Source organism: Zobellella denitrificans, from assembly GCF_002237365.1.
Classification (GTDB): Bacteria; Pseudomonadota; Gammaproteobacteria; order Enterobacterales; family Aeromonadaceae; genus Oceanimonas; species Oceanimonas denitrificans.
Map to the genome: position 1 here is coordinate 1 of NZ_NMUO01000020.1, position 46,917 is coordinate 46,917.

The 46,917-nt window shown below is 64.3% G+C and carries 45 protein-coding genes and 2 rRNA genes; 19 read left to right on the forward strand and 28 right to left on the reverse strand.

The features are described 5' to 3' along the window. The 3 genes from CGX12_RS06345 to CGX12_RS06355 form a co-directional block, all read left to right on the forward strand. Positions 1-740 (forward strand): YbfB/YjiJ family MFS transporter (locus CGX12_RS06345; protein ID WP_142995584.1); only part of this gene is annotated, 740 nt, incomplete at its 5' end. Beyond that, entirely contained in the window at positions 671-880 is a 210-nt protein-coding gene (locus tag CGX12_RS06350) for a tautomerase family protein (protein ID WP_094039053.1), read from the forward strand. The genes CGX12_RS06345 and CGX12_RS06350, both read left to right, overlap by 70 nt. 80 nt (positions 881-960) lie before the next feature. Then, positions 961-1,902, forward strand: coding sequence for a LysR family transcriptional regulator (locus tag CGX12_RS06355; protein WP_094039054.1), 942 nt, complete (start codon positions 961-963; stop codon positions 1,900-1,902). Here CGX12_RS06355 and CGX12_RS06360 read toward each other — a convergent pair whose 3' ends face one another. The 5 genes from CGX12_RS06360 to CGX12_RS06380 form a co-directional block, all read right to left on the reverse strand. Next, complete coding sequence (locus tag CGX12_RS06360; RefSeq protein ID WP_094039055.1) at positions 1,903-3,414, reverse strand: AbgT family transporter; 1,512 nt, start codon at positions 3,412-3,414, stop codon at positions 1,903-1,905. Between the two features lie 55 nt (positions 3,415-3,469). Then, positions 3,470-4,645 carry an amidohydrolase gene (locus tag CGX12_RS06365; protein ID WP_094039056.1) on the reverse strand — a complete coding sequence of 392 codons (1,176 nt, stop codon included), beginning with the start codon at positions 4,643-4,645 and terminating at the stop codon, positions 3,470-3,472. Between the two features lie 152 nt (positions 4,646-4,797). Further along, on the reverse strand, positions 4,798-6,066 hold the full coding sequence (locus CGX12_RS06370) for an amidohydrolase (RefSeq protein ID WP_094039057.1): 1,269 nt from the start codon (positions 6,064-6,066) through the stop codon (positions 4,798-4,800). A 9-nt stretch (positions 6,067-6,075) separates the two neighbouring features. Continuing rightward, on the reverse strand, positions 6,076-7,539 hold the full coding sequence (locus tag CGX12_RS06375; RefSeq protein ID WP_094039058.1) for a sodium:solute symporter family protein: 1,464 nt from the start codon (positions 7,537-7,539) through the stop codon (positions 6,076-6,078). After that, the gene (locus tag CGX12_RS06380; protein ID WP_094039059.1) at positions 7,532-7,738 is read right to left on the reverse strand and encodes a hypothetical protein; all 207 of its coding nucleotides are present in this window, start codon (positions 7,736-7,738) and stop codon (positions 7,532-7,534) included. Before CGX12_RS06380 ends, CGX12_RS06375 begins: the two co-directional genes overlap by 8 nt. A gap of 158 nt (positions 7,739-7,896) precedes the next feature. Between CGX12_RS06380 and CGX12_RS06385 the strand changes: the two genes are divergently transcribed. Together CGX12_RS06385 and CGX12_RS06390 are read left to right on the forward strand one after the other, a co-directional pair. Beyond that, positions 7,897-8,799: a LysR family transcriptional regulator gene (locus tag CGX12_RS06385; protein WP_094039060.1), complete on the forward strand. Its 903-nt coding sequence runs from the start codon at positions 7,897-7,899 to the stop codon at positions 8,797-8,799. A gap of 149 nt (positions 8,800-8,948) precedes the next feature. Then, a complete protein-coding gene (locus CGX12_RS06390) occupies positions 8,949-10,412 on the forward strand; it encodes a DUF3360 family protein (protein ID WP_232513344.1) in 1,464 nt (487 codons plus the stop codon). 73 nt (positions 10,413-10,485) lie between these two features. Here the strand turns inward: CGX12_RS06390 and CGX12_RS06395 are convergent, their stop codons facing one another. Beyond that, on the reverse strand, positions 10,486-11,286 hold the full coding sequence (locus CGX12_RS06395) for a helix-turn-helix domain-containing protein (RefSeq protein ID WP_142995585.1): 801 nt from the start codon (positions 11,284-11,286) through the stop codon (positions 10,486-10,488). A gap of 405 nt (positions 11,287-11,691) precedes the next feature. Here CGX12_RS06395 and dctP point away from each other — a divergent pair, with 405 nt between their 5' ends. The 5 genes from dctP to CGX12_RS06425 all read left to right on the forward strand — a co-directional run bounded on the left by dctP (position 11,692) and on the right by CGX12_RS06425 (position 16,878). Next, on the forward strand, positions 11,692-12,708 hold the full coding sequence (gene dctP, locus CGX12_RS06405) for a TRAP transporter substrate-binding protein DctP (protein ID WP_094039064.1): 1,017 nt from the start codon (positions 11,692-11,694) through the stop codon (positions 12,706-12,708). A 157-nt stretch (positions 12,709-12,865) separates the two neighbouring features. Next, positions 12,866-13,429, forward strand: a complete 564-nt coding sequence (locus tag CGX12_RS06410; RefSeq protein ID WP_094039065.1) for a TRAP transporter small permease — start codon at positions 12,866-12,868, stop codon at positions 13,427-13,429. Then, the gene (locus CGX12_RS06415) at positions 13,429-14,748 is read left to right on the forward strand and encodes a TRAP transporter large permease (protein ID WP_094039066.1); all 1,320 of its coding nucleotides are present in this window, start codon (positions 13,429-13,431) and stop codon (positions 14,746-14,748) included. The genes CGX12_RS06410 and CGX12_RS06415 overlap by 1 nt, the downstream gene beginning before the upstream one ends. A gap of 92 nt (positions 14,749-14,840) precedes the next feature. Then, positions 14,841-15,593, forward strand: coding sequence for a gamma-glutamyl-gamma-aminobutyrate hydrolase family protein (locus CGX12_RS06420; RefSeq protein ID WP_094039067.1), 753 nt, complete (start codon positions 14,841-14,843; stop codon positions 15,591-15,593). Between the two features lie 13 nt (positions 15,594-15,606). Beyond that, positions 15,607-16,878, forward strand: coding sequence for a D-amino acid dehydrogenase (locus CGX12_RS06425; protein WP_094039068.1), 1,272 nt, complete (start codon positions 15,607-15,609; stop codon positions 16,876-16,878). Here CGX12_RS06425 and CGX12_RS06430 read toward each other — a convergent pair. Together CGX12_RS06430 and sbcD are read right to left on the reverse strand one after the other, a co-directional pair. Further along, complete coding sequence (locus CGX12_RS06430; protein WP_094039069.1) at positions 16,875-20,264, reverse strand: AAA family ATPase; 3,390 nt, start codon at positions 20,262-20,264, stop codon at positions 16,875-16,877. The genes CGX12_RS06425 and CGX12_RS06430 overlap by 4 nt on opposite strands. Beyond that, on the reverse strand, positions 20,261-21,478 hold the full coding sequence (gene sbcD / locus CGX12_RS06435) for an exonuclease subunit SbcD (protein ID WP_094039070.1): 1,218 nt from the start codon (positions 21,476-21,478) through the stop codon (positions 20,261-20,263). Before sbcD ends, CGX12_RS06430 begins: the two co-directional genes overlap by 4 nt. Positions 21,479-21,609: 131 nt before the next feature. Here sbcD and CGX12_RS06440 point away from each other — a divergent pair, with 131 nt between their 5' ends. Beyond that, positions 21,610-22,509, forward strand: a complete 900-nt coding sequence (locus CGX12_RS06440) for a DMT family transporter (RefSeq protein ID WP_094039094.1) — start codon at positions 21,610-21,612, stop codon at positions 22,507-22,509. Here CGX12_RS06440 and CGX12_RS06445 read toward each other — a convergent pair. Both CGX12_RS06445 and CGX12_RS06450 read right to left on the reverse strand, forming a co-directional pair. After that, positions 22,506-23,126 (reverse strand): glutathione S-transferase family protein, encoded by a 621-nt coding sequence (locus CGX12_RS06445; protein ID WP_094039071.1) that lies wholly within the window; start codon positions 23,124-23,126, stop codon positions 22,506-22,508. The two genes, CGX12_RS06440 and CGX12_RS06445, sit on opposite strands and share 4 nt — an antisense overlap. Before the next feature lie 180 nt (positions 23,127-23,306). After that, a complete protein-coding gene (locus CGX12_RS06450) occupies positions 23,307-23,840 on the reverse strand; it encodes a MarR family winged helix-turn-helix transcriptional regulator (protein ID WP_176442015.1) in 534 nt (177 codons plus the stop codon). Positions 23,841-24,124: 284 nt separating this feature from the next. On the opposite strand from CGX12_RS06450, the gene CGX12_RS06455 reads away from it, so the two are divergent. After that, on the forward strand, positions 24,125-24,499 hold the full coding sequence (locus tag CGX12_RS06455) for a c-type cytochrome (RefSeq protein ID WP_408645778.1): 375 nt from the start codon (positions 24,125-24,127) through the stop codon (positions 24,497-24,499). A gap of 147 nt (positions 24,500-24,646) precedes the next feature. On the opposite strand, the gene rep is transcribed toward CGX12_RS06455, so the two are convergent. Further along, complete coding sequence (gene rep, locus CGX12_RS06460; protein WP_094039073.1) at positions 24,647-26,665, reverse strand: DNA helicase Rep; 2,019 nt, start codon at positions 26,663-26,665, stop codon at positions 24,647-24,649. A 126-nt stretch (positions 26,666-26,791) separates the two neighbouring features. Between rep and CGX12_RS06465 the strand changes: the two genes are divergently transcribed. Then, positions 26,792-28,006, forward strand: a complete 1,215-nt coding sequence (locus CGX12_RS06465) for an aminotransferase class V-fold PLP-dependent enzyme (protein ID WP_094039096.1) — start codon at positions 26,792-26,794, stop codon at positions 28,004-28,006. Next, on the forward strand, positions 28,006-28,428 hold the full coding sequence (gene csdE, locus CGX12_RS06470) for a cysteine desulfurase sulfur acceptor subunit CsdE (RefSeq protein ID WP_094039074.1): 423 nt from the start codon (positions 28,006-28,008) through the stop codon (positions 28,426-28,428). Before CGX12_RS06465 ends, csdE begins: the two co-directional genes overlap by 1 nt. 132 nt (positions 28,429-28,560) lie before the next feature. On the opposite strand, the gene tcdA is transcribed toward csdE, so the two are convergent. Both tcdA and ilvC read right to left on the reverse strand, forming a co-directional pair. Continuing rightward, on the reverse strand, positions 28,561-29,364 hold the full coding sequence (gene tcdA, locus CGX12_RS06475; RefSeq protein ID WP_094039075.1) for a tRNA cyclic N6-threonylcarbamoyladenosine(37) synthase TcdA: 804 nt from the start codon (positions 29,362-29,364) through the stop codon (positions 28,561-28,563). Between the two features lie 184 nt (positions 29,365-29,548). Then, positions 29,549-31,033, reverse strand: coding sequence for a ketol-acid reductoisomerase (gene ilvC / locus CGX12_RS06480; RefSeq protein ID WP_094039097.1), 1,485 nt, complete (start codon positions 31,031-31,033; stop codon positions 29,549-29,551). A gap of 138 nt (positions 31,034-31,171) precedes the next feature. Here ilvC and ilvY point away from each other — a divergent pair, with 138 nt between their 5' ends. The 3 genes from ilvY to CGX12_RS06495 are packed head-to-tail and all read left to right on the forward strand — an operon-like array spanning position 31,172 to position 32,558. Beyond that, positions 31,172-32,062 (forward strand): HTH-type transcriptional activator IlvY, encoded by an 891-nt coding sequence (gene ilvY, locus CGX12_RS06485; protein WP_094039076.1) that lies wholly within the window; start codon positions 31,172-31,174, stop codon positions 32,060-32,062. A gap of 57 nt (positions 32,063-32,119) precedes the next feature. Further along, a complete protein-coding gene (gene ubiK, locus CGX12_RS06490) occupies positions 32,120-32,386 on the forward strand; it encodes a ubiquinone biosynthesis accessory factor UbiK (protein ID WP_094039077.1) in 267 nt (88 codons plus the stop codon). Then, positions 32,373-32,558 (forward strand): hypothetical protein, encoded by a 186-nt coding sequence (locus CGX12_RS06495; protein WP_094039078.1) that lies wholly within the window; start codon positions 32,373-32,375, stop codon positions 32,556-32,558. Before ubiK ends, CGX12_RS06495 begins: the two co-directional genes overlap by 14 nt. Positions 32,559-32,560: 2 nt before the next feature. Here CGX12_RS06495 and fre read toward each other — a convergent pair whose 3' ends face one another. The 4 genes from fre to trxA form a co-directional block, all read right to left on the reverse strand. Beyond that, the gene (fre, locus tag CGX12_RS06500) at positions 32,561-33,259 is read right to left on the reverse strand and encodes an NAD(P)H-flavin reductase (protein ID WP_094039079.1); all 699 of its coding nucleotides are present in this window, start codon (positions 33,257-33,259) and stop codon (positions 32,561-32,563) included. A gap of 2 nt (positions 33,260-33,261) precedes the next feature. Next, positions 33,262-34,761, reverse strand: coding sequence for a 4-hydroxy-3-polyprenylbenzoate decarboxylase (ubiD, locus tag CGX12_RS06505; RefSeq protein ID WP_094039080.1), 1,500 nt, complete (start codon positions 34,759-34,761; stop codon positions 33,262-33,264). 115 nt (positions 34,762-34,876) lie between these two features. Next, positions 34,877-36,142, reverse strand: a complete 1,266-nt coding sequence (gene rho / locus CGX12_RS06510; RefSeq protein ID WP_094039081.1) for a transcription termination factor Rho — start codon at positions 36,140-36,142, stop codon at positions 34,877-34,879. 181 nt (positions 36,143-36,323) lie between these two features. Continuing rightward, positions 36,324-36,650: a thioredoxin TrxA gene (gene trxA / locus CGX12_RS06515; protein WP_094039082.1), complete on the reverse strand. Its 327-nt coding sequence runs from the start codon at positions 36,648-36,650 to the stop codon at positions 36,324-36,326. 115 nt (positions 36,651-36,765) lie between these two features. Here trxA and rhlB point away from each other — a divergent pair, with 115 nt between their 5' ends. Together rhlB and gppA are read left to right on the forward strand one after the other, a co-directional pair. Next, entirely contained in the window at positions 36,766-38,076 is a 1,311-nt protein-coding gene (gene rhlB / locus CGX12_RS06520) for an ATP-dependent RNA helicase RhlB (protein WP_094039083.1), read from the forward strand. A 6-nt stretch (positions 38,077-38,082) separates the two neighbouring features. Next, on the forward strand, positions 38,083-39,564 hold the full coding sequence (gene gppA, locus CGX12_RS06525) for a guanosine-5'-triphosphate,3'-diphosphate diphosphatase (RefSeq protein ID WP_094039084.1): 1,482 nt from the start codon (positions 38,083-38,085) through the stop codon (positions 39,562-39,564). 42 nt (positions 39,565-39,606) lie between these two features. Here the strand turns inward: gppA and hemB are convergent, their stop codons facing one another. From hemB to CGX12_RS06580, 11 genes are all read right to left on the reverse strand, one after another. Next, positions 39,607-40,620 carry a porphobilinogen synthase gene (hemB, locus tag CGX12_RS06530; RefSeq protein WP_094039085.1) on the reverse strand — a complete coding sequence of 338 codons (1,014 nt, stop codon included), beginning with the start codon at positions 40,618-40,620 and terminating at the stop codon, positions 39,607-39,609. Then, positions 40,617-41,408 carry a 3'-5' ssDNA/RNA exonuclease TatD gene (gene tatD / locus CGX12_RS06535; RefSeq protein ID WP_094039086.1) on the reverse strand — a complete coding sequence of 264 codons (792 nt, stop codon included), beginning with the start codon at positions 41,406-41,408 and terminating at the stop codon, positions 40,617-40,619. The genes hemB and tatD overlap by 4 nt, the downstream gene beginning before the upstream one ends. After that, the gene (tatC, locus tag CGX12_RS06540) at positions 41,405-42,157 is read right to left on the reverse strand and encodes a twin-arginine translocase subunit TatC (RefSeq protein ID WP_094039087.1); all 753 of its coding nucleotides are present in this window, start codon (positions 42,155-42,157) and stop codon (positions 41,405-41,407) included. The genes tatD and tatC overlap by 4 nt, the downstream gene beginning before the upstream one ends. Then, positions 42,158-42,517, reverse strand: coding sequence for a Sec-independent protein translocase protein TatB (tatB, locus tag CGX12_RS06545; protein WP_094039088.1), 360 nt, complete (start codon positions 42,515-42,517; stop codon positions 42,158-42,160). It abuts the gene before it with no gap. Between the two features lie 2 nt (positions 42,518-42,519). Continuing rightward, positions 42,520-42,774: a twin-arginine translocase subunit TatE gene (tatE, locus tag CGX12_RS06550; protein WP_094039089.1), complete on the reverse strand. Its 255-nt coding sequence runs from the start codon at positions 42,772-42,774 to the stop codon at positions 42,520-42,522. Positions 42,775-42,857: 83 nt separating this feature from the next. Beyond that, positions 42,858-44,495: a ubiquinone biosynthesis regulatory protein kinase UbiB gene (gene ubiB / locus CGX12_RS06555; RefSeq protein WP_094039090.1), complete on the reverse strand. Its 1,638-nt coding sequence runs from the start codon at positions 44,493-44,495 to the stop codon at positions 42,858-42,860. Next, on the reverse strand, positions 44,492-45,112 hold the full coding sequence (locus tag CGX12_RS06560) for a ubiquinone biosynthesis accessory factor UbiJ (RefSeq protein ID WP_094039091.1): 621 nt from the start codon (positions 45,110-45,112) through the stop codon (positions 44,492-44,494). Before CGX12_RS06560 ends, ubiB begins: the two co-directional genes overlap by 4 nt. After that, entirely contained in the window at positions 45,112-45,867 is a 756-nt protein-coding gene (gene ubiE / locus CGX12_RS06565) for a bifunctional demethylmenaquinone methyltransferase/2-methoxy-6-polyprenyl-1,4-benzoquinol methylase UbiE (protein WP_094039092.1), read from the reverse strand. The genes CGX12_RS06560 and ubiE overlap by 1 nt, the downstream gene beginning before the upstream one ends. Positions 45,868-45,924: 57 nt before the next feature. Continuing rightward, positions 45,925-46,311 carry a fluoride efflux transporter CrcB gene (gene crcB / locus CGX12_RS06570; protein WP_094039093.1) on the reverse strand — a complete coding sequence of 129 codons (387 nt, stop codon included), beginning with the start codon at positions 46,309-46,311 and terminating at the stop codon, positions 45,925-45,927. 280 nt (positions 46,312-46,591) lie between these two features. Further along, positions 46,592-46,706, reverse strand: a 5S ribosomal RNA gene (gene rrf, locus CGX12_RS06575). A 115-nt stretch (positions 46,707-46,821) separates the two neighbouring features. Continuing rightward, a 23S ribosomal RNA gene (locus CGX12_RS06580) occupies positions 46,822-46,917 on the reverse strand; the annotation flags it as partial.

Here is a 46,917-nt window from a genome sequence, read left to right on the forward strand (position 1 = left end):
TGGGCGGACTGCTGGCACTGCTGCCCTGGTTCGGCCTGCCCGGCGCCTCCGCCTCCGCGCCCGCCCCGGTCGTGCCGGTGGCAGGACGCCCCCCTTTCCGGCAGGGCCTGCTGCCCTGGCTGCTGCTGGCCTATTTCTGCGAGGGGCTGGGCTACATCATCACCGGCACCTTTATGGTGGCCATCTTGCACCAGCAACCGGCGCTGGCCGGACTCGGCCACCTGAGCTGGCTGCTGGTGGGGCTGGCGGCCATCCCCTCCTGCGGCCTCTGGCTGGGGCTGGGCAACCGCCTGGGCCTGGCCGGCACCCTGATCGCCGCCCACCTGGCACAGGCGTTGGGCATAGTGCTGCCCCTGCTCTGGCCGGGCCCGACCGGAGCCCTGCTCGGCGCCCTGCTGTTCGGCGGCACCTTTATGGGCATCACCGCCCTGACCCTGTCACTGGGGCGAACACTGGCCCCGACCCGGGTCCAGGCCACCCTGGCCGGGCTCACCGCCGCCTTCGGCCTGGGCCAGATCATCGGCCCGGTGCTGGCGGGGCTGAGCCTCGGCCACAGGCACCATTTCGATCAGGCCCTGCTGGGCGGCGCCCTGGCGGTGCTGCTCGGCGCCCTGGCCCTGCTCTGGGGCCGCTACCGATATCCGTTGTCAACCACCCAAGGAGAACCCTTATGCCCTACGTCAACATCAAGCTCACCCGGGAACAAGAGCCCATCACCCGGGAGCAGAAGGCCGCACTGATCGCCGGCGTCACCGAGCTGCTGGTGCAGGTGGTGGGCCGCGGCCCCGGCACCACGGTGGTGGTGATCGACGAGGTCGACACCGACAACTACGGCGTGGGCGGCGCCACCATCACCGAGCGGAGGAAGCAGGGGAAATAGCGCCCTTTATCCGGACAGCCTCTTTTTCGCCGGCGGCTGGCATATAATCCTCATGGAACCCATCAACATCAGGAACACGGATGGACGTCAGCTATCGCCAGCTCAGGGCCTTTCTGGCCCTGGTGGAAGAACGCAATATCACCCGGGCCGCCGAGCGGATCCACCTGACCCAGTCGGCCCTGAGCCAGATGCTGAAACGGCTGGAGCAACAGCTCGAGGCCGAGCTGTTGCGGCGGGAAGGGCGGGAGCTCGGCCTGACCCCGGCCGGCGAGGCCCTGTACCGGGAGGCCAGGGTTATCGTCAACCGCCTGGACAAGCTGCTGCGGGACAACCGGGATCGCCGCCACGGCTTTCACAAGTCGCTGGTGGTGTCCTCCCTCTATACCCTCTCCGCCTCCCTGGCGCCCAGGGCCCTGAACCGGATGAAGCAGGAGCACCGGGATTTTACCTTTCGCCTGATCGAGGAGCGGGTGGACGACATCACCCGTTCGGTGCTGGAAGGCCGGGCCGATGTGGGCATCAATACTCCCGACCATCATCCCGACCTCGACTTCATTCCCCTGTTCCGGGACTACCTCTGCCTGGCCTGTCGGGACGATCATCCCCTGGCCGGGGCCGACGCCGTCAGCTGGGAGCAAGCCTACGAGCACGCCGGCATCGGCGTGAGCCCGGGCAACAGCCTGCGCACCCTGGCCGACGAGGCCTTCCACCGCATCGGGCTCAGCTACGATCCGGAGTTCAACGCCTCCCACACCTCCACCCTGCTGGGCATGATCTCCAGCGGCCTGGGCTCGGCCATACTGTCCTCCACCATTTCCGCCATCGACAACACCCCCGGCATCCGCTTCCTGCCCATCCGTTCGCCTTACCAGTACCGCCAGGTGGGGCTGCTGCTGCGCAAGGATGCCCGCCGCCCGCTGATCGACGAATTCTGCCTGCGGATCCAGGAGCAGGTGGCCGACTGGCAGGCGGTCAAAGAGGGGCAGGTGCTGCTCCCGGGCCGGCCGGGAGCAGCGGGGTGATCAGAGCGGGCCAACCGGCAGCCCCAGCAGGAAGTAAAGCAGGAAGGCGCCGCCCCAGATGCCGAACAGCAGCAGGGCGTAGGGCAGCATCATCGCCAGGAAGGTACCGAAGCGCACCTCGGGGTTGTAGCGGGCGATCAGCGCCAGCACCATGGGAATATAAGGATTGGTGGGCGAGATGATGTTGGTGGTGGAATCGGCGATACGGTAGGCCATCTGGGTATCCGCCGGCTCCACTCCCAGCAGCATGAACAGCGGGATGAACACCGGCGCCATAATGGCCCACTGGGCCGAGCCGCTGAACACAATGAGGTTCATGGCCCCGGCCAGCACCATGAACAGCGCCAGCATCACCAGGTTGGGCAGGGGCAGCCCGGACAGCCACTCGGCGCCGTTCACCGCCACGAAGATGGCCAGGTTCGACCAGTTGAACCAGGCGATAAACTGGGCGATGACGAACACCAGCACGATGTAGCCGCCCACACTTTTCAGCGCCCTGGCCATCAGCCCGGGGACATCGTCCGCCCGCTGGATGGCCCCCGACTTCACCCCGAACACCACGGCGCAGAGGATAAAGAAACCCATGATCACCGGTATGATGCCGCTCAGAAAAGGCGACGGCACCAGTCCGCCCTCGGCGTTGCGCAAGGGCGATCCGGCCGGCAGCAGCACCAGCAGGAAGAGGCCCAGGTAGAGGGCGGCGGCGGCCAGGGTCCACTTCAGCGCCGTTTTCTCCCGGTCGGACACGCTGTAGCTCTGGCCCATGTCGGCTCCTTCCCGGCTGTGCAGGGCGGAAAAACGCGGCTCGATGTATTTGTCGGTGATCAGGGTGCCCGCCACTACCAGCAGCGGCACCGACACCAGCATGAAGTACCAGTTGGCCGCCGGCGAGATTTCCACCGCCCGCACCACGGCCGCGGCCTCGGTAGAGATGCCCGACAGCAGCACGTCGGTACCGGCGATGAAGATGTTGGCGGTAAAACCGGCGGCCACCGCCACAAAGCCGGCGGCAATGCCGACGATGGGGTTGCGGTTGGTGGCCGCGAATACGATGCCGGCCAGGGGCGGCACCAGGATAAAGGCAGCGTCCGAGGCCAGGTTGCCGATGATGCCCACCAGGAAGATGGTGCCGGTGACGAATTTGCGCGGCGCGTTGAGCAGCGAGGCCTTGATGGCCGCATCGGCCAGCCCGACCTCCTGCATCAGCCCCACCGCCAGCATCATGCACAGCACCAGGCCGAGCGGTTTGAAGGACACGAAGTTGTCGACCGTGGACGAGAGGATATAGACCAGCCCTTCGCCGCTCAGCAGGCTGCGCACCGCGACCTCGTTGCCGTTGCCCGGGTGGGTGACGCTGCCGCCCGCCGCCGCGACCAGGGCCGACAGCACCATGACGGCGGCGCACAGGTAGATGAACAGGTAAAAAGGATGGGGCAGTTTGTCGCCAATGCGCTCGATACGCTGGATAAGGCTGCTGGGGCGGGGCGCCGCCCCGGAATGGATGGATGACATAAACAGAGTCCTTTCTCGCGTTAAGGGCGGGCCTCCGAGCGAGGCCCACCGGGGATTAGTCCATTTGCCGCACCAGGGTCACGAAATAGGCCGCTCCCGCCGGTATGATGGCATCGTTGAAGTCGTATTTCTTGTTGTGCAACCCCAGGCTGCAGCCGGGCTCATGATCGCCGTTGCCGATAAAGCCGTAGCAACCCGGTACCCGGCCCAGGAAGTGGGCGAAATCCTCGCTGCCCATCAGCGGCTCGGTGTTGCCGTCCACTCCCTCGGCACCGGCCACGGCACCGGCGGCACGCACCGCCAGGGCGGTTTCGGCCGGGCTGTTGACGGTGGGCGGATGACTGACGGGACCGAGGCGGAAGTCGGCCTCCATCTCGAAGGCCCGGGCCAGGTTGGGCACCAGGGTCTCCAGCCGCTGGATGAGATTGCGCCGGGTGTCCTCGCTCAGGGTACGGAAAGTACCGCTGAGATGGGCTTCGTCGGCGATGGCGTTGGTGGTCTCGCCGCCGTGGATCTGGGTGACCGAGATCACCACCGGCTCCAGCGGGCTGAAGGTGCGGCTGACCAGCCCCTGGATACCCTGGTAGATATGGGTCGCCACCAGCAGCGGATCCCGGGTCTTGTGGGGCAGGCCGGCGTGGCCGCTGTTGCCGCGCACCCTGATGAACAGCCGATCCGAGCTGGCCATGATGGGCCCCTCCCGAAAGGCAAAATGTCCCGCCGGGATACCGGGCATGTTGTGCAGGGCGAAGCAGGCGTCCACCGGATAGCGCTCCAGGGCCCCCTCGGCGATCATCCGCTCGGCGCCACCCACGCCCTCCTCCGCCGGCTGGAAGAACAGCACGGCGCTGCCCTTGAAGTCCCGGTGCAGGGCCAGGTAGCGGGCCGCCATCAACAGCATGGTGGTATGGCCGTCGTGGCCGCAGGCGTGCATCTTGCCGGCGCAACCGGAGCGGTGCTCGAAGGTGTTTTCCTCGTCGATGGGCAGGGCATCCATGTCGGCGCGCAGGCCGAGTCGCCGCCCCGGCCCCAGTTTGCCGTGGATCACCGCCACTACGCCGGTCTCGGCGAAGTCGGTACAAATTTCATCCACGCCGTAGGCGGTCAGCAGTTCCACCACCAGCGCCTGGGTGGCTTTTTCCTCGAACCCCAGCTCGGGGTGCCGATGGATGCGGCGCCGGATCGCCCGGGCCTCGGCTTGCCATTGGTTCAGTACTTCCAGCAAGGACATCGTTATCTCCGCTCAATCATGATGGAGCTAACTTAACAGCCGGCGGGGGCAGGGGAATAATCAGCTTGTTAATGGCGCCAGTAGCAAAGCTTATGGGTGGGGAAGCAAGCGGGCCGCCGTCCCGCCAGGGACCACGGCCACCTCTTCGTTGATTAGCCCAGAAACGCCAGGGCGCCGGTGACCAGGGCGGCGATGCCGGTTTCCAGGGACGGCTGGCGGTCGGGCGCATAGTAGGGCGAGTGGGGCATGGGCAGCTGGCGCATGCGATCATAGACCCGCTCGCCGCGGGTGCCGGCCCAGCTCTCGGCGGTGGCGGCGCCGATAAACCAGTAGGCGTAGGGGATGTTCCCGCCCTCGAAGCCGCCGGCGGCGGCGTTGCCGAAGTAGGGGAAATCCTCGCTGCCGCCGAGCCGGCCCATCTCGAACAGCCGTTGCTCGCCGAAGTAGTCGCCGTGGGCCCGGCGCAGCCGTTCCACGGTGGCGGCGTCGTTGTCCAGGGTGATGGTTTCGCTCAGCACCCGGTATTCCGCCGGCTTCGGCGAGCGCCCCGCCAGGCACTCGGCGTCGATGATGCGCCGGATAGCATCCAGCACCTGTTGCAGCAGCGTGTCGCTGAAGCAGCGCACGTTGATCTCCAGCTCGGCGCTGTGGGGGATGATGTTGCCCTGGGTGCCCGCCTGCAGCTTGCCCACCGTCACCACCACCTGCTCGCTGGGCTCCACTTCCCGGGAGACGATGGTCTGCAGCCGTACCACGGCGTGGGCGGCGATCACCACCGGGTCCACCGCCTGGGCCGGCATGGAGCCGTGGCCGCCGTTGCCGTGGATGGTCACCCCCAGGGTGGTGGCCGCGGCCATGGCCCGGCCGGCGATGTGGCCCACCATGCCGGCCAGCGCCGGCATGTTGTGCTGGCCCAAGATGACGTCGGGCCGGGCGATGCGCTCGTAGAGGCCGTCCCTGAGCATGGCGCGGGCACCGCCGAACACCTCCTCCGCCGGCTGGTGCACCACCATCAGGGTGCCCCGCCAGTGCTCGCGCAGGGCATGGAGCACGGCGGCGGCGCCGGTCAGGCAGCTGGCGTGCAGGTCGTGGCCGCAGGCGTGCATCACCGCCGGCCCCTCCCCGCCGTGGCGGCAGCTGGCGTAATCGAGCCCGGTCTGCTCGCGGATGGGCAGGGCGTCCATGTCGCCGCGCAGCATCACGCAGGGCCCCTCGCCGTTTTGCAGCAGGCCCACCACCCCGGTCTTGCCGAGGCCGGTGGTCACCTCATAGCCGATGGCGTCCAGCCGGGCGGCCAGCTTGCGACTGGTCTCGACCTCTTCGAACGGCAGCTCCGGATGCCGGTGCAGGTCCTGGTAGAGGTGGTCGATATCGTCGTAGACACGGGCCAGGGCGCCCTTGATCAGCTCATGTATCTGCATGGGGTTTCCTTATACCTTGGACGCCACGGCGTCGGTCTTGTTGTTGAACAGCCATTGCCACAGGGCCACCACCAGCAGGTTGAGCAAAAAGCCCCAGAAGCCGGGATGGAACTGCAGCGGCGACGGCAGGTAGAACTGGTACAGCAGGGTCAGGCCGCTGCCCAGCAGGGTGCCGGCGATCACCGCCTGTTTGGTGAGGGCGGGCAGGAAGAGGGCGCCGACCACCATGGGCATCAGCTGCACTATGATGCCGAAGGCGCCCAGCAGCACCGCCACCAGCGACGCCGGGTTGTAGAGCGCGAACAGGTAGCCGAGCAGCGACACCACCAGCACCCCCAGCTGGATGGCCCGCACCACGGCCCGTTCGGACGCCTTGCGCATCACCGAGATGCAGAGGATGTCGCGCACCGCTATGGTGGCGGCGGTATGGGCCAGGTTGGCACCGGTGGACATGGCCGCCGCCAGGGCGCCGGACAGCATGATGCCGGTCACCCAGGGCGAGAAGCCGGCCACGTCCATCACCAGCTTGAGCAGCACCTCGTCGGGCCGGGCCAGGGGCTGATCGGCGAACACCAGGATGCCGGCGAAGCCGATCAGCAGCAGGGGCACCAGCAGGTAGGCGAACAGCGGGTAGAACACGGCCACCTGGCGCAGGGTACGGTCGTTTTCGGCGGTGTAGAACTTCATGAACAGGTGCGGCCACATGGCGCCGCCGAAGGCGCTGACCAGTATGGCGGTGCTGAAGGCGCCCCAGCCCATGACCCCGGTGGCGCCCGGCATCACCAGGTACTCGGGCATCTGCAGCTGGATCTGCTCGAACATGGGACCCACGCCGCCGAACAGGCGGTCGGTCACCGCCCAGCCGAGGAACCAGGCGATGGCCACCATCATCACCCCCTGCAGCAGGTTGGTCCAGCCGATGCCGCCCAGGCCGCTGCAGTACACATAGGCCGCCACCACCAGGAAGGCGAGCAGCGCCCCCAGCCAGAAGGGCACCAGGCCGCCGGTGGCCGCCTGGAACAGCAGGCCGGCGCCGGCGATCTGGATGGCCAGGTAGGGGATCAGCGCCACCACGCTGATGCTGCCGGCGAAGGCGCCCAGGCCCGGGCTGCGATAGTGATGGGCGATCAGGTCGGCCTGGGTCAGGTAGCCGTGGGCCTTGCCCAGCTCGCGCACCCGCGGCCCCATCACCCAGATGATGATGGGGATAAGACTCAGGTAAGCCAGGATGTAGAGGGCGGGGGCACCGTGTTTGTAGGCCCAGCCCGGGGTGCCGAGAAAGGCGAAGGCGGAGAAGATTTCCGCCCCCAGGATAAAGAACAGGATCAGCACCCCCACATGTCGGCCGCCGGCCACGTACTGCTCCAGGCTGGAGCTGGAGCCGGTGCCCTTGCCGCGGGCGCGCACCCCCACCCACAGCACCAGCAGCAGGTAGGACAGGGTAATGCCGGTAACGATGACGGCGTCAGACATGGCGCTGGCCTCCATACTGCTTGATAAAGGCCGCCAGCAGGCCGGCGAACAGCAGGAACATCCACAGGATGTACCAGAAGAACAGGAACGGCAGGCCCAGTATCATGGGCTCCACCCGGTTGGCGATCAGGGCCCCGGGCCAGATCATGGCCAGGGTGCAGAGCACAAAGTGCAGCCCTATCCAGCGGTTGGTATTCATAAAGCATCTCCTTCGCAATGGCTTTCCTCGACTCGCCGACAGGGCAAGTGTTAATGATCAAGATAGGACTTGTTACAGCAATATAAAAAATAGTAAATATCTATACCCGCAATGCCATTAAGGTATGGAGACCGGTGTGAAACCACCGGAACGTTGAGATGGATTTTCGCCAGTTGCATTATTTCGTCGCCGTGGTGGAGGAAGGCTCCCTGTCGGCGGCCAGCCGCCGGGTGCACATCGCCCAGCCAGCCCTGACCCGCCAGATCCACGCCCTGGAAGAAAAACTGCAGGTCAGCCTGTTCGAGCGCCATACCCGGGGCATGACGCTGACCGTGGCCGGCCAGGCGCTCTACGAAGAAGCCGGCAAGATGCTGGAAAACCGGGAGCAGGTGATGGCGCGCATCCGCGCCCTGGGCCAGGGTCTAACCGGCAAGGTCACCCTGGGGGTGACGGTGTCCCACCTGTGGGTGCCGGATATCCGGCGGCTGCTGGCCCGCTTCCGGGACGACTACCCCCAGGTGGCGCTGGAGGTCTATCCGCTGCTCTCGGGGCCCCAGGGCGAGAGGCTGAAGGAGGGCAGCATAGACGCGGGTTTCCTGTATCTGGAGGACAGGGTTCCCGACTTCCTGCAGAGCCATCTGTTCCACCGGGATCACCTGGTGCTGGCGGTGCCCGCCGGCTCCCCGCTGGTGGCCTCGCCGCCCGCCCGGGTGCGGGCGCTGAACGAGTTCGACTTCGTCTGGGGCCCCCGCCATACCTCCCCCCTCTATTACGATCGGCTGAGCGCCTACTTCACCCGGCTCGGCCTGGTGCCCCGGGTGGTGCAGCAGGGGGCCGACAACATCACCATCCTCAGCCTGGTCGCCGCCGGCCTGGGCATTTCCATCGTGCCCGGCGACTGCCGCTGGAGCTCGCCGCCCGGGGTGCACTTTATCGACATGGCCGAGCTGCGGGAGTGCGACATGTCGATCCACTTCGCCTGGAACCGCCACAACCACTCCCCGGCCCTGCAGAATTTCATCCATATCGTGCAGGGCAGCCCTGCCCCCGCCGACGGCTGAGGGCCTGGGCAAGCCCGTTCACTGTTAAAGAAATATTTCACGAAATGGCATTTTGTTAAGACTTAGGTCGCATGGCACAAAGCGGTAACAGGCCATACCATGGGCGCCAACATGACACCATAGTGATGAGCATCATCAAGGAGAGTCCCGTGTCAGAGGCCCAATCCCCCCGTTACCGCGATTTGCGCAAGCCCCGGCGCGAGTTCGACAGCCGCGCCGCCTACCTGGAGCACGAGCTGTCGATCATGGCCCCCCGCCGCTGGCGCATCAACCTGCCGTTTCGCGACTACAGCTTCGAACTGGAAGATCTGGTGCCGGCCCTGGCCGCGACCATCGGCAAGATAGTGATGGTGGCCGCCGTGGTGGCCGCCTTTGCCGGCCCGCTCGGGCTCGGCAACGACTTCGTGGTGGAAAACGTCCGCTTCGAGATGCTGATCGCCGCCCTGCTGTTCGTGATCCTGTTCTCGGGGCTGATCAACCCCAACGCCAACCTGGCCGGCACCCACGGCCCCATGATCCCGCTGATCCCGCTGATCGTCGCCTCCGGCGGTCACCCCCTGGCATTGGGGCTGATGGTGGGCCTGTTCGGCCTGCTGCTCAGCATCAGCAAGGGCGGCAGCAAGCTGATGGCGCTTACCAGCGACGGGGTGCGCGGCGGCCTGCTGATCTACCTGGGCGCCATGGGCCTGCTCAGCCAGATCAAGGCGCTCAACGCCTGGGCCACGGGCATCGACATGGGCCATATCGCCTTTGCGGTGATCCTCGCCACCATCATCATGTACGCCCTGCTGGCCCGGCTGGAAATGCGCTGGCTGTCGATCCCGCTCGGCTCCGGCCTGGCCTTCCTGATCGCCATCGTCCTGGGTGCGCCCTTCGAGTTCGTGACCGAGCCGGGCATCCCCCACCTGAGCCCGGGCTACTGGTGGGGCGAAAGCACCGGCTGGCAGATGGGCTGGCCCGAGCTGCACCACTTTGTGAGCGTGATCCCCTTCGCGGTGCTGGCGGTGGCCATGTGGTCGCCGGACTTTATGGGCCACCGGGTGTTCCAGGAGCTGAACTACCCGAAGAAGGCCGATAAGGTGCTGATGAACGTGGACGACACCATGGGCGTGGCCTCGGTACGCCAGGCGGTGGGCAGCCTGCTCGGCGGCGGCAACCTGGCCTCCTCCTGGGGCACCTACATGATCCCCGCCGCCATCGCCAAGCGCCCCATCCCCGCCGGCGCCGTGCTCACCGGCCTGTTCTGCGTGGTCGCCGCCCTCTGGGGCTACCCCATGGATCTGGCGGTGTGGGATCCGGTGCTGCGGGTGGCGCTGCTCGTCGGTGTCTTCATGCCTTTGCTGGAAGCCGGCATGCAGATGACCCGCAACACCACCAGCAGCCAGTCCGCCGGTATAGTGGTGTTCGCCTCCGCCTTCGTCAACCCGGTGTTCGGCTGGTCCATGACCATGCTGCTCGACAACCTGGGACTTATCGGTGACAAGGAGCGCGGCAAGAAGCTGCGCCTGATGGACCGCTGGGTGATCCCCGGCATCACCTTCGCGGTGCTGCTGGTGATCATGGCCATGGTGGGCATGCTGCCCGGCATACCGGCGCTGATGAAGATCTCCTGAAAGACCTCAAGTGAAGTTCACGTTTCCAACCGGGGCCCAGCCCCGGTTTTTTTGATTCGCCGCCGCAAAGGCCCTACTCGCCGATGGCGAGAAACAGCGGCTCGTCTACAGCTCGCCGGTTGTCGATGGCGGCCCGGATACGGCCGTCGACCTCGGCTTCCTCGTACAGGCCGCACACCCTGAACTGCTTCTTGAAATCGATGCTGTCGCCCAGGTAGTCATAGAGCACCCGGGTACAGGCCGGGGTGCGATGGCTCTTGGACGACACGCCGATTTTCACGCCGAGCAGGTGCCTGAGCTGGCTCTTGTAGGAGGGGAACAGCACCGTCTGGGTGATTTCGTTTTCCGTCAGCGCCTCGTAGTCCATCAGGAAGATACGGTCGCACAGGTTGACGGCGATGCCATGGTAACGGCAGTGGGTCACTTTTTCGCCGCGCGCCCCCGCGCCGATCAGCCGTTCGTACCTGGTGTAGGCGATGCCCTGTTTGCTGGTGCTGAGCTGGATCAGCGAGCGGAAAATCCGTCCCGGGTAGCCCAGGGAATAGTAGTATTCGTGATACCAGCCCAGGTAGCGCTCCAGGCTCGGCCGGGACCGACTGCGCAGCTCGGCCATTTTCCGGGAGTAGCCGTCCTGGGGAGCATTCCCGGCGCGAGCCGCGATCACCTGCTTGGTGAACTGCTCATGGGGCATCAGGATCTCGAACTCCTCCACCCCGAAAAAGTCGCAGATCAGGCGCAGGTTCGCCTTGGAGGGATGCACCTTGCCGCTCAGGTACTTGTTGAACTGGGTCCGGTTGATGCCCATTTTCTGGCATACCTGGGCCATCGACGGGTAGTGGCCGCAGAGCAGCTTCAGGTTGTCCGTAAAATCCACCCGGCTCACTCCCTGCCTTCCAGGCACATCATGCTTTTCCTCCCGCCCCGGAAGCCATCACCTTGCTTCCCGGCCTGCATTCTGCTCCCGAAAGGTGCGGCCGCAGCCGGCTTCCTTCTTCGCTTTCCCCTGATCATCGTCGTCTCTCCAAGGACTTGGCCGCCCGGCCGGGCGGCCATGGCTGTGGCCAATTGTGCCACCGGGACGGCTCCCATGCCATTTACGGAAGGCCCCGGTTGGCACCTTTCCGACCGGGCGCACAGATTGCGCCAGGGATGACGCACCAAGTGCGCCGGGCTGTGCCGGCTGCGAACTGCTCGCCGACGGCGGCCCCTGCTCTAATGAATACCCAGGAGGCGCCTGCGGGGCGCCATCTCCTCCGTCCCAACCACAAGGAAGTCGGCCATGAAACTCTTGCATCGCATCCCCACCTTTTCCGCTGTCGCCCTGGCCAGCGCCCTGGCGCTGAGCCCCCTTACCGCCCTCTCCGCCGAGACCCTGCGGCTGTCGGCGATCGAGCCCCCCACCTCCACCGTGGTGGCGTTCGCCAATGCCTTCTCGGCGCGGGTCAGGCAGTACAGCCAGGACAGCATCGACATCAAGGTCTATCCCTCCAGCCAGCTCGGCGACTGGGTCGAGGTGCACGAACAGGTGATGGAAGGCACCATCGATCTCGCCCTGCAGCCTTTGTCCAACAGCTTCAACGAAGTGCTCGCCCTGCAATGGTTCCCCTACGCGGCCCTCGACTTCGAATCCGGCCGGGATGCCTTCTCGGAAGGCGGCGTCGTCCATGAAATCATCAACGAGGCCCTGGCCGAGCAGGACATCAAGATACTGGGCGCCTTTGTCTCAGGCATGGGCGGCATCGTCTATACCAGGCCGGCGCCCGCCCCCCGGGATCCGAACGCCAGCCAGGGCCTCAAGATCCGGGTCTGGCCGGGTGGCACCACCCACCAGGAGCTGCTCAAGCGCCTGGGCTATCAGACCGCCCCCATCCCCTGGTCGGATCTTTATACCGCCATGCAGACCGGGGTGGTGGATGGCGCCATCGGGGCGACGCCCGAGCTGGTCATGAACAACTTCGCCGACATCGCCAAGATGTGGGTGCAGAACAACGACCACTTCGAGGTGTCTTTCCTGGCGGTGAACAAGGGCCGTTTCGACAGCCTCTCCCGGGAGCAGCAGCAGGCCATCCGCCGGGCCGCCACCGAGCTGTCCGCCGAGCGCTTCGCCACGGCCGAGCAGGAGCACGAGAAATTCCTGCAGCAGATGCGCGACAAGGGGATTGAGGTGGTGGAGCTGGACAAGTCCGAACTCGAGTCCGTGGCCCGGGTGGTGCGTGCCGATGTCTGGCCAAAGATAGAGGATGAAATAGGCGCTATCAACATGGCCCGCCTGAAGCTCAGCCTGGGCATCAGGTAGTCCCTCCGGCCAGTGGCCGGCATCCGGTGACAGGGCCCCACCCGAGTGGGGCCATCCCCGCCGGCACCACCGTCATGCCCACTTTGGCATAAGACCCGCCCTTCCTGCCCTTCCCCGTCCTTCGGCGGCCGGAAGGGCCCCGACACAGGGGATCGTCATGGACACGACCGTTTTATCCCTGCTGCATAACAAGCTGTTGTGGCTGCAGCGCCTGGTGATGGGACTGACCACCATCGCCTTTTCCGTCCTGATCTTTATTCAGGTATTTATTCGCTATTTTCTGGATCTGCCCCTCTATGGGGTGGAAGAGATCGCGGTCTACCTGGCGGTCTGGCTCTATTTCATCGGCTCCGGTTACGGTGTTTATCGCGGCAACCATATCTCGGCCGGCGTCATGGACATCGCCCTGTCCTCCCCGGCGGCGAAGGCGACCCTCCAGGCCCTGGTCTCGCTGATTTCACTGGCCATCATCGGCTGGGTCTGCTGGCTTTGCCTCGGCTATTTCCAGTGGAGCCTGGCCCGGGTGCCCAAGTCGCCGGAGCTGAGAATACCGCTCTACTACGTGCATGCCGCCATGCTGGCGGGAGCGGGGCTCATGTTTTTCTACACCCTTATCGAGCTGGTCGGCAGGCTCCACTGCCTGGTCGCGGGCCGCCCTTATCATTCCCTGGCGGACATCGACGATAACGACACCGCCCGCAAGGCGGAAGGAAGATCCTGATGAATATCGACATTCTGCTTGATGCCATCATCCTCGTCGGCCTGCTGCTGCTGGGTGTGCCCGCTCCCCTGTGCTTTGCGGCCGCCGCCCTGTTCCTGTTTGCGACGGGTGACTTTCACAACGCCAACTTCCTGGTGTCGTCGGGCTTTACCAAGCTGTCATCGCTGATCCTGCTGGCCATTCCGCTCTATATCTTCGCCGGCGGGTTGATGACCCAGGGCGGCATCGCCGGCCGCCTGATCGATCTGGCCGAAAGCCTGATCGCCCGGGTCAAGGGCGGGCTCGGCATAGTGGTGGTGTTTTCCACCGCCATCTTTGGCGCCATCTCCGGCATGTCCACCGCGGCGGTCGCCTCCATCGGATCCATCATGATCCCCAAGATGGTCGAGCGCGGTTATGACCGGGGCTACGCCACCACCCTGGTGGCGGCCTCTTCCGTGCTGGCGTTGCTGATCCCGCCCAGCTCCTCGATGATCCTCTATGGCTGGGTGACCAACACCTCGATCACCGCCATGTTCCTGGCCCCGGTGCTGCCGGCCCTGCTGCTGATCGGCAGCTTCACCCTGCTGAACCTGGTGCTGACCCGGAACATGGCGGTGGTCGAGCCCCCTCGCCGTTCGCTGCGGGATACGGGCACCGATGTCTGGCTCAAGACCAAGCGCGCCGCCTTCGGGCTGGCCATGCCCATCGTCATTCTGGGCTGCATCTACGGCGGCATCACCACCCCCACCGAAGCCGCCGCCATTGCCGTGATCTACGCCATTCCCGTCGCCGTGTTCATCTACCGGGGGCTGAGCTTCCGCTCCCTTGCCGACGTGGCCTGGAAGACCGGCCAGATAGCGGCGGTATTGATGATACTGGTGTTCTTTTCGTCGATGCTGGCGCGGGTCTGGACCATGGGCAACGTACCGCAGACCGTGATGGAGTTCATTCTGGGCCTCAGCGACAACAAGATACTGCTGCTGTTGCTCATCAACCTGTTCCTGCTGCTGATCGGCATGTTCCTGGACGACATCAGCGGCGTCCTGCTGGCCTCCCCCATGCTGTTGCCGGTTGCCGTCAGCCTGGGCATGGATCCGGTGCATTTCGGCGCCATTGTCGGCGTCAACCTGGGGATGGGCCTGATCACCCCGCCCACGGCGCCCATCCTCTATTTTTCCGGGCTGATCGGCAACACCACCCTGCCCAGGATGATCGGATACACCATGGCGTTCATCCTGTTCGGCTATCTGCCGGTGCTCTTGCTGACCACCTTTATCCCGTCGCTGTCGCTGCTGCTGCCCGAGGTGATCCTGGGCTACCAGCCGATGGGGCGATAACCCGCGCGGGTAGCGGGGAACACGAAACCACCGCCGCCGACGCACGATCAAACATTAACGAAGCCTTCATCACAGTCACAGAGGTACGCATCATGTCTTCCATGCCGGTCATCGGAATCACACTGGATATCGAACACACCCCGGGCTATGCCCCGGAGCCCTGGTACGCGCTGCGGGAGAACTACTGCTCCGCCATAGCGGCGGCGGGCGGGCTGCCGCTGGCCCTGCCCCACGAGCAGGACGCGGCGGAGCACTATCTCGACCTGGTCGACGGCCTGGTGATCAGCGGCGGCATGTATGACATCCCGCCCGAACTCTACGGAGAAACCCTGCGCCAGGGAGAGCTGGTGACCAAGGCAGGGCGCACCCGGTTCGAGCGCAAGCTGATCGAAGGGGCGCTGGCCCGCGACCTTCCCCTGATCGGCATCTGCGGCGGCATGCAGCTGTTGGCGGTACTCAAGGGTGCCAAACTGATCCAGGATATTCCCAGCGAAGTGAAGGACAGCCTGAACCATATGCAACCCCCGCCCCACCACCTGGCCGGACACCGGGTGCACCTCACCCCCGGCACCCGGCTGTTCCAGCTGTTCCGGCAGGAGTCGCTGGAGGTGAACAGCGTGCATCATCAGGCGGTGCGGGATCTGCCGCCGGACATCATCGTCAGCGCCGTCGCCGACGACGGCATCGTCGAGGCGATCGAAATTCCCGGCCAGCACTTCTGCCTGGGCTTTCAGTGGCACCCCGAATACCTGATCAACCAGGGGGAGCGCCGGCTGTTCGAGGCGCTGGTCGCGGCGGCGACCCAGTACCGCCGGCACGCGGCCGCCCTTCCCCTGGCCAACTAGGACGAGGTGTACCATGAAGACAGAGTCCATCGCGATCATCGGCGCCGGCATCATCGGCGTCACCTCCGCCTACCTGCTCGCCCGTGCCGGCTATCGGGTGATGCTGCTGGACGCGGACGAGGGGCCCGCCCTCGGCACCAGTTTCGCCAACGGGGCCCAGTTGAGCTACTCCTATACCGACGCCATGGCCTCGCCGGGCCTGGTGGCCAAGATGCCCCGGATATTGCTGGGCCGGGATCCCGCCTTCCGGGTACGGATGTCGGCGGACGGACAACTGCTGCGCTGGGGCGGCCGCTTCCTGCTGCACGCCCGGGCGAGCCGGGAAGAGCGCAATACCCGCAATATACTGCGGCTCGCCCTGCATTCGCGGGACAGGCTGCATGAGCTAATGGAAGAGTGTGAACTCGGGTTCGATCACCGGCCTTCGGGCAAGCTGCACCTCTACGGCAGCCGCCAGGATCTGGAGCAGGCCGCCGCCCGGGTCCGGCAGAAAGGAGAGTGGGGCTGCCCGCAGCGGGTGCTGGACTGGCGGCAGTGCCTGGCGCTCGAACCCGGTCTGGCCCAGCTGGCCGTCCCCATGGCCGGCGGGGTCCATTCCCCCCTCGACGAGGTGGGCGACTGCCACCGGTTCGCCCTCGCCCTGCTGGACCGGCTGCGCCAACAGCCAGGGTTCGAAGCGCATTATCACTGCCGGGTTCACCGCCTGCACAAAGAGGGGAACCGCATCACCGGGCTGGACACCAGCCAGGGCAGTATCACCGCCGACGCCTACCTGCTCGCCACCGGCCCCGACAGCCTGGCGCTGGCCCGCGGCATCGGCCTGCATATTCCCATCTATCCGATCAAGGGCTACAGCATCACGGTGCCCGCCACCGAGCGGGCCCCGGCGGTGTGCATCACCGACGTGGACAACAAGGTGGTGTTCGCCCGCGTCGGCGACCGGCTGCGGGTGGCCGGCTGCGCCGATATCGTCGGTGACGATCGGACGCTGGACCAGGATCGCATCGCTCACCTGCTGCGGGTCTGCCGGCAACGCTTCCCCGAGGCCGGCGACTACGATCGCCTGCTCGACCGCTGGACCGGTTTCCGCCCGGTCACCCCCAGCAGCGCCCCCATCATCGGCCGGGCCGGGGCCGACAACCTCTACCTTAACCTGGGCCACGGCATGCTGGGCTGGACCCTGGCCATGGGCTCGGCCTCGCTGCTGGCGGCCCGGATCGGCGGCGACCCCGCTCCCATCGACGACAGCGGGCTGCGCCCGGCCGACCACGGCCTGGGCGGCTAGCTCACCGCGAATTCCGGTGCCAGCCGGCTCAGGCCCAGGCCCTGGCTCTTGCTCAGCCGGATCTGCACCGGCACCCGCTCCTTCAGCGCCTCGATATGGCTGATGATGCCGATCATCTTGCCGCTGGCGTTGAGGGCGTCGAGGGCGTCCAGGGCCACCTCCAGGGTCTCGGCGTCCAGGGTGCCGAAGCCCTCGTCGAGGAAGAGGGAGTCGATGCGGGTCTTGCTGCTGACCAGATCCGACAGCGCCAGCGCCAGCGCCAGGCTGACCAGGAAGCTCTCGCCGCCGGACAGGGTCTGGGTATCCCGGGCCGCGTCCGCCTGCCAGCCGTCGATCACCGCCAGCTCCAGCTCGCCGCCGTCCTTGCGGGCCAGCCGGTAGCGGCCGTGCAGCCGCGCCAGCCGGCGGTTGGCCAGGTGCACCAGGTGCTCCAGGGTCAGCCCCTGGGCGAAGCGACGGTAGCGGGCCCCGTCGGCGGAGCCGATCAGACTGTTGAGTTGCTCCCAGTGATGCAGCTGCCGGCGTCCCCGCTCGATCTCGTCCAGCAGGGCCTGCTGCTGCCGGCGCTGGGCGGCGTCGTGCTCCAGCCGGCCGTCGAGCCGGCCCAACTGCTGCTGCAGCAGGTTGACGGCGTCCTGCTGTCGCCGCTCCCGGGCCTCCAGCTCCGCCAGCGGCGCCGGTGGCTGCGGCCCCAGTTGCTGCCAGGCCTGCTCGGCCTGGGCCAGCCGATCCGCGGCCAGCGCCCGCGCCTGTTGCAGGGCCTGCAGCCGCGCCTGCAACTGCTGGCGCTCGTCCTCCTCCAGCCGGGCGGCGATAAAGGCGGCCTCGTCGGCGAAGGGACTGGCGGCCAGAGCCTGCTGCCAGCTTGCCTGTGCGTCGCTCAGCTCCCGTTGCAACACCGCCAGTTGCTGTTGCTCCTGCTCCTGAATGGCCCCCTGGCGCTGCAGTTCGTCATTCAGGCTAGCCAGCCGTGTTTCCGCTTCCTGGGCCGCGGCCAGCGGATCTGCCGCCGTGACCGGCTCGCCATCGGGCAGCCCCAGCGCCTGCCAGCGCTGCTGCCAGCGCAGGAACAGGCTGCCCGCCTCGCTCAGGCTGACGGCCAACTGCTGGCGCTCCTCTTTCAAGCGGGTGACGGCGGCCTGCTGCTGCCGCCAGTGCTGCCATTGCTGCTCGGTCTGCTGCAACCAGTCCTGCCAGCTTGCGGGCTTTTGACCGACGCTGGCGGTCAGCCGTTGCTCCAGCTCCTTCCGCTGCTGCTCAATGGCCCGGCATTCTTCGTTCAGCTGCTGCTGTGCCCGCAGCAGGGTTTGCTGCTGCTGCTCCAGCAACTGTTGCCGGTGTTTAAGCCTGTCGGCCTGGGCAGTGGCGGCCTGTTTGGCCTGCTCCCCGCGGTTCAGGACGGTTTTGGCCGCATCCAGCTGTTCGGCCTGCTGCTCGAGCCGCGCCAGCTGTTGCCGGCGCTCGTCAAGTTGTGCTGGCCAGTGATCCGCATCCAGAGCCAGGGCCAGCAGCAGCGCGGCTTGCCGCGCGCCGTGCTCCGCCATGGCCCTGTCCAGCTGCTGCAGCCGCAGCCTGATCTGCTCCAGCACCGCCTTGCGCTCCGCCTGCAGAGCGCTCAGTCTCTGGCCCTGCTGCTCCATCTTTTCCAGCTCGGCGCTCTTTTGCTGCAATTCGGTTGCCGTGCTGCCATCCAGGTTCCGATACGCCTCGATGGCCGGATGAGACTCGCTGCCACACAGCGGGCAGGCTTCGCCGGGCTGCAACTGCGCCCGGTGTTGTTCCAGGGAGCGGATCAGCTTTTCCTGCTCCAGCAAGCGGGTTTTGTCCTTCACCTGCTCCTGGAGCACGCGGTACTGCTCACGGGCCTGTTCCAGTTGCTGCTCGCCCTGTCGCCATTCCGGCTCCATCCGGGCCTGCTTTTGCTGCTCCTGTTGCCGCTCGTGCTGCAGCTCCCGCAGCCGGTCGACACTTTGCTGCAGGGTCAGCCAGTCTGGCTGCTGCCCGCGCAATTGCTGAAGGCGCGCCTTCAGCTCCGGCTCGGTGAGCGCGCCCAGAATATTGGCCAGTGCCTGCTGTTGTTGCCGGTATTGTGCTTCCGCCTGTTGCTCGGCCTGCTGCGCCTGCTGCTGTTGCTGTGCCAGCACTTGCCGGTCATGCTCAAGCCGCTGTTGTTCATCGCCCTGCTGCTGCTGCCGCAGCCGCGCCTTGTGAGCCTGCTGCTGCAGCCGGTCGAGCTGCTCCACACTGGCGCACCAGCCCGCCAGCTGCTCGCCCAAGCGTTCACCGGCGGCGTTGGCGGCCATGGCCTCGGCCAGCCCTTGCTGTTGCCGCTCCAGTTCGGCGTCCCGGGCCTGCAAGGCCTGATGGTGCTGGTGGCTGAACGACAGTCCCTGCCAGCTGTGCCGGCGGCGCTCAGCCGTCAGGGTGGCCAGCCCGGCCTCGCGCCGCTCCAGCTGGGCCGCCAGGGTGCCGAGCCGCGCCTGGTGCTGTTGCAGCTGTTGCCATTGCGGATACAAGCGGGCGGCCGGCTCGCTCTGCCGCAGCCGCTGTTGTTCGTCAGCCGCGTCGTTCAGGGCGGCCAGGGCCTGTTGCTGCTCCCGGCGGGCGGCAACCCGCTGTTGCTCGCAGTGATCCCACTGGCGGCGGCGCTGCAGCTCGGCCCGGGTTTGCCGCAACCCCTCTTGCTGCCCGGCCAGCTCGGTGCCTGTCCCGGCCCGCTCCTGCTCGATGCTCTGCCGTTCCTCCTCGCTCAGCAGCGCCACGCCCTGGGCCCTGGCCTCCTGTTGCGCCAGGGCGGCCCTGTGCTCCCGGGTCTGCTCGAACACCCGCTGGGAAATGCGCGCGTAGATGTCGGTGCCGGTCAGCTCCTCCAGCAGTTCCGCCCGCTCGTTGGCGTCCGCGTGCAAAAAGGCGGCGAAGCCACCCTGGGCCAGCAGCATGGACTTGGTGAAGCGGCCGAAGTCGAGCCCGGTCAGTTGCTCGGTGAGTTTCAACTTGTCGTTGATCTTGTCGGTCAGGATCTCGCCGCTCCGCTTCGCCAGCTCCACCCTGGGCGCCTGCAGCTTGCCGTCGCTCTTGTCCCGGGCCCGGCGCTGGCTCCAGAAGGCGCGGTAGCCTTCTCCTTTCACCTCGAATTCCACCTCCGCCAGGCAGTCGGCGGTATGGCGGGTCATCAGCTCGTTGCCGCCGGCGGAGATCACCTTCATCCGCGGTGTCTGGTGATAAAGCGCCAGGCAGATGGCGTCCAGCAGGGTGGTCTTGCCGGCCCCGGTGGGCCCGGTGATGGCGAACAGGCCGCTGTCCAGGAAGGGTTCCCGGGTAAAGTCGATTTTCCATTCGCCCTTGAGGGAATTCAGGTTCTTCAGCCTGAGGGTCAGGATTTTCATGCCTCCTCCCCCAGCGCCGCCAGCACCTCGGCATGCAGCCCGTTCAGCGCGGCCAGATCCGCCTCCGCCAGGGTCTCCGCCGCCAGCCGCCGCGCAAACACCTGCTCCGGCGTCAGCTCGCTCAGGGTCTCGCGCTGCTCGGCCACCAGGGCCGCGGCCTGCTCCCGCCGCCCCCGGCGCACCAGCAGCACCTCCAGCGCCAGCCCCTCGGCCAGGGCCTGCACCCGGGGCTGCAGATCGCTCAGGTAGTCGTCGCCGGTGACCGTCACCTCCAGCCAGACTGGCCGGTTTTCGCTGCCGTTAGCCGCCACATCGGCCATGGCTGCGCCCAGTTCCTGCAGGTTGCCGCCAATCCGGGCCAGCGGCTGGAACAGGGGTACCGGCAGCGGGGTCACCCGTTCCAGGCCCCCTCCGGCGAACTCCGCCAGCAGTACCTCCTTCTGCTGGCCAACTTCGTCGAAACTGAGGGGAATGGGCGAGCCGCAGTAGCGAACGTGCTCCAGTCCGGCCACCTTCTGGGGCCGGTGGATATGACCCAGGGCGATATAGTCGGCGGCGGGAAAGGCGGCGGCGGGAAACGCCTCCAGGGTGCCGATGTAGATCTCCCGCACCGAGTCGCTGCTGCTGGCCCCCACGGTGGCGAGGTGGCCGGTGGCGAGGATGGGCAGGGCCGCAGCCAGTTGCGCGCGCCGCCCTTCGGCCAGCTCGAACAGGGTCCGGTAGTGGTCGGCGATGGCCTGCTGCAGGGCCTGCTGCTTGTCCCGGCCGCTCTGGCCGGCCTGGCTTTCCAGCACCTCCCGGCTGCGGATAAAGGGCACGGCGCACAGCAGGGCGCCGGGCTCACCGTTTCGCCGGTGCAGGGTCAGCAGTTGCCGTTCCGGCTCGGCCAGCACCCCGGCGATCACCGACACGTTCAGGCAGCCGAGCAGTTCCCGGGACTCGTTGAGCATGGCCACCGAGTCGTGATTGCCGCCCAATACCACCAGATGGGCGCCGGTTCGCTGCAGCTCGACCACAAACTGGTTGTACAGCTCGCGCGCATAGCTCGGCGGCGTGCCGGTGTCGAACACGTCGCCGGCCAGGATGACCGCATCGACCCCGTGCCCTTCGACCTGCTCCACCAGCCAGCTCAGGAAGGCCCGGTGTTCGTCATAACGGTTCTTGCCCAGAAAATGCTGGCCCAGGTGCCAGTCGGAGGTGTGCAGTATGCGCATGGCGGCTCTTGTGATTCTTGTGGTAACGGCTCAGCCGCTATTAAACCCGCTAAGGAGGCCGGGCGCAAATGCCCTTGGCGGGCGCAGAAAACTTGCTAGACTGGGCCTTTCTCCCGACATTCTGCCCGAAGATGCCTTTTTCCTACGATTTTCTCGCCCTGGCGGCGGCCGCCTGCTGGGCGGTGGCCAGCCTGCTCTCGGCCAATGCCGCCCGCCACCTGGGCGCCTTCGCCTTTTCCCGCTGGCGGATGTTCTGCGTCAGCCTGATGCTGTGGTCGGTGGCCCTGCTTGGCGGTGGCTGGGCCAGCCTGAGTCCCCACAGTTTAGGCGTCATGGCCATTTCCGGGCTGATCGGGATCTTTATCGGCGATACCGCGCTGTTCGCCGCCATGAACCGGCTCGGTCCCCGCCGGGCCGGGGTGCTGTTCGCCACCCATGCCCTGTTTTCGGCCCTGCTCGGCTACCTGGTGTTCGGCGAGACCATCACCGGCCTGACCCTGCTCGGCTGCCTGCTGTTGGTGGGCGGGGTCATGACCGCCATCTTCTTCGGCAAGCGCGGCAACGACACCCATGCCTGGGAGCAGGATGACGGCAACCCCTGGCCCGGCGTCGGCCTGGGGCTGTTGTCGGCCCTGTGCCAGTCGGTGGCCACCCTGATGGTCAAACCGGTGATGATGGGCGAGATAGATCCGGTCGCCGCCTCGGCGGTACGCATGAGCACCGCCTTTGTCGCCCACCTGGCCCTGCTCTGGTGCGGCCTGGCGGTGGCCAGGCCGCTGCGCGCCATCAACTGGCCGGTGTTCGGCATGGTGGCGCTCAATGCCTTCCTGGCGATGGGCGTGGGCATGACGCTGATCCTGCTGGCCCTGCGTTACGGCGAGGTGGGCATGGTGGCCATGCTGAGCTCGGTCAGCCCGGTGCTGGTGCTGCCCTTGCTGTGGCTCGTGATGAAACGGCGGCCGGCCAATGGCGCCTGGCTGGGCGCCCTGGCCACCGTGGTGGGAACCGGGTTAATCGTGGCCCGGCATTAGAGTTTAAGGCCTTCCTCGTCGAGGGCCTTGCGTACGCCCGGATCTTCCTTCATGTCCTGGAAGTGGCGGGCCAGGTGGGGATAGGGACCCAGCCCCTCGGGCAACACCAGGGTCGCCCAGTATTCAAGCGGAAAGGCGCAGGCGTCCACTATGCTCTTGTGCTCGTCCATGTACCAGGTGCGGCTGGCGAGGTGGTTGTCCATCCGTTGCAGGAAGCGGGCGACCCGCTCGGGCACGGCGGCCTTGATGGCATCGTGGGCGGCGAAGCTGCGATCACTGGTGTATTTCTGCGGCGCGAAATAGGGGACGAAGGTACTGTAGACATCGGTATTGAGAAAACTGAGCCAGTAGTCGCACTGGTATTGCAGCACCGGATCCGTACCCGGTCCCAGGTGTTCGCCTTCGGGGAGCCGGGACAGGTAACGCAGTATGGCGCTGTTCTGGTACAAGTGGCCGAGATCTTCCGTGAACAGCACGGGAACCGAGGCCATATAGTTGATTTTGAGAAACTCGGGGTCCCGGGTATCGGCCAGCTCCAGCTCATAGGGCAGGCCCAGCCAGGACAAGACGATATGGGGAGCAAGCGAGCTGGCGCCCGGCTTGTAATATAACTTCATTCGATGACCTCCTCGGGCGGCACGGCGACCGCTGCCTGTCTGAATAGGGTGAACGCGTCCGGCCTTGTACCGGTGTCACCGCTCAAGGCCGGCCTTTACTAATTATCAGCAGGAAATCGGGAAATGGCGATGTCATCAATCTGTCATCGCCATCTGCAGGTCAAAAAGGTGAGATGGGCCTCAGTCTTCCACCGCCAGCAGCATTTTTTTCAGCAGGGCGGCGAATTGCCGTTGCTCCTCGGCCGACAGGGCCGAGGCCAGCTCGGCCTCGGCGGCGAGGTGGTACTTGACCGCGTCCTCCACCACCCGGAAGCCTTCGTCGGTCAGGGTGACGATCACCCCCCTGCGATCGTGATCCGCCTGGGCCCGGGTAACCAGGCCCCGGCTTTCCAGCCGATTGATGCGGTTGGTCAGGGCGCCGGAGGAGATCAGCACCATGGACTGCAACTGGTTGGGCGACAGCTGGAAATAGGGCGGGTGGCGACGCAGGGCGGCCAGCACGTCAAACTCCCCCACATTGAGGTCGTAGCGGGCCAGATCCTGCAGCACCCGGCGGGTAATAAAATATTCCAGCCGCACCACCCGACCGATCACCTCGGTACTCCCAAAGGCCAGATCGGGGCGAGCCCGCCGCCACAGGGTCACGATACGATCGATCTGATCCATGACCTGGGTGTCGTCCGGGCCGGTATTCTGCGTGTTGTTGTCGTTCATTGTTGTCGGGTGCTCCGTGATGCTCGCAGCCATTTTCATATCAAGAGAATATTGATAATAACATAAAGGATCCAGTCAGACCGCTGGCATCATGCCCCGGGACCGTACCCAAGTTGCTGTTTTTATGACCCGACACTCTTTTAGCCAGACCGTTTAATGACCGCCGCACTTGGGGTATACTCCGCGGGTTTAACGGAAACAAATAAGCCAACTGGGAGAATAAAAAGGTGAGCCTGTTAAGAAACCTGTTGCTTGCCGGTGTTGCCGCTGCCTCGCTGAGTGGCATGGCCTACGCCGCCAATGATATGTCGCCGGAAGCCATCGCCGAGCGCACCAAGCCGGTGGGCAGCGTCTATACCGCCGCCGATCTGGAAGGAATCGTGGACACCGCCGCCGGTAACAGCGGCGAGCCTGCCGCCCCGCGCAGCGGCGAGGCCGTGTATACCGCGGCCTGCGCCGCCTGCCATGCCACCGGCGCCGCCGGCGCTCCCATCAAGGGCGACGCCGACGCCTGGGGACCGCGCGTTGCCCAGGGCCGCGATACCCTGCTGAGCCACGCCCTCAACGGCTTCAACGCCATGCCGCCCCGCGGCGCCTGTGGCAATTGCTCCGACGAAGAGATCACCAACGCCGTCGACTATATGCTGGAAGCCCTCTGAGGCACCGCAGCCCATAAAAAAGCCGCAGCAATGCGGCTTTTTTATTGAAGACAGCGAGGCGTGAAAGGTGAGGAGTGGGGAGAAAAAACATCGGACACACTTCCCTCCTCACACCTCACACCTCACACCTTACCCCTCACGCCAGCCTCACGACTTCCGGCCCAGCATGGCCCTCAAACCGGCGATACCTGCCTGGCCCTTTTGCATCCGCTCCCCTTCGCTCGGCGGCTTGCGATTGTGCTCCCAGTCCAGATCCTGCTGGGGCAGCTCAAGCAAAAAGCGACTCGGCTCGGGCCGCACCATTTCACCGAACTGGCGCCGCTCCCGGCACAGGGTGAAGGTGAGCGCCTGCTGGGCGCGGGTAATGCCCACATAGGCCAGGCGCCGCTCTTCCTCGATATTGTCCTCGTCGATGCTGCTCTGGTGCGGCAGCAGCCCCTCTTCCATGCCCACCATGAACACGAAGGGAAACTCCAGGCCCTTGGAGGCGTGCAGCGTCATCAACTGCACCTGTTCGCCGTCGTCTTCCTCCTCGCCCCGCTCCATCATGTCGCGCAGGGTCAGGCGGGTGACCACCTGGGGCAGGGTCATGGCATCGTCCAGATCCGAGCCTTCCAGCATCTGGCTGACCCACTTGAACAGGGTGGACACGTTCTGCATGCGCATCTCCGCCGCCCGCGGGCTGGGGGAACTCTCGTACAGCCACTCCTCGTAGTGGATGTCCTTGATCATGTCGCGCACCGCTTCCACCGCGTTGCCGCGCGCCGCCTCGTCGCCCCGGCGCACCAGCCAGTCGCAGAAGGCGCGCACCGCCACCAGGCCCCGGCCGCCGAGGTGCTGCTCCAGGCCCAGCTCGAAACTGGCGGCGAACAGGCTTTTTCCCCGCTGATTGGCGTAGGTGCCCAGCTTTTCCAGGGTGGTGGGCCCGATTTCCCGCCGCGGGGTGTTCACCACCCGCAGGAAGGCGTTGTCGTCGTCCGGGTTCACCAGCAGCCGCAGGTAGGCCATGATGTCCTTGATCTCGGTGCGCGAGAAAAAGGAAGTGCCGCCGCTGATCTTGTAGGGGATGCGGTTGGTCATCAGCGCCTTTTCCAGCACCCGGGACTGGTGGTTGCCCCGGTAGAGGATGGCGTAGTCGCCGAACTTGCTGCCGTTCATAAACTTGTGGCCCATGATCTCGGCCACCACCCGCTCCGCCTCGTGCTCCTCGTGCTTGGCGAACAGCACCCGTACCGGTGCCTCGTATTCCATCTCCGAGAACAGCTGCTTGTCGAACACATGGGGATTGTTGGCGATCAGGATGTTGGCGCACTGCAGGATGCGCCCCCGGGAGCGGTAGTTCTGCTCCAGCTTAATCACCTTGAGACTGGGGTAGTCCTCCTTCAGCAGCACCAGGTTCTGGGGCCGCGCCCCGCGCCAGGAATAGATGGACTGATCGTCGTCCCCCACCACGGTGAAGCGGGCCCGCTCGCCGGCGATCAGCTTGACCAGCTCGTACTGGCTGGTGTTGGTGTCCTGGTATTCGTCCACCAAGAGGTAACGGATCTTGTTCTGCCAGTAAGCACGCACCTCGGCGTTGGTCTTGAGCAGCAGGGTCGGCATCAGGATCAGATCATCGAAGTCCAGGGCATTGTAGGCCTTCATCTGCCGCTGGTAGCGCTCATAGCACCGGGCGAACAGCACCGTTTCCGGATCCGTGGCCAGCCGGGCCGCCCGCGCCGGCAGCACCAGATCATTCTTCCAGTTGGAGATGGTGGACAGCAGGCGGGAAATCTTGTCCTTGTCGTTATCCAGCTCCTGCTCGGTCAGCTCCTTGATCAGCGCCAGCTGATCCTGATCGTCGAACAGGGAGAAGCCGGCCTTGAGCCCCAGGGTCTTATGCTCGCGGCGGAGGATCTCCAGCCCCAGGGTATGGAAGGTGGACACCATCAGCCCCCGGGCCTCGTGCTTGCCCAGGGTCTGGGCCACCCGCTCCTTCATCTCCCGCGCCGCCTTGTTGGTGAAGGTGACGGCGGCGATATGGCGCGCCTTGTAGTCGCACTGGCGCACCAGGTAGGCTACCTTGTTGGTGATCACCCGGGTCTTGCCGCTGCCGGCGCCGGCCAGCACCAGGCAGGGCCCGGCGATATAGCGTACGGCGTCGTCCTGGGCGGGGTTGAGTTTCATCGAGGCTCCTGGGGCGTTGAACGGCCGGTCATTTTAACGGCAGACAGCCTCCGGGTGAAGGCCGCCTTGTCATGGGCCCGGCTTTGGCTCATGATCCGCTCAGTTTTTTCTTTTCCCGGCAACATCATGGCGACCGACATCAAGGCACTCAGACGCGACTTTCCCACCCTGGCCCAAATCGTCAACGGCCACCCCCTGGTGTACCTGGACAACGCCGCCACCACCCAGAAGCCGCAGCCGGTGCTGGACGCCCTCAACCACTACTACCGGGATACCAACGCCAACGTGCACCGGGCTTCCCACGCCCTGAGCGGCCAGGCCACCCGGGCCTTCGAGCAGGCGCGGGAAAAGGTGGCGCGCTTTATCCACGCCCCCTCGGCCCGGGAAATCATCTGGACCCGGGGCACCACCGAAGCCATCAACCTGGTGGCCTTCAGCCTCGGCCGGCACGTCCTCCAACCCGGGGACGAGATCCTGCTCAGCACCCTGGAACATCACGCCAATATCGTGCCCTGGCAGCAGGCGGCGGCGGCCACCGGCGCCGTGCTGAAAGTCATTCCGCTTACCGACAGCGCCGAGCTGGACCTGGACGCCGCCGGGGCCCTTATCAGCGAGCGCACCAAACTGCTGGCCATCGGCCATGTGTCCAACGCCCTCGGCCAGGTCAACCCGGTGGCGGAGCTTATTCGCCTGGCCAAGGCCGCCGGCGCCGTTACCCTGGTGGACGGCGCCCAGGCGGTGGGTCACTTCCCGGTGGACGTGCAGGCGCTCGGCTGCGACTTCTACGCCTTTTCCGGCCACAAGATGTTCGCCCCCACCGGCATCGGCGTGCTCTATGGCCGGAGCGAATGGCTGGAGCGGATGCCGCCCTGGCAGACCGGCGGCGAGATGATCAAAACCGTGAGCTTCGAGGCCACCACCTTCAACGCACCGCCCTTCAAGTTCGAGGCGGGCACCCCCAATATCGCCGGCGCCATCGCCCTGGGGGCGGCGGTGGATTACCTGCAGGCGCAGGACAGGGCCGCCCTGATGCGCCACGAGGACGCGCTGCTGCGCCAGCTGGTGGACGGACTAAGCGCCATGGCCGATATCCGGGTGATCGGCCGCCCCCGGGCCGGCGCCGTCTCCTTCGTGATGGACGACGTTCACCCCCAGGATCTGGCCACCCTGCTCGACATGCAGGGCATAGCGGTGCGCACCGGCCACCACTGCGCCATGCCGCTGATGCAGGCGCTGGCCCTGCCCCAGGGCACGGTGCGCGCCTCCCTCGCCTTTTACAACACCGACGACGATGTCGCCGCCCTGCTGGCCGGCATCGACAAAGCCCGGGAGCTGCTGTGATGAACCACCCCTTCGGCACCGCCATCACCGACCAGGATATCCGCGCCCTCTTTGCCGCCGCCCACGGCTGGGAGGCCCGCTACAAGCAGCTGATTTTGCTGGCCAGGCAATTGCCGCCACTGCCGCCGGAGGCGAGAACCGAGGCCAACGCCATCCACGGCTGCGAAAGCCAGGCCTGGCTGTTGGCCGGACAGGACGCGCAGGGCCACTGGCAGCTGCACTGCGACTCGGACGCCCGCATCGTCAAGGGTCTGATGGCGGTGGTGCTGGCCGCACTCAATAATAAAACCGCCGCCGACATCGCCGCCTTCGATATGGAAGCCTACTTCGCGGAGCTGCAACTGCTGGCCCACTTGAGCCCGTCCCGGGGCAACGGCTTAAGAGCTGTGGTGGAGGCGATTAAAACCAAGGCCGGAAGCTAGAAGCTAGAAGCTAGAAGCTAGAAGCTAGAAGCTAGAAGCTAGAAGCTGGAGTATGCCCTTTGGCCGATGGTCCACACCCCATCAAAAGCCAACAACAGCTGGTGACCAGGGGATGAGCCGCCGGAGGCGCTCTTAACTTCCAGCCTCCGGCTTCTCGCTTCCGGCTTCAGCCGCCAGCTTCGCCAGCACCCGGCCGACCATAAAGAAGCCGAAGGTGGCGGTGATATGGGTGGCGGCGCCGAAACCGGAGGCGCAGTCCATCTTCATGGTGCCGTCCGACTGCTGCTTGCTGCGGCAGATGCCGCCACTTCCGTCGGGGTAACGGGGCTGCTCGGTGGAGAAGACGCAGTCCACCCCGAACTTGCGCTTGGGGTTCTTGCTGAACTGGTAATTGCGGCGCAGCTCGCCGCGTACCTTGGCGGCCAGGGGATCCTGGATGGTCCGGCTGAGATCGGCGAGCTGGATCTGGGAAGGATCGATCTGGCCGCCGGCGCCACCGGCGGTGATCACCGGGATCTTGTTGCGCTTGCAGAAGGCGATCAGCGCCGCCTTGGCCCTGACCGAGTCGATGGCGTCCAGCACATGGTCGAACCCGGCCAGCAGGTGTGCTTCCAGGTTGTCCGGACCGATAAAGTCGTCCACCACCCTCACCTCGCAGTCCGGGTTGATCAGGGCGATCCGCTCGGCCATGGCGGCAGTCTTCTCGGCCCCGACCTGGTTGGAGAGGGCATGGATCTGACGGTTGGTGTTGGTGATGCAGATATCATCCATGTCGATCAGGGTGATGCCGCCGATACCGGAGCGTGCCAGCGCCTCCGCCGCCCAGGAGCCCACCCCGCCGATGCCGATCACGCACACCCGGGCCGCGGCGAAACGGGCCAGGGCCTCCGCCCCGTACAGCCGGGCGATACCACCAAAACGCTCGTCAAAACTCATCTTCTGCTCCCCTTGGTTAAGCGGGCATTATATCAAGCCCGCTCTCCGTGAGGAGTGAAAGGTGAGGAGAGCTACGCCGGTACATAATGGAGCCCCTCACGCCTGCCCCCTCACTCCTCACCATTGTGCACACAAAAAGGGAGGCCGAAGCCTCCCGTTGTTACCGCTCTGTTTATTATCCGGTTCAGCCGCCGACGGCGATGTTCTTCATGTCGGTCATGTAGGCACGCAGGGTCTTGCCGATGATTTCCACCGGGTGGTTGCGAATGGCCTCGTTGACGTCGATCAGGCGACGGTTGTCGACGGAGTTGGACTCGACGCTGATGGTCTTGCCAATCACGTCGGTGCCCACCTTGGGCATGAACTTCTCGCGCAGCAGCGGCACGGCGGCGTTGGCGAACAGGTAGTTGCCGTACTCGGCGGTGTCGGAGATCACCACGTTCATCTCGTACAGACGCTTGCGCGCTACGGTGTTGGCGATCAGCGGCAGCTCGTGCAGTGACTCGTAGTAGGCGGACTCGTCGATGATGCCGGACGCGGTCATGGCTTCGAACGCCAGCTCCACGCCGGCCTTGACCATGGCCACCAGCAGGATGCCGTTGTCGAAGTATTCCTGCTCGCCGATCACCACGTCGGTGGCCGGGTACTGCTCGAAGCTGGTGCTGGCGGTTTCTTCACGCCAGGTCAGCAGATCGTGATCGTCCTTGGCCCAGTCGGCCATCATGCCGGCGGAGAAGTGGCCTTCGATGATGTCGTCCATGTGCTTGTTGAACAGCGGACGCATCAGCTCCTTCAGCTCCTCGGCCAGGTCAAAGGCCTTGATCTTGGCGGGGTTGGACAGGCGATCCATCATGTTGGTGATGCCGCCCTGCTTCAGGGCCTCGGTGATGGTTTCCCAGCCGAACTGGATCAGCTTGCCGGCGTAACCGGCGTCGATGCCCTCGGCCACCATCTTCTCGTGGCAGACGATGGCGCCGGCCTGCAGCATGCCGCACAGGATGGTCTGCTCGCCCATCAGGTCGGATTTCACTTCGGCCACGAAGGAGGACTCGAGCACGCCGGCACGGTCGCCGCCGGTGGCGGAGGCCCAGGCCTTGGCGATGGCCAGGCCTTCACCCTTGGGATCGTTCTCCGGGTGCACGGCGATCAGGGTGGGCACGCCGAAGCCTCGCTTGTATTCTTCGCGCACTTCGGTACCGGGGCACTTGGGCGCCACCATCACAACGGTGATATCCTTGCGGATCTGCATGCCTTCTTCCACGATGTTGAAACCGTGGGAGTAGCCCAGGGCGGCACCGTCCTTCATCAGCGGCATCACGGCGTTGACGGCAGAGGTGTGCTGCTTGTCGGGAGTCAGGTTCATCACCAGATCGGCGGTGGGGATCAGCTCTTCATAGGTGCCCACCTTGAAGCCGTTTTCGGTGGCCTGCACGTAGGACTTGCGCTTTTCGGCAATGGCTTCGGCGCGCAGGGCGTAGGACACGTCCAGGCCGGAGTCGCGCATGTTCAGACCCTGGTTCAGACCCTGGGCGCCACAACCGACGATGACGACTTTCTTGCCTTTCAGGTAGTTGCAACCATCGGCGAATTCTTCGCGCTTCATGAAACGGCACTTGCCCAGTTGCTCGAGCTGCTGACGCAAGTTCAGGGTGTTGAAATAGTTAGCCATGGCCTTTTGCTCCAATTAATCCGTTTAATACTTGAATTCCTGCACCGCCCGGCGGTGACGACCCCAGCACTATAACCCAGGCTTTTCGTTGCTTGAAATGATATATTCGAAACAGAGTATTTCATTTGGCGCAATGTGATGGATATCCGCAACCTGGAGCTGTTTCTCCACCTGAGCCAGAGCCTGCACTTCGGCCGCACCGCCGACGCCATGGCGGTCAGCCCCTCCACCCTGAGCCGGGCGATACAGCGGCTGGAGCAGGAACTGGGCTGCGAGCTGCTGGACCGGGACAACCGCAGCGTCACCCTGACCCCGGCCGGACTGCGCCTGCAGCAGTTCGCCGGTAACTGGCTGGCCGACTGGCAGGCCATGCGGGAGCAACTCAAGCAGAGCGAAAGCCCCCTGCAGGGTCGGCTGCGGCTGTTCTGCTCGGTCACCGCCAGCTACTTTCTGCTGCCGGACATACTGGCGCGCTTTCGCACCCGCTATCCCCAGCTGGAGCTGCGGCTGGAAACCGGGGATCCCGCCCTGGCCATCGACAAGGTATTGAACGACGAATCGGATCTGGCCATCGGCGCCCGCCCCGACGCCCTGCCCGCCAAGCTCGACTTTATCCGGCTGCAGACGGTACCCCTGGTGTTTATCGCCCCGCGCATCCCCTGCCTGGCCAACGAACTGCTGCAGGAGGCCAACGCCGACTGGAGCCGGATCCCGGTGATATTGCCGGAGCAGGGGGTGGCCCGCAAACGCACCAACCAGTGGTTCCGCAACAAGGGCATCAGCCCCCATGTCTATGCGGAGGTAGCCGGCAACGAGGCCATTGTCGGCATGGTGGCCCTGGGCTGCGGCATCGCCCTGGTGCCCACGGCGGTGATCGAGCACAGTCCCATGGCCGACAAGATCCGCCGGCTCGACGTGACCCCGGATCTCAAGCCCTTCGAAGTGGGTGTCTGCCTGCTGAAGAAACGGCTGGAGGATCCCCTGATCCAGGCCTTTCGCCAGATTGCCCTGCAACTGGCCAATCCCTGATCCCCATTGCCCCGGTGATTGGGTTACAATAGCGTCAATACTTTAAGGAGAGCGACCATGCTGGACCCGAAAAAACTGGAAGAGATCGCCAAGCAGATCCAAAACAACCTGCCCGCCGGGCTGAAGAACATGGGCGAAGAAGCGGAAAAGCGCATCCGCACCGTGCTGCAGGCGCAGCTGGGCAAGCTGGACATGGTGACCCGGGAAGAATTCGATGTGCAGACCAAGGTGCTGCTGCGCACCCGGGAAAAGCTGAACGAGCTGGAAGCCAAGCTGGCCCAGCTCGAGCGCCAGCTGGCCGAAGGCCGGGATGAACAGCTCTGAGGCGGAGCACATCCGCCAGGCCTGCCTGCAGGCAGCCATCGAGGCTTATGAACAGGGCGGCCTGCTCGGATTGTGCCAGGAGGGCCGATTCGAGCTGGCGATGGATGCCATCCGCCACCTGACCCTGGCCCCCTTCTGTGACGAAGACCGGGAAAGCGCTTCCCGGTCCTAGTGTCAGATAAACTCGTAGGCGTCCCCGAACAACCGCTCGGCTTCCACCCCTTTCTCCTTGAAGGCCTCCCGCGCCACGCCCGCCATCTCGAAGCGGCCCGCCACATAGACGTCGTAGCCGGTCAGGCTGGGAAAGTCCTCCATGATGGCCTCGTGCACCAGGCCGGTACGACCCTGCCAGTGCTCGTTGCCGTTCTGCACCACGGGCACATAGGTCAGTTCCCTGTGCTCGGCGGCCCAGGCCTTCATTTCGGCGTCGGCGTAGAGGTGATCCTCGAAACGCACGCCCCAGTACAGGAACACCGGCTTGTGCAGGCCATCCGCCAGCATCTTTTGCAGAATGGCACGGGTGTAGGCAAAGCCGGTGCCGCCTGCCATCAGGATCACCGGATGACGGGATTCGGCGCGCAGGTAGGCCTTGCCCGCCGGCAACTGCACCTCGATTTGCCCCTGCTCCTGCATCCGCGTCAACACCTGCATGGCATAGCTGTTGTCGGGGGAGGCGCCGATATGCAGCTCCAGGGTGCCTTGCTCATTGGGCATGTTGGCGATGGAAAAGGGCCGCTTGTCGTCGTCCGCCATCACCACCAGCAGGTACTGTCCAGACTGAAAATCCACGGTCTGTGCGGGCTTGAGCCGCACATACCAGAGGGTGTCGGCCATTTCTTCCAGGGCTTCTACACTACATGTTACTTTCTGCATGACTATCCTTTGGTCTCACTCTGTTCGGCACTCGCATCCAGGATCCCGAGTTGATCCCATAGCGCATCGACCCTTTGTTTTACTTCATCCGTCATCACTATGGGTTCACCCCACTCCCGCTCGGTTTCGCCCGGCCACTTGTTGGTGGCATCCAGGCCCATCTTGGAGCCCAGACCGGAGACCGGTGAGGCGAAATCCAGGTAGTCGATGGGGGTGTGCTCGATCAATGTGGTATCCCGCGCCGGGTCCATTCGGGTCGTAATGGCCCAGATCACGTCTTTCCAGTCTCTGGCATTGATGTCGTCGTCGCACACGATAACGAATTTGGTATACATGAATTGTCGTAAAAACGACCAAACGCCCAGCATGACACGTTTGGCATGGCCGGGGTAGCGTTTTTTCATGGTCACCACCGCCATGCGGTAGGAGCAGCCCTCCGGCGGCAGGTAGAAATCCACTATCTCGGGGAACTGCTTCTGCAGTATGGGCACGAACACCTCGTTCAGCGCCACCCCCAGCACCGCCGGCTCGTCGGGCGGCCGTCCGGTATAGGTGGAATGATAGATGGCGTCCCGCCGGCGGGTGATGCGCTCCACCGTGAACACCGGGAAGTCGTCGATCTCGTTGTAGTAGCCGGTATGGTCGCCATAGGGGCCTTCCGGCGCCGTCTCGTCCGGATAAATGTGGCCCTCGAGCACGATTTCGGCGCTGGCCGGCACCTCCAGGTCACTGCCGATGCACTTCACCACCTCGGTGCGGCTGCCCCGCAGCAGGCCGGCGAAGGCGTACTCCGACAGGGTGTCTGGCACCGGGGTCACGGCGCCGAGAATGGTGGCCGGATCGGCGCCCAGGGCCACCGCCACCGGATAGGGCTGGCCCGGGTTGGCCTCCTGCCACTCGCGAAAATCCAGGGCCCCGCCCCTGTGACTGAGCCAGCGCATGATCACCTTGTTTTTACCCAGCAGTTGCTGACGGTAAATCCCCAGGTTCTGCCGCTTCTTGTAGGGGCCGCGGGTGATGGTCAGGCCCCAGGTGATCAGCGGGGCGGCATCGCCGGGCCAGCAGTGCTGGATCGGCAGCCGGGTCAGGTCGACGTCTTCCCCTTCCTGCACCACCTCCTGGCAGGGGGCGCTTTTCAGCCGCTTGACCGGCATGTTCAGCACCTGCCTGAAGATGGGCAGCTTTTCCATCAGCTCCTTCAGCCCCTTGGGCGGCTCCGGCTCCTTCAGGTAGGACAGCCAGCGCCCCACGTCGCGCAGCGCGGCCACGTCCTGCTGGCCCATGCCCATCGCCACTCGCCTGGGCGTGCCGAACAGGTTGCCCAGCACCGGCATGTCGAAGCCCTTGGGGTTTTCGAACAACAGCGCCGGACCGCCCGCCTTGAGGGTGCGGTCGCAGATCTCGGTCATCTCCAGATAGGGATCGATTTCGTGCCGGATGCGCTTGAGTTCGCCCTGGGCTTCGAGTTGCGCGATAAAGTCTCGCAAATCCTTATATTTCATGGGTTTGTTCCGAGTGTATCGAGTGGCAGCGGGGATTATACCCGGTTAAGGATGGCTTGTATCGCCCACAAAAAACCGCGGTCGGGCCGCGGTTTTTTTTCAGGAAGACGGACGCTTACTTCTGCTGCCGTTTCATGGCTTCGAAGAACTCGTCGTTGGTCTTGGTCATGGCCAGCTTGTCGATGAGGAACTCGATGCCGTCGATCTCGCCCATGGGGTGGACGATCTTGCGCAGTATCCACATCTTCTGCAGCTCGTCCGGGGTGGTGAGCAGCTCTTCCCGGCGGGTGCCGGAACGGGTGATGTCGATGGCCGGGTAGACCCGCTTCTCGGCGATCTTGCGCGACAGGTGCAGTTCCATGTTGCCGGTGCCCTTGAACTCCTCGTAGATGACGTCGTCCATCTTGGAGCCGGTTTCCACCAGGGCGGTGGCGATGATGGTCAGGCTGCCGCCTTCCTCCACGTTACGGGCGGCGCCGAAGAAGCGCTTGGGCCGGTGCAGGGCGTTGGCGTCCACACCGCCGGTCAGCACCTTGCCGGAAGAAGGCACTACCGTGTTGTAGGCCCGGGCCAGGCGGGTGATGGAGTCGAGCAGGATCACCACGTCCTTCTTGTGCTCGACCAGGCGCTTGGCCTTTTCGATCACCATGTCGGCCACCTGTACGTGACGGGCCGCCGGCTCGTCGAAGGTGGAGGCGATGACCTCGCCCTTCACCATCCGCTGCATCTCGGTCACCTCTTCCGGACGCTCGTCGATCAGCAGCACGATCAGGGTGCATTCCGGGTGGTTGTAGGCGATGCTCTGGGCGATGTTCTGCAGCAGCATGGTCTTACCGGCCTTGGGCGGCGCCACTATCAGGCCCCGCTGGCCCTTGCCGATGGGGGAGGCCAGATCCAGTACCCGGGCGGTGATGTCTTCGGTGGAACCGTTGCCCCGCTCCATCTTCATGCGCTCGTTGGCATGCAGGGGGGTCAGGTTTTCGAACAGGATCTTGTTGCGGGAGTTTTCGGGCTTGTCGTAGTTGACTTCACTGACCTTGAGCAGGGCGAAATAGCGTTCCCCTTCCTTCGGCGGCCGGATCTTGCCGGAGATGGTGTCGCCGGTACGCAGGTTGAAGCGGCGGATCTGGCTGGGGGAAACATAGATGTCGTCGGGGCCGGCCAGGTAGGAAGAGTCGGCGCTGCGCAAAAAGCCGAAGCCGTCCTGCAGGATTTCCAGCACGCCGTCGCCGTAGATGTCCTCACCACTTTTGGCATGGGCCTTGAGGATGGCAAAGATGATGTCCTGCTTGCGCAGGCGGGCGAGGTTTTCCAGGCCCATCTCTTCCCCAAGCTTTATCAGCTCAGAGACAGGGGTATTCTTGAGTTCAGTAAGATTCATAGTGGTGAGTTTCTATCAACCAGGAATGTTAAACGGACAGAAAAGTCTGCTGGATTGATGCTTGAATTCGGAGAGCCCTAGGGCACAAATAGGCTAGCAAACGACCAATAAACTAGCACCAAAACGGGGAAGCGTCTAGCAAAAACCACAAGGGGCGCCTTGCGCACCCCTTGCATCACCGTTACAGGTTGGCGTCCAGAAACTCTTTCAATTGAGTCTTGGACAAGGCGCCTACCTTGGTCGCCGCCACTTCGCCGTTCTTGAACAGCAGCAGGGTGGGAATGCCACGAATACCGAACTTGGGCGGAGTATCTGCGTTCTGATCAATATTCAGCTTGGCCACGGTAACCTTGCCTTCGTATTCACCGGCCACCTCATCCAGGATGGGGGCGATCATCTTGCAGGGACCACACCATTCAGCCCAGAAATCTACCAGAACCGGGCCATCTGCCTTGATCACATCAGCATCGAAGCTGGCATCGGTCAGCTGAACAATTTTGTCACTCATCTCCAACTCCAGTCAGTTGTTCGACCCCGCCACAGAAAACGCCGGGGCAATTTAGTTGCCCTATTTCAAATGATCCTGTTTATTATTGCAAGCCTAACCTGATATTCTGAGCGCTATGAGCAAAACACACTTAACAGACGTCAAATTCGCCCAGTTGGGCCTGCTGCCCGAGGTGCTGGCCGGACTGGAAGCAAAGGGATTTCACCACTGCACGCCCATCCAGGCGTTGTCACTCCCTTATCTATTGGCAGGCAAGGATATCGCCGGACAAGCCCAGACCGGCACCGGAAAAACCATCGCCTTCCTCGCCGCTACCTTCAACCACCTGCTTACCACCCCCGCCCCCGCGGCGCGCCAGCAAAACCAGCCCAGGGCCATCATCATGGCGCCGACGCGCGAGCTGGCGGTGCAGATCTATAACGATGCCGACACCCTGAGCGACAGTACCGGTCTCAAGCTGGGCCTGGCCTACGGCGGCGAAGGCTATGAGAAGCAGGTCCAGGTGCTGGAAGCCGGCGTCGACATCCTGATCGGCACCACGGGCCGCATCATCGATTTCCTCAAGCAGCGGGTGATCGACCTGGGCGCCATCCAGGTGGTGGTGCTGGACGAAGCGGATCGCATGTTCGATCTCGGCTTTATCAAGGACATCCGCTACCTGTTCCGTCGCATGCCGCCGGCCCTCGAGCGCCAGAACATGCTGTTTTCCGCCACCCTGTCGCTGCGGGTGCAAGAGCTGGCCTACGAACATATGAACAGCCCCGAACACGTACAGATCGAACCCGAGCAAAAAACCGGCGTGCGTATTCAGGAAGAGCTGTTCTACCCGGCCCAGGAAGACAAGATGCTGCTGCTGCTCAGCCTGATGGAGGAGGAATGGCCCGACAAGGCCATCGTCTTCGCCAACACCAAGCACAGCTGCGAGGAAGTCTATGCCTGGCTGAAGGCCGACGGCCACCGGGTTGGCCTGCTCACCGGCGACGTGCCCCAGAAGAAGCGGCTGAAGATACTGGAAGAGTTTACCACTGGCGTGCTCGACATCCTGGTGGCCACCGATGTGGCGGCCCGCGGCCTGCACATTCCCGACGTCACCCATGTGTTCAACTACGACCTGCCCGACGACGCGGAAGACTACGTGCACCGTATCGGCCGCACCGGCCGTGCCGGCGCTAGCGGCCACTCCATCAGCTTCGCCTGCGAGGAATACGTGTTCAACCTGCCGGCGGTGGAAGCCTATATCGAGCACGAGATCCCGGTCAGCAAGTACGACAAGGACGCCCTGCTCGACGACGTAACTCCGCCCAAACGCATTCACCACCACAGGGCAGCCGCCAACCGCAACCTGCGTGATCGCCAGGGCAGCGGCGGCCAGCGCCGCCCCGGTGGCAATAACCGGCGCCGGCGCCCCCAGGGTGCCCGGAGCTGAGTTGACGTGAAAAACCCGGCTCTGTATGCCGCCATCGATCTCGGCTCCAACAGCTTTCACATGCTGGTGGTGCACGAGGTCGAAGGTGCCTGCCGCACCCTGGCCAAGGTCAAGCGCAAGGTCCGACTGGCCGCCGGCCTGCAGCCGGACGGCAGTCTCGATGCCGCCGCCATGCAGCGGGGTTGGGACTGCCTTCGGTTGTTCGCCGAACAGTTGCAGGACGTGCCCGCCGGACAGATCCGCATCGTCGGCACCGCCACCCTGCGGCTGGCCCGCAATATCGACGTCTTTATCGAACGGGCCGAGTCCATCCTCGGCCACCCCGTCAACATCATCTCCGGCGAGGAAGAAGCGGCCACCATCTACCAGGGCGTGGCCTGGACCTCTTCCGGTACCGGGCGGCGGCTGGTGATCGACATCGGCGGCGCCAGCACCGAGCTCATCATCGGGGAAAGCACCAGCCCGCAACTGCTGCACAGCCTGGACATGGGCTGTGTCACCTGGCTCCGGCGCCATTTTGCCGATGGCGAGCTGTCCGCCCACAACTTCGAGCAGGCCATCACCGCCGCCCAGCAGACCCTGGCGTCGGTGGCCGCCGCCTACCTCAAGCTGGGCTGGCAGGGCTGCATCGGTGCCTCCGGCACCGTGCAGGCCATCCAGGAAATCATGATAAGCCAAGGGGAAAACGAGCAGATCACCCTGGCCAAGCTGCGCCAGCTGCAACAACAGGTGATGGCCTGCGGCCATCTCGACCGCTTGCAACTGCCCGGGCTGCAGCCGGAGCGGGTACCCGTGTTCCCCTCGGGGCTCGCCATCCTGATCGCCCTGTTCGATACCCTGGCGATAGAATCCATGGTGCTGGCCGGCGGCGCCCTGCGCGAGGGTCTGGTGTACGGCATGCTGGGCCGGCGCCAGGAGTGCGACGCCCAGGAGCGGACCGCCGACAGCCTGATCGCCCGCTACCAGCTGGATCGCAGCCAGGGCGAGCGGGTCAGGAAGACGGCGCTGCGCGCCCTGGAGCAGGTTTCCCCGAACGCGGCGCCCCTGGCGCCCATACTGGGCTGGGCCGCCCTGCTCTACGAGCTGGGCCTGTGCATCGAATACAAACAAGCGCCCGAGCACGCCGCCTATATCATCAGCCATATCGACCTGCCCGGCTTTACCCCGGCCCAGAAGCAACTGCTGGCCGCCCTGCTGCTCAATCAGCGGGACGAATTCAAGCCGGCGCCGCTGACCCGGCAGAGCGCCGTCGACACCGACCAGGCCATACTGCTGGCCCGGCTGCTGCGGCTGGCCATCATCCTCTGCCTGCGCCGCACCCGCGGCACCGTGCCCGAATTCCACCTGGCGGCAGAGGGCCATCGCCTGATCCTCACCCTGCCCACCGGCTGGAGCCGACAGCACCACCTGCGGGCCAGCGAGTTGCAGCAGGAGGCCAGGCGCCAGACCGAGCAGGGCTGGCCGCTTGAGATTATGGAGCGGGATTAGGGATCGTAATCAACCCCAAATCCCCGGTCCCCAGTCCCGAGCTTATTTCTCTTCCTGCAGCCAGGCGGCGACCCGCTTGGCGAAATAGGTCAGGATGCCGTCGGCCCCCGCACGCTTGAAGCACAGCAGGGACTCCATGATGGTTTCCCGCTCCTTCAGCCAGCCGTTCTGGATGGCCGCCATGTGCATGGCGTACTCGCCGCTGACCTGATAGGCGAAGGTGGGCACCCCGAACTGCTCCTTGACCCGACGCACCACGTCCAGGTAGGGCATGCCCGGCTTCACCATCACCATGTCGGCGCCTTCCTGGATGTCCAGTGCCACTTCCTGCAGCGCCTCGTCGCCGTTGGCCGGATCCATCTGGTAGGTGGCCTTGTTGCCGCCCTTGAGATTTCCCGCCGAGCCGACCGCGTCGCGGAAGGGGCCATAGTAATTGGAGGCGTACTTGGCGGAATAGGCCATGATCTGGGTATTGACGAAGCCGGCTTCTTCCAGCGCCTGGCGGATGGCGCCGATGCGGCCGTCCATCATGTCGGACGGCGCCACTATGTCGGCACCGGCTTCGGCGTGGCTCAGGGCCTGCTTGACCAGCACCTCGGTGGTCATGTCGTTAAGGACATAGCCCTGCTCGTCGATGATGCCGTCCTGGCCGTGGGTGGTGAAGGGATCCAGGGCCACGTCGGTCATTACCCCCAGTTCCGGGAAGGCTTCCTTCAGTGCCCGCACCGCTTCCTGGGCCAGGCCATCGGGGCTGTAGGCTTCTTCCGCCAGCAGGGATTTCTGGCTGGCGTTGACCACGGGGAACAGGGCGACCAGCGGAATCCCGAGCCGCACCAGTTCGGCCGCCTCCTCCAGCAGCAAATCGATGGACAGGCGCTCCACCCCCGGCATGGAGGGCACCGCCTCGCGGCGCTGGAAGCCGGGCAGCACGAACACCGGGTAGATCAGATCGTCCACGGTCAGGCGATGCTCGCGCACCAGCCGGCGGCTAAAGTCGTGCTTGCGCACGCGACGCAGGCGACGGTTGGGAAAACCGCCGAAAACTTGTTCGGTCATGACTGCTCCTCAATGCGGAAAAAGGCGCGGCTGGTCGCCGTGACGGCGGCGATCAGGGCATGGGGTTCGTCGCCCCGGCACTCGGCGATACGCCGGACGATATGGGGCAGATAGGCGGGCTCGTTGCGCCGGGAAGCCGGTCTGGGCAGCAGATCCCGCGGGATCAGGTAGGGGCTGTCGGTTTCCACCATCAGCCGTTCGGCCGGGATCTGGCGCACCAGTTGCTGCAGTTCCCGGCCCCGGCGCTCGTCGCAGATCCAGCCGGTGATGCCGATATGCAGATCCAGCGCCAGGCAATCGCGCAGCTCCACCTCGGTGCCGGTAAAGCAGTGCAGCACCGCGGCCGGCAGACGATCGCGCCAGGGGGCCAGTATCTCCATAAAACGTGGATGGGCATCCCGGCAGTGCATAAACACCGGCATATTCAGCTCGGCGGCCAGGGCCAGCTGGGCTTCGAAGGCCGCATCCTGTTGGGGGCGGGGCGAGAAGTCCCGGTTGTAGTCGAGGCCGCACTCGCCGATGGCCACCACCTGGGGCTGGGCCGCCAGCCGGCGCAGCTCGTCCAGGCTGTGCTCATCGAAGTGGCGCGCCTCGTGAGGATGCACACCGGCGGTGGCGTGGCAGAAGGCGGGGTTGGCGGCGGCATAGTCGGCCACCGCCCGGCTTTCCACCAGGCTGGTACCGGTGAGGATCAGGCCCGTCACCCCGGCCGCCCTGGCCCGCTCGACCACCAGCTCCCTGTCCTTGTCGAACTGGCTGCTGGTGAGGTTGACGCCGATGTCGATCATGAGCTGCCGTCCCGCTCTTCTTCATCGCCCTCCGGCGCTCGCACATAGAAACGGGCGAAGAAGACCCCGACCTCGAACAGCAGCCACATGGGAATGGCCAGCAGGGTCTGGGAAATAACGTCGGGCGGCGTCAGCAGCATGCCGACGATAAAGACGATGACGATCACATAGGGACGCTTGGCAGAGAGATCCTTCGGCGTGGTCACGCCGGTCCAGCACAGCAGTATGGTGGCAATGGGGATCTCGAAGGCGATACCGAAGGCGATAAAGAGCCCCAGCACGAAATCCAGGTAGCTGGCGATGTCGGTCGCTATGGTTACCCCTTCCGGCGCCATCTTGGTAAAGAAACCGAAGGCCAGGGGGAACACCACGAAATAGGCGAAGGCGGCACCGGCATAGAACAGCAGGGCACTGGAAAACACCAGGGGCGCGATCAGCCGTTTCTCGTGCTTGTACAGGCCCGGGGCGATAAAGGCCCACACCTGGTACAGCACATAGGGGATGGCGGCGAAGAAGGACACGATCAGGGTCAGCTTCAGCGGCGTCAGGAAGGGCGTCGCCACACCGGTGGCGATCATGCTGGCCCCTTCCGGCAACTGGCTGAGCAGCGGCTCCGCCAGTATGGTGTAGATATCGTTGGCAAAATAAACCAGGGCCAGGAACACCACCAGGATGGCGGCGAAGGCACGGAGTAGACGACTCCTCAGCTCCACCAGATGGCTGATCAGCGGCTGCTGCGTTTGACTCATTTAGGATTTGTCCTGCGGCTCTTTCGGGGTGGGGGCATCATCGGTGACGGCTGGCGAACCGGACTTTTTCTCGTAGGGTCGGTTGACCGAAGCCGCCGCCTCTTTCAACTCGTCGATGGATTGCTTGAGCTCGGGGCTCAGATCCTGCATGCCGAGCTGCTCGGCCTTTTTCAGATCCCGATGCAGCTCTTCCATTTTCAGCTCCTGGGCCAGTTCGGTCTTGACCGCGTTGGCGGTATCGCGCACCGTTTTAAACAGCCGGGATACGGTCCTGATGGCCACGGGCAGCCGCTCCGGCCCCAGCACCAGCAGCCCGATCACGGAGATGACGATCAGCTCCCAGAAACCGATATCGAACATGATTACACCCGATCTTTGTCTTTGGTTTTATCCTGCTCTTGCTGGTTCGGCAGCTCGCCCTGCTCTTTCTTGTCGGCCAGTTTCTGCTGCTCGAAGTCGGCGTCTTTCTTGCCTTGCTCATCGTCATTCATGGCCTTCTTGAAGCCCTTGACCGCCGATCCCAGATCGGAGCCCAGGCCGCGCAGCTTCTTGGTACCGAACAGCAGTACCACGATCAACACCACGATAAGCAATTGCCAAATACTGATTCCACCCATAACACACTTTTCCTATGTAGACAGAGAACGATAAAAAACCATTATATCCGGGCTTGATGACAGAGTGTTGATACCAGATCAAACTACCGGGCCGTGCGCCGCCATCCCAGCCACCATACAACCAAAGTGAACACCATACCAGACATGGCCCACTGGGTTTTGTCCATGCCCAGCAGCAGGGTGCTGGCCAGCAGGGTGGAGGCCCCCACCGCCAGCAGAAAGCGGCCCTGGCCCTGGCCCTTGTTGTGGCGGGTAAACTGGTCGTAAAGCCCCTGCATCTGCCGCTGCTGCAGCTTGGCCTGGCGCAGCGAGTCGTATACCAGCTCCGGCAGATCCGGCAGTTTCTCCGCCCAGAACGGCGCCTTTTCCTTCACCGCGTTGATCACCGCCTTGTAGCCCACCTGCTGTTGCATCCAGTCTTCCAGAAACGGCTTGGCGGTCTTCCACAGATCCAGCTGCGGATAGAGCTGACGACCGACTCCTTCCACGTAGAGCAGGGTTTTCTGCAGCAGCACCAGTTGCGGCTGCACCGCCATGTTGAAGCGACGGGCGGTATTAAACAGGTTGAGCAGCACATGGCCGAAGGAGATCTCGGACAGGGGCTTTTCGAAGATGGGCTCCAGCACGGTACGGATGGCCGACTCGAACTCCTCCACCTTGGTGTCTGCCGGCACCCAACCCGACTCCACGTGCAGCTCGGCCACCTTGCGGTAGTCCCGGTTGAAGAAGGCCAGGAAGTTCTCCGCCAGGTAGCGCTTGTCGTCCCGGTTGAGGGTGCCCACTATGCCGCAGTCGATGCCGATCCACTGGGGGTCTTCCGGGTGCTCGTAAGACACGAAGATATTGCCCGGGTGCATGTCGGCGTGGAAGAAGCTGTCGCGGAACACCTGGGTGAAGAACACCTCCACCCCCCGTTCGGCCAGCAGTTTCATGTTGGTGCCGTTGGCTTCCAACGCCTCGATATCGGACACGGGAATGCCGTAGATGCGTTCCATCACCAGCACGTTTTCATGGCAATAGCTGGGGTAGATCTCCGGCACATAGAGGGTCCGGGAGCCCTCGAAGTTGCGGCGCAGCTGGATGGCATTGGCCGCTTCCCGCAACAGGTTCAGCTCATCGAGCAAGGTCTTGCGGTACTCCTCCACCACCTCGACCGGCCGCAGCCGGCTGCTGCGTTCGGGCACCAGGCGGGCGATCAGGGTTGCCATGGAGTACATCAGGCTGACGTCCGCCTCGATAACCTTCTCGATGCCGGGCCGGATCACCTTGATCACAATTTCCTGCCCCGTCTTCAGCCGGGCGGTATGCACCTGGGCGATGGAGGCGGAGGCCAGGGGCCTTTCATCGAAGTCATCGAACAGCGCTTCGATGGGATGCTGCAGGCTGCGCTCTATCTGCTTGCGGGCCAGGGCACCATCGAAGGGCGGTACCCTGTCCTGCAGCAGGGCGAGTTCTTCGGCGATGTCCAGCGGCAGCAGATCGCGGCGGGTGGAGAGCATCTGCCCGAACTTGATGAATACCGGGCCCAGGCTTTCCAGGGCCAGGCGGATGCGTTTGCCCCGGGACAAATCCGGGTGTCGGTTTTTCAGCCAGAAGAGGCTGCGGCGGGCAAGCCGTGCCGGCCACACCTGCAACCGGGCCGGGATCAGCTCGTCCAGGCCGTAGTCGAACAGGGTCTTGCCAATCTGATAGAGGCGAAGCAATTCCCGCACTTTTCTCATGAGTGAACCACCTTGTCCGCCAGGGTCGCCAGCCGTGCCTGCAGACGGATCAGACGCTTGTTCAGTTCCGCCACCTCATCATTGAAGTCGGCCAGTTCCAGGGAGCCTACCGCCAGCCGGGCTTCCTCACGCACATAGTCGCCCAGGTGGGCCCTGGCCCCCATCAGGCGCCGCTCGACGCCGGTGCCCAGCTCCCGGCCGTGCCGGCACAGCAGGTGCGCCAGAATGTCTCCGGTATAGGGTACCAAGAGGGACTCCACATCGATGGTCGGATCCTTGAGCAGGGCCGCCAGATCCTGCCAGGGCTGGGGATCGCCCTCCAGATCGATGCGCCCATCGCGGATATATTGCATCAGCAGGCCCTTGTCTTTCAGCAGGCCAAGGGCATTGAGGGACAGGCTCAGGTGGCTGTCCGGCCGACCTTCGTAGCGTCCCAGGATCTCCAGGCGCTCGCCGGAAAACAGCAGAAAACCGCTGGCAATCTCGTTCACCGTCAGTTGCAGCACCTTGCCCTGCAGCGGCTGCATCTTCCGCCGCCGCTCGGCATCCTGCAGGATAAAACGGTTAGCTATTCTTTCCAGAGCGCCATTCAACAGGGGGAGCAGCAGATCCTTCATCAGAACTTGAACCCGCGGTGCAGCGCCACTATGCCGTCGGTCAGGTTGAAATACTCCACCTGTTCGAGGCCGGCCTGCTCCATCATGGCTTTCAGGGTTTCCTGATCCGGATGCATGCGGATGGACTCGGCCAGATACTGGTAACTGTCACTGTCTTTCGCCACCAGGGCGCCCATCTTCGGCAGAATGTTAAAGGAATAGAAGTCGTACAGCTTGTTCATGACTTCGTGCTGGGGCTTGGAAAACTCCAGCACCAACAGGCGTCCGCCGGGCTTGAGCACCCGTTGCATGGAGGCCAGCGCCTTGTCCTTGTCGGTAACGTTACGCAGGCCGAAGGCGATGGTAATCAGGTCGAAATGGTTGTCGGGGAAGGGCAGTTGTTCGGCATTGGCCTGTACATAGGCGATATTGCTGCCCAACCCCATATTGCGCAGCTTGTCCCGGCCGACCTTGAGCATGGAGTCGTTGATGTCGGCCAGCACCACCTGACCGGTTTCCCCCACGATGCGGGAGAACTTGGCGGTCAAATCACCGGTACCTCCGGCCAGATCCAGCACCTTCTGTCCCTTACGCACTCCGGAGCAGTCGATAGCGAAGCGCTTCCACAGACGATGGATGCCGAACGACATCAGATCGTTCATCAGATCATACTTGGCGGCCACAGAGTGGAACACGCTGGCGACCATCTGCTCCTTTTCAGTGGCATCCACGGTTTTATAGCCAAAATGGGTCGTCGACTTGTGCTGTTCTGACATTCTGAAGACACCTGTAACAATCAAAGGGGGTAGTGTACTGCAAATGCGCAGACCGGACTAACGGGAAGCGATCAGGCTGCCGGTCAACTGCATGCCCAAATAGGTAAAGATGATACAGCAAACCACATTGAGAGACACATTCAATACCGCCTTGAGCCAGTGGCCCTGCTCCAGCAGCAGTACCGTATCGAGGGAAAAGGAAGAGAAGGTCGTCAGGGCGCCGAGCATTCCCACCACGAAGAAGGGTCGCCAGGAGTGGGCCCCGACCACCCCCTGCTGGATCAGCACGAACACCACCCCGATCAACAGCGAGCCGGCCAGGTTCACCGAGAGGATACCGAAGGGGAAGCCCTTGCCGAACAGGCGCGCCATCAGCTCGGTCACACTGAAGCGCAAAATGGCCCCGATGGCCCCCCCCATCCCGATAAAGAGCAGCGTTTTCATCCCGGGTCACCCGCCAAGCAAAGAGGGTCTCATTGTAAATAACTGATCCTGATAGTGCTACATCGAGCGGGCACCACACGCCGACACACCGTGAACATCCTGGGGGCTCCGCCATGACCTCCCTGGCACGGAGGCTCTGCTTGACAGCCCCCGTTCGCTGCCATTCGGTACAGCATATTACTCAAATGGTGGTGCCAAGGGTGGGAATACGGGCAAACACAAGGAATGACAGATATGAAAAAAACCCCGACACTTTCGTATCGGGGTTTTCCAATTGGGTGCCTGGCAGTGACCTACTTTCACATGGCAGCTGCCACACTATCATCGGCGCGGGTGCGTTTCACTTCTGAGTTCGGCATGGGGTCAGGTGGGACCACAACGCTATCGCCGCCAGGCATAAACTTTTAATTCGGAAAAGCGACCGCCAGGGAGGGCGGACATGCAGAAGCAATGTTCTGCCTGATGAATTCGTTCTCGAAACCGCAAGGTCTCACACTTCTTGGGTGTTGTATGGTTAAGCCGCACGGGTCATTAGTACAGGTTAGCTGCACGTATCGCTACGCTTCCACACCCTGCCTATCTACGTCCTAGTCTCGGACGGCCCTT

Excerpts from the sequence above, each read along its gene's own strand:
- CGX12_RS06350 (WP_094039053.1), top strand. The coding sequence starts at position 671 with ATGCCCTACGTCAACATCAAGCTCACCCGGGAACAAGAGCCCATCACC.
- CGX12_RS06355 (WP_094039054.1), top strand. The coding sequence starts at position 961 with ATGGACGTCAGCTATCGCCAGCTCAGGGCCTTTCTGGCCCTGGTGGAA.
- CGX12_RS06360 (WP_094039055.1), bottom strand. The coding sequence starts at position 3,414 with ATGTCATCCATCCATTCCGGGGCGGCGCCCCGCCCCAGCAGCCTTATC.
- CGX12_RS06365 (WP_094039056.1), bottom strand. The coding sequence starts at position 4,645 with ATGTCCTTGCTGGAAGTACTGAACCAATGGCAAGCCGAGGCCCGGGCG.
- CGX12_RS06370 (WP_094039057.1), bottom strand. The coding sequence starts at position 6,066 with ATGCAGATACATGAGCTGATCAAGGGCGCCCTGGCCCGTGTCTACGAC.
- CGX12_RS06375 (WP_094039058.1), bottom strand. The coding sequence starts at position 7,539 with ATGTCTGACGCCGTCATCGTTACCGGCATTACCCTGTCCTACCTGCTG.
- CGX12_RS06380 (WP_094039059.1), bottom strand. The coding sequence starts at position 7,738 with ATGAATACCAACCGCTGGATAGGGCTGCACTTTGTGCTCTGCACCCTG.
- CGX12_RS06385 (WP_094039060.1), top strand. The coding sequence starts at position 7,897 with ATGGATTTTCGCCAGTTGCATTATTTCGTCGCCGTGGTGGAGGAAGGC.
- dctP (WP_094039064.1), top strand. The coding sequence starts at position 11,692 with ATGAAACTCTTGCATCGCATCCCCACCTTTTCCGCTGTCGCCCTGGCC.
- CGX12_RS06410 (WP_094039065.1), top strand. The coding sequence starts at position 12,866 with ATGGACACGACCGTTTTATCCCTGCTGCATAACAAGCTGTTGTGGCTG.
- CGX12_RS06415 (WP_094039066.1), top strand. The coding sequence starts at position 13,429 with ATGAATATCGACATTCTGCTTGATGCCATCATCCTCGTCGGCCTGCTG.
- CGX12_RS06420 (WP_094039067.1), top strand. The coding sequence starts at position 14,841 with ATGTCTTCCATGCCGGTCATCGGAATCACACTGGATATCGAACACACC.
- CGX12_RS06425 (WP_094039068.1), top strand. The coding sequence starts at position 15,607 with ATGAAGACAGAGTCCATCGCGATCATCGGCGCCGGCATCATCGGCGTC.
- CGX12_RS06430 (WP_094039069.1), bottom strand. The coding sequence starts at position 20,264 with ATGAAAATCCTGACCCTCAGGCTGAAGAACCTGAATTCCCTCAAGGGC.
- sbcD (WP_094039070.1), bottom strand. The coding sequence starts at position 21,478 with ATGCGCATACTGCACACCTCCGACTGGCACCTGGGCCAGCATTTTCTG.
- CGX12_RS06440 (WP_094039094.1), top strand. The coding sequence starts at position 21,610 with ATGCCTTTTTCCTACGATTTTCTCGCCCTGGCGGCGGCCGCCTGCTGG.
- CGX12_RS06445 (WP_094039071.1), bottom strand. The coding sequence starts at position 23,126 with ATGAAGTTATATTACAAGCCGGGCGCCAGCTCGCTTGCTCCCCATATC.
- CGX12_RS06450 (WP_176442015.1), bottom strand. The coding sequence starts at position 23,840 with ATGAACGACAACAACACGCAGAATACCGGCCCGGACGACACCCAGGTC.
- CGX12_RS06455 (WP_408645778.1), top strand. The coding sequence starts at position 24,125 with ATGGCCTACGCCGCCAATGATATGTCGCCGGAAGCCATCGCCGAGCGC.
- rep (WP_094039073.1), bottom strand. The coding sequence starts at position 26,665 with ATGAAACTCAACCCCGCCCAGGACGACGCCGTACGCTATATCGCCGGG.
- CGX12_RS06465 (WP_094039096.1), top strand. The coding sequence starts at position 26,792 with ATGGCGACCGACATCAAGGCACTCAGACGCGACTTTCCCACCCTGGCC.
- csdE (WP_094039074.1), top strand. The coding sequence starts at position 28,006 with ATGAACCACCCCTTCGGCACCGCCATCACCGACCAGGATATCCGCGCC.
- tcdA (WP_094039075.1), bottom strand. The coding sequence starts at position 29,364 with ATGAGTTTTGACGAGCGTTTTGGTGGTATCGCCCGGCTGTACGGGGCG.
- ilvC (WP_094039097.1), bottom strand. The coding sequence starts at position 31,033 with ATGGCTAACTATTTCAACACCCTGAACTTGCGTCAGCAGCTCGAGCAA.
- ilvY (WP_094039076.1), top strand. The coding sequence starts at position 31,172 with ATGGATATCCGCAACCTGGAGCTGTTTCTCCACCTGAGCCAGAGCCTG.
- ubiK (WP_094039077.1), top strand. The coding sequence starts at position 32,120 with ATGCTGGACCCGAAAAAACTGGAAGAGATCGCCAAGCAGATCCAAAAC.
- CGX12_RS06495 (WP_094039078.1), top strand. The coding sequence starts at position 32,373 with ATGAACAGCTCTGAGGCGGAGCACATCCGCCAGGCCTGCCTGCAGGCA.
- fre (WP_094039079.1), bottom strand. The coding sequence starts at position 33,259 with ATGCAGAAAGTAACATGTAGTGTAGAAGCCCTGGAAGAAATGGCCGAC.
- ubiD (WP_094039080.1), bottom strand. The coding sequence starts at position 34,761 with ATGAAATATAAGGATTTGCGAGACTTTATCGCGCAACTCGAAGCCCAG.
- rho (WP_094039081.1), bottom strand. The coding sequence starts at position 36,142 with ATGAATCTTACTGAACTCAAGAATACCCCTGTCTCTGAGCTGATAAAG.
- trxA (WP_094039082.1), bottom strand. The coding sequence starts at position 36,650 with ATGAGTGACAAAATTGTTCAGCTGACCGATGCCAGCTTCGATGCTGAT.
- rhlB (WP_094039083.1), top strand. The coding sequence starts at position 36,766 with ATGAGCAAAACACACTTAACAGACGTCAAATTCGCCCAGTTGGGCCTG.
- hemB (WP_094039085.1), bottom strand. The coding sequence starts at position 40,620 with ATGACCGAACAAGTTTTCGGCGGTTTTCCCAACCGTCGCCTGCGTCGC.
- tatD (WP_094039086.1), bottom strand. The coding sequence starts at position 41,408 with ATGATCGACATCGGCGTCAACCTCACCAGCAGCCAGTTCGACAAGGAC.
- tatC (WP_094039087.1), bottom strand. The coding sequence starts at position 42,157 with ATGAGTCAAACGCAGCAGCCGCTGATCAGCCATCTGGTGGAGCTGAGG.
- tatB (WP_094039088.1), bottom strand. The coding sequence starts at position 42,517 with ATGTTCGATATCGGTTTCTGGGAGCTGATCGTCATCTCCGTGATCGGG.
- tatE (WP_094039089.1), bottom strand. The coding sequence starts at position 42,774 with ATGGGTGGAATCAGTATTTGGCAATTGCTTATCGTGGTGTTGATCGTG.
- ubiB (WP_094039090.1), bottom strand. The coding sequence starts at position 44,495 with ATGAGAAAAGTGCGGGAATTGCTTCGCCTCTATCAGATTGGCAAGACC.
- CGX12_RS06560 (WP_094039091.1), bottom strand. The coding sequence starts at position 45,112 with ATGAAGGATCTGCTGCTCCCCCTGTTGAATGGCGCTCTGGAAAGAATA.
- ubiE (WP_094039092.1), bottom strand. The coding sequence starts at position 45,867 with ATGTCAGAACAGCACAAGTCGACGACCCATTTTGGCTATAAAACCGTG.
- crcB (WP_094039093.1), bottom strand. The coding sequence starts at position 46,311 with ATGAAAACGCTGCTCTTTATCGGGATGGGGGGGGCCATCGGGGCCATT.